Below are 56826 nucleotides of genomic sequence, written 5' to 3' on the forward strand. Positions count from 1 at the left end.
AGAGCGGGGATTCTTCTTCTCTGGATGATATGATTGATGACATGCTGGATGCAAGCAGCAAGTTAAAAGACGGATCAAAAGAATTATCCGATGGACTGGACACGTTACAGAAAAATCTTGCGGATTATGCAAGCGGCATGAATGAGCTGAATTCAAAGAGCGGAGATCTGGGCAAAGGTGTGGAGACATTAAACACCAGCGCAGAATCCATCAGCAAGGGAATCCAGACACTTGATAAAGCGTTAAATACAAAGATGAGTGATACAGAGAAACAGGCAGCGTCAAAGACCGCTTCCGAGACGGTGGCAAAAGAGTTTGCAAACGGAAAAACGCAGGAAGTCGCAAACCAGATCTATGCCGCACTCCGTTACAGCACAGGAAAAGATGGCAGCACAACGGATGGCGCATTATTTACTTCTCTTTATGATGGCGCTTATAGTGCAAATGCAGCAGAAACCGTGTATAATGAAGTGGTAAGACAGGTATTGCTGAAAGCTGCAGGACAGGCGGCAGACAGCAAACTTACTGCAGATCAGGCGGTTGCCGGCATTAAAGCAGCGTGGGCAAAGGGCGCACAGGCAAACGATCAGACATCAACGGTTATGTATGCCGTATCGGATGGTATGACAAGTGCACAGCTTGCGGAACTGCTGTATGCAAAGAGTGGGGCAAAGGACACACTCTTTCACAAGACACAGAGCACAATCAAGGCACAGCTTGCAGCAGGAAGAAACAATGAGCAGGTGACAGACGGTGTGGAGAGCAGCTTAAAGACGCTGTCGGAGCAGCTGGCAGGAGCATGTCAGAATGTGGCCGTACAGGCAGCAAGTGCAGCCGCTGTTACAGGAGCAGAGAGTGCAAAGGCTACAATTGCACAGCAGATTGAAGCAGTACAGGAAAACGGTTACAGTCTGGTTACCGGTTCCGCAGCACTCAGTAAGGGAACACAGTCTCTGGCAGACGCAGTTCCAACACTGACGAAGGGAATCAAGGCACTCAACGATGCCACGGTAAAGATTGTGTCCGGTGTAGATAAACTGGATGACGGGTCCCATACGCTGGCAGATGGCATGGTAGAATTCGACGAGAAGGGTATTTCCAAGATTGCGAACAGCTATAACGGAGATATCAAACCGCTGACCGATAAACTGCAGGCAATGCTTGATGCGGGTGAGGATTACCAGACATTTACAAAGGTTGCAGACGGTGTAAACGGAAGCGTAAAATTTATTTATAAACAGGATGCGATCAAGGCAGACAGTGAAAATAACAAATAATTTTGATGGTCGGAGGAAAAAGGATGAACTGGATGGAAAACCTGCTGATAATAGCAGGGGTATCTCTGGATATTTTCGCAGCAATGGAATGTCAGGGATCACTGGTTGCAAAAATAAATAAAAAAAATCTGACAGTGATCTGTGGAATCGTTGCGCTGGCACAGTTGATTACGTTATATCTGGGGCATTTTTTGTCCTCCCTGTTCTGTCATTACCGGTCGGTGCCGGACGAAAAACTGCTGGGACAGATTATATCCATGGTAATTTTTATGATTCTTGGCATCCGGCTGATGGTAAAAGCAATCCGAAACGAACATGTGGAAGAACATCTGGAACATCATCTTGGAATCCGGAGATTTGTCCGCATGGCATGTATCAGTGGAATTTACACGCTGCTTACGGGAATTGCATTTGGATTTCTGGAAACGAATGTGCTTATGATTCTGATCATGATTGTTGTATGTACCGTTGCATTTGTGATCGGCGGCATCTATACCGGATATCGTGTCGGATATGAAGCAAAAACCAAAGTATATATCGTTGGCGCACTGTTGCTGTGGGTGGCAGGACTGGATGTATTGATTGGAAGAATTTTATAAAGAGCGTTATTGTGGAAGAAAACCGGCCATATTCTGGCTGGTTTTCTTTTCTTATATGTGTATAATAAACATGTATGAAAGCGTAAGGCAGGTGCATAAAATGGATTATACGGTTCTTGATCTGGAGATGACGGGACTGGCTCCGAAAAGGGACAAAGTAATAGAAATCGGGGCGGTTCGTGTACGGAACGGAGAGATTGCAGATACATATGGAACGCTCGTGCGTCCGGGAATGTCAATTCCGGAAACGGTAGTACAGCTGACCGGGATTACAGATGAAATGGCGGCTTTGGGGAAAGAAGAGAATGTGGCAATGCAGGAACTTCTGCAATTTATCGGGGATGATATTCTTGTGGGACATAATCTGATTTTTGATTACAGTTTTCTGAAGCAGTGGGCCGTCAATCAGAAAATTCCACTGGAATTGTCGGCCTGTGATACCCTGCGGATTGCGCGGGCACTCCTTCCGGGGGCACAGTCGAAAAAACTGGAAAGCTTGTGCGAATATTTTCAGATTGAACGGGAACATGCACACCGGGCACTGGATGATGCAGTAGAAACCTATAAGGTATTTGAAAATTTAAAATCCATAGAAGGTGTTTCCATGGAACTGTTTGTCCCGAAACCTCTGGTGTATAAGGCAAAGAGACAGACGCCGGCAACGGAGCATCAGAAAGAACGGCTCAGGGAACTTTTGGAACAATATGGAAGGAAAGACAGTATCAGCTGGGAGACTCTTACACGTAGTGAAGCCTCCCGGCTGCAGGATAAGATCAGGGCTGGAAAGCTTTAAGTTTTTCCAGAATGATTTTTTGCGGAAACGGTGCAAGCTGCGCAGCTGCTTCCTGCAGCTGCAAGATTCCGGAGAGATTGTCCCCGGTCTGATAGATGGCTGCCAGCTGTGTGTAGATGCTGCTGTTGTCGACATGACAGGAAACTGCAAATTCCAGCAGCTGGCGTGCCTGATCGGTATATCCGGCATCACTCAGTTCCTGGGCATAGATGGCAGCATTTCGTTCAAATGTGGAAAAACGGTCATCACATGCGCTGAGTTCATCCAGGTTTGCAACACCATATTCAAGTTTCAGGTCGGTGTTACTCATGGAAGAAAGATTCAGCATTTTCTGACCGCATAGTGTTTCCAGTGATTTTTTGGCATCGGTCGTAAGGTTTTGTGGTATTTTATCTTCTGTTATGATAAGATAATTAAGATTGCTGATATCTTTTTTGCGTGTGAAATTCGCACTGCGCTCCCGGTCCCAGAACTGTTTTTCGAGATTTTCCTGGGCGCGTTTATTTTTATGCATCAAAAAGTTAATATACAGCAGAAAAACGATAAAAATAGCAAGAAATACAAACATAATGGAAATCCTTTCTGATATTGTTGTGTATTCATTATAACTGATTTTGCGAAAGAGGTGAATAGTATGTATAATTTTAATGGTTCAAAACGAAAAAGACAGCTGATTGCACTCATATCGTTGGTTGTTATCGCTGCAATGGTTGTTACAACACTGGTTTCAGCGCTGATTTATGGGTAGCGGCACTTGAAAAAGTGATTGTTTATGTTAAAATACAAGATAACGCTAAAATTATTTTAAAGGAAGAATATGAAGAAGATAACAAAGTTAGGAATGGCTGCAGCAGTACTTTTTTGTGTGGTGGGACTCGGTTCTCATACACAGGCAGTGATGGCAGCAGAGGAGACTACCATTGAAAATGGAATTTCCATCGGAAATGTAAACGTCGGAGGAATGACAGAAAATCAGGCGATATCTGCGGTAGAAGAATACGTGGATGGGCTGATGGATACAACTTTTACGCTGAGAGGAGAAACCGGTTCCATTCAGATGACTGCGGAAGATATGGGAGTGACCGCGGATGCGGATACTGCCGTGCAGGAAGCTTTGGCGGTGGGACACGCCGGAAGTCTGATCAACCGGTATAAAACCCTGCAGGATCTCAAAAAGAAAAAACTGGTTCTCGATATGCATCTGAGTGTAAACAAACAGGCGACGGCCGAAAAGATATATGAGAGCGCAGATGATCTTGCCGTCGGGGCTGTTGATAATGGATTAAAGCGTGTCAATGGAAAATTTGAATTTGTAAAGGGAAAAGAAGGCGTCGAGGTGGATGTCGTAAATTCCGTGTATGCAATCAATGATTTTCTTGCACAGGGCTGGGACGGCTCCAATAATGAGATTGATCTGGTAACAAAGACGGTAGAACCGCGCGGGGATGAGAAAGAACTCGCAGAAATTACGGATCTGATCGGTTCTTATACGACAAACTTTGCAAGTTCGAGTGCAGGACGTGCAAAAAATGTCATAACCGGAGTGAGCAAAGTAGATGGTACAATCCTTTATCCGGGAGAGGAGTTTGATCTGGCAAAAACGGTCAGCCCGTTTACACAGGAGAACGGATATGAACTGGCCGGTGCCTATCAGAACGGAACGGTAGTGGAATCGTTTGGCGGTGGAATCTGTCAGGTTGCAACGACTTTATATAATGCAGTTATCCGGGCAGAACTGGAAATTACGATGCGTTTTAATCATTCCATGCTGGTTCATTATGTGGAACCGTCCATGGATGCGGCAATTGCCGGAAATTATAAAGATCTGAAGTTTAAAAATAATCTGGATGCGCCGGTATATATCGAAGGATATTGCAGTGGCGGTATCATTTATTTTAATGTATATGGAAAAGAAACGAGACCATCCAACCGGGAGATTTCGTTTGAAAGTGAAACCGTTTCAAAGACAGATCCAAAGGTGCAGTTTACAATGGATGCTTCCCTTACCGCCGGTTCGGTTTCTGTTACCCAGTCCGGACAGTCCGGATGCATTGCGCAGTTGTGGAAGATTGTGAAGGTGGACGGAAAACAGCAGAGCAGGGATCTGTTCAACAAGAGTAATTATCAGGCAACTCCAAAGCTTATTACCATTGGAACCAAAGATGCGACAAGCGAGACGCTTTCTGCTTTAAAGGCAGCAATTACAATCGGGGATGAAGCAAAAGTAAGAAGTGCGGCAGCTGGTTTAAAGACAAACGCGCAAAAGAAAGAAGAAGAGCAGAAAGAAGAAGAAAAGAAGGACGATACCGATAAAAAGGAGGACGCAGACAAGAGCGATACGAACAAGAAAGAGGATTCCTCCAAAAAGGATGAAAATAATAAAAAGGAAGATACAAAGAAGGAAGATTCCAAAAAACAGGATACCAAGAAAGAAACAACATCTTCAACAAATACATCCACGAAAAAAACACAATCGTCCAAAGAAAGCGAATAGAAAATAACAGTATGAAAGCAGGAAAATTATCCGAGTCGATATTAAAGCGCTCGGTTCTCCGACAACTTCATAATCCTGCGGTCCGGGCACCGGGAGTGGGAATAGATTTCGGTGCAGTGGATGCTTCTGCGGGAAAGCAGATCGTTACTGCGGAAGCCTGCCGTGCATTTGACACGTTTCCGGAAGCCGGCGTTTATGCGGCATTGAATAATCTTGCATGCAGTGGGGCAAAACCATTGGGAATTACGATGACGCTTCTGCTCCCGACATCCGCAAGCGAAAATGATCTGCGTGCATGGATTTCGGCAGTATCCCGTGTAAGTGAGAAGGAGCAGATTCCGGTTCTCGGAGGACACACGGAAGTTCTTCGGACAGTGACCTCTCCGCAACTGATTGTTCAGGCAGTGGGAGAAGCTGACAGGGAATTATTTGTCACAGCAGCAGGGGCGCAGCCGGATATGGATGTGATTGTGACCAAATGGGTCGGGCTGGAAGGAACAGCGATTCTTGCAACGGAACACCGGGAAGAGTTATCGGCCAGATACGCACAGCCGTTTCTTGACAAAGCGGCAAAATATATAGATTATCTTTCTATCCGTTCGGAGGCCGCAGTCGCCGCAAAGTCTGGCGTTGCTGCAATGCACGACCTCTCAGAGGGAGGCGTTTTCGGAGCTCTCTGGGAGTTGGGGCAGTGTTCCGGCGTCGGACTGGAAATTGATCTGAAGAAAATACCGATTCGTCAGGAAACCATAGAAATCTGTGAGTTTTTTGATTTAAATCCTTACAAGCTTCTGTCGGGAGGCAGTCTTCTTCTGGCAGCGGCAGATGGCAATGCACTGGTGCATGCGATCCGTCAGTCCGGTGGGGAAGCTGTTATTGTCGGAAGGACAACCGACAGCAATGACCGTGTGCTTATCAATGGGGAGGAACGCAGATTCTTAGAAACAACACAGACAGACGAATTATGGAATATGGTAAAATGTAATTAGGAGAACAATAAAATATGAGAGAGAAGATTTTAACTTTTATAGAAAAAAACAGCCGCATCGATACACAGGAGCTGGCCGTAATTCTCGGTGTAGATGAGACAGCAGTCATGAATGAGCTGGAAGCTATGGAGCAGGAGGGAATTATCTGCGGATATCATACGCTGATTAACTGGGACAAAGCCGGTGTGGAAAAAGTAACTGCACTGATTGAAGTGCGTGTGACACCGCAGCGCGGCATGGGATTTGATAAGGTTGCAGAGCGCATTTACAATTATCCGGAAGTAAATTCCGTGTATCTTATCTCCGGCGGATTTGACCTGATGGTTACATTGGAGGGGAAGACACTTCGTGAGATTTCCCAGTTTGTATCCGATAAGCTTTCTGCCTTGGATCAGGTACTCAGCACAAAGACAAACTTTATTTTAAAGAAATATAAAGACCACGGAACTGTTATGGCTCCGAAAGCAAAAGATGAAAGGATTATGATGGCATAATGAGAAATCCATTATCAAAAACAATTACAACCATTGAGCCATCGGGTATCCGGAAATTTTTTGACATTGTCAGTGAGATGGATGATGCAATTTCTCTCGGCGTCGGAGAGCCGGATTTTGATACACCGTGGCATATTCGTGATGAGGGAATTTATTCCCTTGAAAAAGGAAGAACTTTTTATACTTCAAATGCAGGTTTAAAGGAATTAAAAATTGAGATTTCCAAATATCTTGACCGGAGATTCGGGCTTTCCTATGACTATAACAAGGAGATGCTTGTGACAGTCGGAGGCAGTGAGGCAATTGATATTGCCATGCGTGCCATGTTAGATCCGCAAGATGAGGTACTTATTCCGCAGCCAAGTTATGTATCCTATGTGCCTTGTTGTGTACTGGCAAATGGAACACCGGTTCCGATCGAACTGAAGGCAGAGAACGAATTCCGCCTGACGGCAGAAGAACTTGAGGCTGCAATCACGCCGAAGACAAAGCTTCTTGTTATGCCTTTCCCAAATAACCCGACTGGGGCGGTTATGGAAAAGAAGGATCTGGAAGCAGTTGCAGAAGTGGTAAAGAAACATGATCTGTTTGTCCTGAGTGACGAGATCTATGCGGAACTGACCTATCTGGACAATCATGTATCCATCGCCTCCATTCCGGGAATGAGGGAGCGAACAATCGTGATCAACGGATTTTCCAAATCGCATGCAATGACCGGATGGAGACTCGGTTATGCATGTGGACCGGAAGTAATCATCAAACAGATGTTAAAGATCCATCAGTTTGCGATCATGTGTGCGCCGACCACCAGCCAGTATGCGGCGGTAGAGGCACTGCGCAACGGGGATGAAGATGTTGCCATGATGCGGGAAGAGTACAACGGCAGACGCCGTTATGTACTGGAGCGGTTCAAAGAGATGGGACTTTCCTGTTTTGAACCATTTGGAGCATTTTATGCGTTCCCTTGTATTAAGGATCTGGGTATGACCAGTGATGAGTTTGCAACAAAACTTCTGCAGACGAAGAAAGTTGCGGTTGTTCCGGGTACGGCGTTCGGTGCCTGCGGAGAGGGATTCCTTCGTATATCTTATGCATATTCCCTGGATGATCTGCGGATTGCACTGGATCGCGTGGCTGAGTTTGTAACGGAGATTCGGGAGATTAAGAATTAAAAAATGGCAGAGTTAAATATTGTATTACATGAGCCGGAAATTCCAGCAAATACGGGAAATATCGGCAGAACCTGTGTCGCAACCGGTACAAAGCTGCATCTGATTGAGCCGCTTGGTTTTTCTTTATCGGAGAAACATTTAAAGCGTGCCGGCATGGACTACTGGAAAGATCTTGATGTCACCGTATATGAAAACTGGGAGGATTTCTGTAAAAGAAATCCGGGTGCAAAAATTTATTATGCGACAACAAAAGGACGTCATGTGTATTCGGATGTCCATTATGAACCGGACTGTTTCATTATGTTCGGAAAAGAGAGTGCAGGAATTCCGGAAGAAATCTTAAAGGCGAATCCGGATACCTGTGTGCGTATTCCGATGATCGGGGAAACCCGTTCTTTGAACTTATCGAATTCTGTTGCCATTGTGCTTTATGAGGCACTGCGCCAGAACGATTTTGACCATATGAAGCTGGAAGGACAGCTTCACAGACTGAGCTGGGACGATTAAAATGGGAATTATCAAAGCAAAAAATGTTGTACACGAATTTTTCCGCAGAGATGAGGAAGGCAATGTTGAGTCTATTACGACGGCACTCGATCATGTAAATCTGGATGTAAAAGCGGGACAGTTCATTGCCATTCTCGGACACAACGGATCGGGCAAGTCGACACTTGCCAAACATATCAATGCGTTGCTGACACCGACAGAAGGCGTGATCTGGGTGGATGGAATGGATGTACTCGATGAGGACAATACCATTCCGATCCGGAAAACTGCCGGGATGGTATTTCAGAATCCGGACAATCAGATCATTGCCAGTGTGGTAGAAGAAGATGTGGGATTTGGTCCCGAAAATATCGGGGTGCCGACAGAGGAAATCTGGACGCGTGTCAATCAGAGTTTAGAAGCTGTGGATATGGTAAAATACCGCAAACATTCTCCAAATAAACTTTCCGGTGGACAGAAACAGCGTGTTGCAATTGCCGGTGTTGTGGCAATGGAACCGAAATGCATTGTCTTTGATGAGCCGACAGCGATGCTTGATCCGAACGGACGCAAAGAGGTTATTGCTACCGCACATGATCTGAATAAGAAAAAGGGCGTTACCATCATTCTTATTACACATTATATGGAAGAAGTGGTTGACGCAGATTATGTGTACGTCATGGAGAAAGGAAAGATCGTGATGGACGGTACACCGCGCGATATTTTTTCGCGTGTGGACGAGCTGAAAGAACATCGTCTGGATGTACCGCAGGCAACGCTTGTGGCAGATGAACTGCGCAGCGCGGGCGTACCGATTCCACAGGGAATCCTTACGAGGAAAGAACTGGTGGATGCGATTATGTCCGTGGCAAATGCCTAGACAAAGATATGCGCACAGGCAGGAGATAAAAAGATGGCAGAAATCATTTTAGACAAGATCAATTACACATACAGCGACGGTACTGCTTATGAGATTCAGGCATTAAAGGATGTCAATCTGCAGATTCATCAGGGCGAATTTATCGGAATTATCGGTCATACGGGATCGGGAAAATCGACTCTGACTCAGCTGCTGAACGGACTGCTGCGGGCATCATCCGGAAGCATCTATGTGGATGGGCAGGACATCTATGATGAAGGGTATGATATGAAAGCCCTGCGGAGCAAAGTGGGGCTGGTTTTCCAGTATCCGGATCATCAGCTGTTTGAGACCACCTGTTTTGAGGATGTCTGTTTTGGACCGAAGAATCAGGGACTGGATCGCAGGGATGTAGAACTGCGAGCGTTTGAAGCGCTGCGCAACGTCGGGTTTCCGGAAGAGTTATTTTATCAGCCGCCGTTTGATCTGTCCGGCGGACAGAAGCGCCGTGTGGCAATCGCCGGAGTACTTGCAATGAAACCGGATGTGCTGATTCTGGACGAGCCGACAGCAGGACTTGATCCGGCAGGGCGCGATGAAATCCTTGGACTGGTTTCTAAGATGCACAGGGAACTTGGAATCACGATTCTTCTGGTATCGCACAGTATGGAAGATGTGGCGGAATATGTGGATCGCATCATTGTGATGAATCACGGTGCCGTGATGTTTGATGCTTTGCCGAAGCAGGTGTTTGCGCATTATAAGGAGCTTGAGGCGGTAGGACTTGCTGCGCCGCAGGTGACGTATCTGGTACATGAACTTGCGGAACGGGGACTTCCTGTGGATACACAGGCAACCACGGCAAAAGAAGCAGCACAGACAATTCTGTCGGCACTTCGGGAGAAAAACGTCATTTAGTGTTTGCAGAGCACAGGAGAAATTTATGTTAAGAGATATTACTCTGGGCCAGTATTATCCGGCAGATTCTGTCGTACACAAACTGGACCCGCGTGTAAAATTATTTGCGACAATGATATATATTATTGCGCTGTTTACGTTCCGGGGCATTTTGGGATTTGCGATTATAACCGGTATGCTTATTTTTATGATCAAAATTTCAAAAGTACCGTTTTCATATATCGTAAAAGGGTTAAAAGCCATTGTGGTGCTGCTTTTGATTACGGCAGTGTTTAATCTGGTCTTTACACCGACCGGTACGGAGTACTGGCACTGGGGACCGTTTCATCTGACCAGTACAGGTATTATGAATGCGGTGCTTATGACGATCCGGCTGATCTATCTGATCATTGGAACGTCTCTCATGACACTGACCACGACGCCAAACCAGCTGACCGATGGACTTGAAAAAGCATTGTCTCCGCTGAACCGGATTCACATACCGGTGCATGCGATTGCGATGATGATGTCCATTGCCCTGCGGTTTATTCCGATTCTCATCGAGGAAACGGACAAGATCATGAAGGCACAGATGGCGCGTGGTGCCGATTTTGAGGACGGCAATCTGATCCAGAAAGCCAAAAGCATGGTGCCGCTTCTGATTCCGTTATTTGTATCGGCGTTCCGTCGCGCGGACGATCTTGCCATGGCCATGGAAGCCCGCTGCTACAGTGGCGGAGAGGGACGAACAAAGATGAAACCGCTGCGCTATCAGGGAACAGACCGCAAAGCCTATGTGATATTGATTGCATTTCTTGTGCTTGTGATTGTTGCACGAGTGCTGTTGCGCTGGCCACAGTAGCAGGACGGTGACCGCCGGCAGCAGCATATAAATCATCTGAAAACAGGAAATTTGACAGAACAGGATTAAGAAATATGAGAGTAAAAATGGTCGTCGCATATGACGGAACCCACTATAGCGGCTGGCAGATTCAGCCCAACGGTGTGACCATTGAACAGAAATTAAATGAAGCATTGCAGGCGCTTCTTGGGGAAGACATCCGCGTGACCGGCGCAAGCCGCACGGACGCGGGGGTACATTCTCTGGGAAACGTCTGTATTTTTGATACGGATACCCGTATGCCGGCGGAGAAGATCAGCTACGCATTAAACCAGAGGCTGCCGGAAGATATCGTGGTGCAGGATTCCTGCGAAGTGCCGGATACCTTTCATCCACGTTTTTCCAGAAGCCGAAAGACCTATGAGTACCGGATACTAAACCGGCGGTTCCGCATGCCGACCAGGCGGCTGGATACATATTTTTATCATTATCCGCTGGATGTGGAGAAAATGCAGGAGGCCGCGGATTATCTGGTTGGCGAGCATGATTTTAAAAGTTTCTGTGCGGTCAATGCACAGTCGAAAACCAGCGTACGGACGATCTATGCATGTACGGTCACGAAAGAAGCGGATATTATCACGATCCGGGTGACGGGAAATGGGTTCTTGTATAATATGGTGCGGATCATTGCAGGAACACTGATAAAGGTGGGAGCGGGAGAGTTTGCCCCACAGGAGATGCAGACGATTTTAGATGCCTGTGACCGGAGTGTGGCAGGACCGACGGCTCCTGCACACGGACTGACAATGATCGGACTGGAGTACGAATAAACCACGGAATAGGATCATTTTTGTGTTGATTTGTTGAATATGTCAAAAAATAGATTTTGATTGTGGATATAGATGGCATTTTTTACAGAACCTGTGGATAAAGGTGGAAAAATGGGGATTTACACGAGAAATCTGCTTGACAACAAAAGACCCGGGTAATATAATATATAAGTCTGTGATAGTACGTAAATGTGAGCCAAAAGCCCCGGCGAGCATTTAAACTATATAGAAAAGCAGAGCAGGAAAGAGCAGCGTCCGGACATACGAGGCTTGAAACTGTTCGCATTTTATTGATTTGAATATCTATCAAGGAGGAAAACCCATGAAAACATTTATGGCAAGTCCTGCTACCATCGACAGAAAGTGGTATGTAGTAGACGCTGAAGGCAAGACATTAGGACGTTTAGCATCAGAAGTTGCTAAAGTATTAAGAGGAAAGAATAAACCAATCTTCACACCACACATTGATACCGGTGATTACGTAATCGTTGTGAACGCTGAGAAGATCAAAGTAACTGGTAAGAAGTTAGATCAGAAGGTATACTACCGTCATTCAGGATACGTTGGAGGAATCAAGGAGACAACTCTTAAGGAAATGCTCAACAAGCATCCGGAGCGTGTCATCGAGTTCGCTGTTAAGGGAATGCTTCCAAAGGGACCTTTAGGACGTCAGATGTACACAAAGTTATTTGTATACGCAGGACCAGATCACAAGCATGCAGCTCAGAAGCCAGAAGCTTTAACATTCTAATCAGAGGAGGTAAACAACATTGGCTAATACAAAGTATTACGGAACAGGAAGAAGAAAATCATCTGTTGCCAGAGTTTATTTAGTACCTGGAACAGGAAAGATCACAATCAATAAAAGAGATATTGACGAGTACTTAGGTCTTGAGACTTTAAAGGTAATCGTTCGTCAGCCATTAGTAGCAACTGAGACAGTTGACAAGTTCGATGTTTTAGTAAACGTAAAGGGTGGCGGATACTCAGGACAGGCCGGTGCCATCCGTCATGGTATCTCCCGTGCACTCCTTCAGGTAGATAACGAGTACAGACCTACTCTTAAGGCTGCTGGATTCTTAACAAGAGATCCACGTATGAAAGAGCGTAAGAAATACGGTCTCAAAGCAGCTCGTCGTGCACCACAGTTCTCAAAGAGATAATCTTTCAAGAACGAAGATATCAAGAAAAGCTCATTTTTCAAGGGTTACAGAAGTTGTGGAATGCCGTCAGATGTGCTGGAATTTACATCGAATGCAACACATATGCAGCAGGTATGCAACAAAGATATTGATATGTATAGGACATTTTTCAGTAGAGATACTGGGGAATGTCCTTTTCTTTGTTTAAATCTTATTAATCGCATCTACAAGCTCCTTTATATCAAAGTGGGTATACACTTTCTCTGTGAGTGTCATTGCACCTGAGTGCCCCGCAATCTTTTTGATAATCGTCTGGTTAATACCAGCTTCTGCTAACATTGAGATGCATGTATGTCTGCAGCAGTGAGGTGTACGATTAATACCTAGCTGTTCCATCAATGGCTTGAAATAGCTATCGTAGTAGTTTCGGTATTCAAAATGTTTTCCGGCTTCTGTATGAAGTAAATATTCACATTCAGGGCAGGATTCATACCAAGCTTTGTAATATGGCAGAACTTTGTCTGCTATTGGAACTTTTCTGATACCATTTTCTGTTTTACTACAGATAACATCAAAATACTGTTCATTCAGATGAACATTCTCTTTCTTCAAATCAAGCATTTCAGAGATACGGACTCCGCTATATAGGAGCATCAATACTATCTGATAATATTTGTCTTCCTTTTGTTCCCAGATAATATCAATTTCATTTTTCTCAAACTTGTTTCTATCGTATTTGTTAGGGTTACGATCCTTGTATTGAACAATATCAACGAAGCTTGAATAATCTTTGTTGCAAATATCATTTTTCAAAGCATAATCAAATAGCTGGTTAAACAGGACTTTGATTTTCTTGAGAGTAGGAAAATTCTTACCGCAGGTATCAATAACAGTCTGTAAATCAACTAATTTAATATCCTTGAAAATTTTGTTGTAAAGGGGTTCACAGGATTTATAGGATGCTGTGTATCCTTTTACATTAGATTCAGATATAGTAGGAAACTTACGCTTTGACCATTCTTCATAGACATCTGAAAATGTCATCTTAGCAGCCTTGGTATCAAATGGATTATTATTGTAATCAGCAAGCATTTGCAAGCCATCAGCTCTGGTAGCTGCATATCCAATTGTAATCATATCCTGAACCTGTTTGTCTTTCGCCTCATCGTAGTGCCAGCCTACAGTTTTTCTCACTTGATAAGGTTTTCTTCTTTTGCCGGAAAGTTTTACAACGCTTCCGTATCCGTTGGGTAACTTCATAAGCACCATCCTTTCGCTATTTACTAGAAAGCTGATAGCAAGCGGATAAAATGATTGTTATTCGTGGGTTACCTTTGTCACACTTGGGCGGATAGTCTTCCATATTTCGTAATTATCCTGTGTCTGGCTGCCATTATCAAGTAATTCTTTCATAGCCTGCCAGTCTTTAAGAAACTGAACAAGATTCTTATTGGAAAAGAATATACCGGGCTCTCCGTCTAAATCCTTGATAGAAATGTCAAATGTTTCATCAATAGCAAATAGTAATGGTAGTACATCACCATCAGCCTCGATATCAAATTCCATCAATGAATTAACATTGACACCAAGTGCATCTGCAATTTTTCTAAGCTGTTCAGGCTTAGGAAGATTCTTTCCAAGCTCATACTTACGGATTGCAACTTCATGTATTCCACAAGCTTCGCCTAGTTCTTTCTGGGTTAAACCACGAAAGGTTCGTATTAATTTAATCTTTTTACCGGTATTCATTGCCTCAACCTCCTGTGATTGTAAATGTAACACACTAATATTTAATAGTCAACATTAAATTTTAAACTATTGACAGAGCAAATAAAGGTCTGTATAATACAAAACATAACAGAGCAAGAAATGCTCTATATAAAAAGAGGAGGTGGTAGAGATGCCAGAGGTTATCTATCAGGGTGATTTACCAGCTTTTACAGGGAGAAATGTACCAATAAAAGAGATTGCAAGTGCAATAGGGAAGGATGCACAGTATGTAAGGCTGGGAATACAACAAGGATTACTCAAATTTGGAACGGCAATAAAGGTAGGCAGCTCAAATGAGTTCAGCTATTATTGTCCGGATAAAAAAGTTTGGGAAGAAACAGGATATTTTAACAAAGAAGCAGTATAGCAAGGAGGATGAATATGGTTGAAAAACAGAATGTTGAACTGAAACTTATTCATATGGAGGATGTGGTTTCAAAGGAGGTGGAATGGCTATGGTATCCATATATACCATACGGAAAGATAACAATTATTGAAGGAGATCCGGGAGAAGGAAAGACAACTTTGGTTCTCAAGTTAGCGGCAGCTCTTAGCAGGGGCTTGCCGCTCCCCTGTGACGATGATAAGGAATATGAACCTATTCATATCATATATCAGACAGCAGAAGATGGAATTGAAGATACAATTAAGCCCAGATTAGAAAAGGCAGGAGCAGATTGTTCCATGATTCGGGTTATTGATGAGACAGATAAGGAATTATCAATGACAGATGATAGGCTGGAGCAGGCAATAATTGAGACTAAGGCGAGGTTAATCATTCTTGATCCGATTCAGGCATATATCGGAGCTACAGTTGATATGCATAGAGCAAATGAAATAAGACCGGTGTTAAAGCATCTTGGAATAATAGCAGAAAAGCATAATTGTGCAATTATTCTTATTGGTTATATGAATAAGGCATCTGGAAGTAAATCAACATACAGAGGACTTGGTTCTATTGATATACAGGCAACTGCCAGAAGTGTTCTGCTGGTTGCGAGGCTTCGTGATAAACCTAATATAAGAATAATGGCACATGATAAATCTTCATTAGCTCCGGCAGGGGATGCGATAGGATTTGAAATGACTGAGGATAATGGAATGGTATGCATAGGACCATATGACATCACCATAGATGAGCTGTTATCCGGCAATGAAGGAAGAGGAAAAAAGAAGCTCGACATTGCGGAGAATTTTATCAAAGAATACTTTGGTTCAAACAAGGTAATTCCATCTAATGAAATAATGATGGAAGCTGCAAAGAGGAGCATTAAGAGAAATACTCTTTTATCGGCAAAGAAAAAGCTGGGTATAACATCAGATAAAGAAAAAGCAGAAGATGGAACAATTTACTGGACTTGGGTAATGCCGGAATAAAGAGTTTAACAATCTGGATGTTTGAAAAAGCAGATTCTAAATTCTAGGAAAGAGTTTAGAGTCTGTAATCATAAAAAGTACAGATTATTAAACTCTTGGTAATGGTAAAGATAATATATAAAACCCTCGGAGAGCCCACTGCAATTTTGGCTTGCCAAAACTGCTAGGGGGTTATCATCTGTGGCAGAGCCAAGATGATAACTGCACTGCTCCGATAGATTTAACAGATAAAAAGGTAGTACAGATAAGGAGATGCGAATGGGAAATATTTCATATACAGCTCATGTGAGCAATAAGAAAAGTGCCATTACATCGAAATCTAAGCTTGCAGCTGTTGCAAAGCATAACCTGAGAAAATATAAATCATCAGATTATAGCAAAGACAACATTTGCATCATATATGGTACATCAAATCTGATTGATGATGTAAAAACAGTATACCATAAAGAATTCGATGAGGCATTAGAAGAATATAATAAAAAGCAGATACGACCAGACCGGAAAATCGAAGATTATTTTGAACATGTGGCAGGTAAGGAACAGGATATGGCAGTTGAAATAATAATTCAAATAGGCGACAGGGAGTTCTGGAAGCAATTTGATGATATGAAGTCATATATGAAATTGTCATATCAGATAATACTGGACGAGCTTAGAAAGCGGTTACCACAGTTCGTAGTTGCAAATGCTGTGGTTCATCTTGATGAGGACAGTCCGCATATGCACATTGTCGGAGTTCCTGTGGCAGATGGATATAAGAAAGGTCTTAGCAAGCAGGTGTCAAAACGTAAGATATTCACTAAAGATGTGTTATCACGAGTGCTGCAGGATGAGCTTCGAGAGGTGGCGAATAAAGAAGTGAATGATTGGTTTGGAAAACAGATAAAAGAAAAGTCGAAAGGTCGAAATCATGATCTGACAGTTGCGGAATATAAAGTGGCACAGGAAACAGAACATTTGGAACAGATACAGGAACAGGTGCATGATGCGGATATTAAGTTGTTTGCTTCAAAAATTGCTTATAAGGAGTTGGAGCGTAGTCAAACTAAGGAACTTAATGAAAAACGTTCAGAACTTCAATCGGTAAGACAAGAGATTGCAAGCGTGACGGACAAGGCAAATGAAGCAGTAGAATTGCTTGGTAAGATCAATGCATTTATATCATCATTCAGATTATTCGCTCCGACAATAGAAGAATATGCTAATCATGTTGAAGCAGATAAGATTATAGAAGCAGGAAACTCGTTCAGAGGAATATTTTATGAAATAGGAAAGCTGCTGGAGACATTTAAAGAACTGATAAAAGAAGGATTATGCTGGTTTCCAAGGCTTATGAGGTGGAAAACTTCTAAGGGTGAAGTAGCTCCGGTATTCATAGAGAAAAGTAATGGATATTCATATTCGGTGTATGGATATATGAATGTGGATACTAAGGAATATTATAGTAAAGAGTCAATTCAATGGGAGATTAAGGCAGGTAACAGGACAGGAACAGTTGAACATATGGATGCTAATGTTGAGGCTATGGCAAGAGATTTGCAGGAGATATTGAGGATTGGAGCGGAGCAGAAGAGGTTGTGGGAGGTGTATGATAAAAAGGTATAAAACATTAAGAGAATATTTTTATACAAGCACAATGATAATCTTACCTAAGTTATTATAAAGTAAAAAAAATTGAAATATGTAAAAAAATCTTCTTATGTGATATAATGAAATAAGATATATGCGTAATGAAACAGACCAAGAAATGTATTTATTACAAAGGAGGTTTAAGATTATGAGTAGTGATGAAAGATTATTAAATATTGTGATGAGTTATAGAGAAAAATTGCAAAAAAAGATTCAGATTAGAAAGAAGGAAATGGAAGAAGACAATAATGATCATTATATGATATATAATGCACTGGGGTTTACGAGCGAAGAAGGTTACCAAATTGATTATCAACAAAATGTTGGTCGATTCCTTTATAAATATGCTGGATCTATGCTAGAAGAATTGGCGATAAATTGTCTTAAACAGGCATTTCCACAGGCACAAGAAAAAGTGAAATTGTTAAACACTATAGATAAAAGTCCTAAACATGTTGAAATTGATTGTTTGGTAGACGATAGAGCTTATGAGATTAAGTGGAAAGATGCAACAACAGATGGTGATCATATAAAGAAAGAACATAAAAGAGTACAAGTTATTAAGGATGCGGGATATACACCGATTAGAATAATGTTTTTCGAACCAAACAGAGAACAGGCAATTCGTATTCAGGCAACATTAAAACAACTTTATAAAGATATTGGTGGAGAATACTATGCTGGAGAGGATGCATGGAACTACTTAATGCAGGAAACTGGAGTGAATTTAAAAGAACTTTTTAACAAAATGAAGGAATGATTATATGGAAATAAATAAGGTTATATGTGATGATTGTGTCAATGGATTAACTAGGATAGAAGATAATAAAGTTGATTTAATATATTTAGACCCACCTTTTTTTACACAGGATGTACAACGTTTATATTCGAAAGAAACAAAAACAGAATTAACATTTTCGGATAAATGGAATAGTATGGAAGAGTATCTTTTGTTTATGGAGGAAAGACTTACAGAATGTAAAAGGACACTCAAAGATACTGGGAGCATATTTGTCCATTGTGATAGAAATGCATCACATTACTTAAAGGTATTATTAGATAAAATATTTGGAATGAAAAATTTTCAAAGTGAAATTATTTGGACATATAAAAGGTGGTCCAACTCGAAAAAGGGATTGTTGAATAATCATCAAGTGATTCTATTTTATAGTAAAACAGATAGATTCAAATTTAATCGTATTTACACAGAATATTCAGAGACTACTAATATTGATCAGATTTTACAAGAGCGAGTAAGAGATAAAGAAGGAAAAGCGAAATATAAGACCGATGAAAATGGAAATGTGGTTATAGGAAAGAGCAAAAAGGGAGTTCCATTATCTGACGTGTGGGAAATACCATATTTAAATCCAAAAGCAAAAGAGAGAGTGGGATATCCAACACAAAAACCAGTTATTTTACTTGAACAAATAATAAAACTTGTAACTGATGAAGGCGATATTGTTGTTGATCCGTTTGCAGGGTCGGGAACAACGCTAGTTGCAGCAAAAATACTTAATAGAAAATATTTAGGTATGGATATTTCGAGTGATGCTGTTTTAATAGCAGAAAAACGATTAGAAACATTGATAAAAACAGACTCTTTTTTATTAAAAAAAGGAAAAGCTGCATATCAAAATTTATCGGAAAATCAATTGGCAATATTGAAATCAATTAATGCTATGCCTGTTCAAAGAAATAGTGGGATGGATGGGATTTTATCTGAGTACTTGGATGGAAAACCCGTTTCGGTAAAAATTCAGAAAGAGGAAGAAACATTGGATGAGGCTATAAATAAATTGATCAAGTCGAGTAGAACGAAGAAGTGTGAATATATGATTTTAATTAGAACTCATACAGATTATATAAATGTTATTGATTTTAATCGTATACCACAAGGTGTCATCATTATGGATAGTTATGAGATGCAGATAGATGAATATATAAATAATAAACAATTGAAATCGTTTGTTTTATAGAAAAAATATTATATATATTTATTAATAAGACATATGAGGATTTGTGTAAAACAAGATTATTATATAGGGTTAGGAAGGACAAGAGATAAATGCAAACAATTACATTAGATGCATTAATACCAAGAGAGGATTTTAACATTTTATCGTCTACAGGAAGTAGTAGCAATACAAGAAATAAACAAACTCTTTCTATCGAAGATTTAAAATATGATTCATTCTTTTTTAGTGCATTACGGAAACCTATATTTCAGAGAGAAACAAATGAGTGGGATGCAGAAAAAGTTTGTTCTATGATAGAGAGTTTTGTAAATGATGAATTGGTTCCAGCGATAATTTTGTGGAGAAATCAAGGTGGATATATATTTGTTATAGATGGTGCACACAGATTAAGTAGTCTTGGTGCGTGGATAAATGACGATTATGGTGATGGACCAATTTCAATTAGTTTTTATGGGAATTATATATCGGATGAACAAAGAAAAGCTGCGGAAAAGACTAGACAATTAGTAAATCAAAAAATTGGCTCATTCAAAGAAATTGAAGCTATATCAAGAAATAGGATATCAACAGAAAATGATTTGAAAAATGATATTGCAAAAAATCTAGGTGCGTTAGCAATACAATTACAATGGGTGGATGGTAATGCAGCAAAGGCGGAAGATTCTTTCTTAAAAATAAATCAATCCGCAACAAAAATAAGCGAAGCAGAGTTGGAGTTGATAAAAAATAGAGAACATTCATATGCAATTGCAGCGCGTGCTATTGTGCGTGCTGGAAAGGGATATAAATATTGGTCTGCATATAGTATTACTGAACAAGAGCATATAGTAGAATTATCAAAGAAAATTCACCAGTTAATGTTTGGTATTGGAAATATAAACATGGATGATATAAATTCATTGCCAATTGGTGGACCTTTAAATTCATCTCTGACACTTGATGTAGTAACGCAAACTGTTAGGATTTGCAATGGACTGGATAGAAAGACGAAAACAAATGTTGGGGATGCTAATGAGGTTATTACATACCTTAGGAATACTTTAAGAATTTTACAATATATTAATTCTAAAGAGAAATTTTCATTGGGGGTGCATCCATTTGTGTATTTTTATTCAGGAATTGGAAAACATAAAATAGGATCATATTATGGATTTTTAATGTTTGCTAAGGAATTAATAGAAAAAAAGAAAATTGATAATTTTATTCAAGTAAGATCTAGGTTTGAGAGTGTAATATACCAATATAATTTTTTGGTCCAACAAATAATAAGAAAAGATAGGCAAAGCAAACGTGCATATGTATCTATTAAAGATTATTATGTATTATTAATGGAGATTATTCTAGAAAATCCTACATACAGCAATGAGGCTATCGTAGAAGAAATAAAAAAGAATGATAAGTTTAAATATTTGCAAACGGAAATTGTGGACAATGAGACAGTAGCAGTTAAAAGTAATTTTTCACGTGGTAAGAAACAGCAAATTAAGATGGAAACATTTGTTGAATCTTTACCAAGATGTCCTATTTGTGGCGGCTACATTTGCAGTAATTCAGTATCGGTTGACCATATTCAGCGAAAGCAAGATGGAGGAACGAATGCTGTTGAAAATGGTCAAATAACACATTTGTATTGTAATACCACATATAAAAATTAATGGATAGAAAATTGCATCACGGACTCCAATCCTCATCCATAGCATTAGCCCAAGCCTGCAACTCGCTATCAAGAGCAAGTGCAGCATACATAAGTGGATTATCAATTGCAAGGTTATCAATAAGCCTTTGTGAGTTAGGTGTAGTATGGAGATTCTTTTCAGCTTCAGCACAGGATAAGAATAGAAGTGTATTATCAGCAAAAGCAATGTCAATTCCGTTCTTGTATTGGTTATAGTAAGCAAAATGTATTTTCATAGTAGTAGTCCTTTCTTTGTTAAAGTAATGAGTAGTTCTGGGAATGTGTGGGCAGTTAACCGCATACAACACATATGCAACACTGTCATACACAAAGCCCCTATTTCTGGGCTTTTTTTGTTATCAAAACGTTAACTAAGAGATAATCGACTGCTCAGACTATATCAAAATGGTTCTAAAACCCCGGAAAATCAAGGTTTTCCGGGGTTTTCTTATACCTAAACGGGCTGATATAGTTTGACATCATTTGACCAAACGAGAGCCTTTTTCACCCAATTTTTAGTGGTTAAATATAGGACAATGCTTGCTTTTATCCGTGATAACAATACCGCCAAGTCAGTTACAGAAATATTTGACTGGTTGTATGGTTAGGAATAAAATCCATTCCCGCTAACGAGATTAACCTTACACCTCTATTACTGAAAAAATAAGAAACGTAGTGCCATTCGGAAGAAATACTGAACCGAATGAGGGGTGGAATTTAATCTTGCGAAAAAAGAAATAAAATTCGACCTCCGCTTAACGTGACTCTTTTTTCCAGAGGATTAAGATCTCAAAAAAAGAATATCAGCATATGAAGCATAAAACAACTTGTTTCTAATAGTAAATTCCAGTTTTGAAGAACTTTGCAAAACTAACTTCCATAAAAATCATGATATTTTGATTTGCCAGAATTTACTTATGCAAGCGATTAGCTAAATCAGAACTTAAACTTGCAAACTGGAAGCTCGGATTCCAATTCAGCATAGTATGATAACTATTTTGCGAAAAATGGCTGAGAAAGAATTTATTTATAAATTTCGCAGAAAAAATGCAAAAACAATCCGTAAATATTGACCAAGGCATTTTTAACTGTTATAATAGTGACTGAAAATACGAATACTGAGAATGGAGGTATTCAATTATGCTGATTCAGTTTACAGTGGAAAATCACAGGTCAATAAAAAACAGTACCGTGATCAGTTTTGCGGCCTCTAAGGATAAGTCATTTGATGAGTATCTGCTTCGTCCAGATGAAAAGAAGGCATTGCTGCCCGTACTTGCAATTTACGGTGCAAATGCAGCCGGAAAAAGTAACGTATTACATGCAATGATGACGATGAAAGAAATGGTTGTGGGAAATGCTGCAAAAGTTTCTAAGGGACAAAAGTTGCCGTGGGAGCCGTTTGGAGGAACAAAGGTTCCGACTTCTTTTGAAATGGTATTTATTTTTCAGGGAGTTCGTTACACGTACGGTTTTTCTTTTGATGCAAAGAAGATTTACAAAGAGTATCTTTACCATTGGCCGAATGGCCGTGAAGCCTTAATTTTTTCAAGAGAAAATGGAGTGTATGAGTTCCGGGAAAATGTAAATGAGCAGGTTACTCTGAGTAACCGAACACCGGACAATAAGCTCTATCTGGTGTCCTCTAATGACTGGAATCTGCCTCAGACGGAAAATGCTTATCAGTGGTTCTTGGAAAAATTGACATTCCTGATGGATGAAGAGCCAGCTACCTCAGAAACTGTTGCCCAGATTGTCAGCGGTGATGATAAGAAAGCTCGAATCTTAAAAGAATTGATGCTTGCCGATCTTGGAATCACCGATGTTACAATCAAGAATACCTCTGGTAAAATACCGGTTATTACGACAACACATCGAATTATTAACGAGGACGGTACAACAGAATACTTTCAGCTTTTAATGGAGCAGGAATCTGTCGGTACACAACACTTTTTTGCCCGCATCGGAGGATGGTTGCAGGCACTTGAAAACGGCGCACTTTTAGTTGTTGATGAAATTGAAGATAGTCTGCATCCTCTTTTAACCAGAAGGCTGATTGAAATGATGCAGGATAAGGCTGTCAATACAAAGGGAGCGCAGCTGATTTTTACAACACACGATGCAATGCTGCTTGACTTGAATTTCTTCCGTAGAGATCAGATTTGGTTTGCTGAAAAAAACGATGAGACTTGTGCAACAGAGCTTTACTCGTTGGCATCTTTCTCTCCAAGAAAAGGAGAAAATGTGCGTAAGGGTTATCTTCAGGGACGATTTGGTGCAATCCCTTTTATCGGAGGTGACGCCTGATGAGCAAAATGCGAAAAGAGTATGATCCGAACAAAGTTAAGCGGCGGAACATTTGGTGAAACACGCAAAATCTCTGATCTCTCAAGCAGATTATTATCCGAAAGACGGAGATTAGCTTTGGTGTGTATTTGACTGTGATGATAATAAAGACTCTGAGCTTCAAGCTGCAATTTTCTATTCGGAGAAGCATGGGTACAAAATCGCATATTCCAATCCGGCATTTGAATATTGGTATCTGCTCCATTTTGAAAAACGGAATGGATATTTGAAAGATTCCGCTACGATAATTGACATCTTGAAAAACAAAGGATATTTGGAAAATTACGGAAAAAGTGTGGATGTTTTTGAAGAATTGCAGGAACACCAGCCAGAAGCTATTCAGTACGCAAAAGAACGAGTGGAGAGATTAACCAGAGATCAGGTTGCTGTGATCTGCCGAGACAGTAATCCGGTAACGACAGTCTATGAGCTGGTTGAATTTTTGAATAGTAAAAGAACATAAAAGCACCATTACAAAGGTGTGTATAATGACAGAAAGCTGTCACTTCGACGATAAAGATTCGTTGGGTGGCAGCTTTTGTGTTTGGAGAGGAGGAAGCATTATGGCAACTACAAGAATCATGCCGCTTCATGTCGGCAAAGGCCGCACAGAGAGTCGGGCGATCAGTGACATCATCGACTATGTAGCAAATCCACAGAAAACAGATGACGGCAAGCTCATTACCAGCTATGCGTGTGACAGCCGGACTGCGGATGCAGAGTTTCTTCTGGCAAAGCGGCAGTACATTGCTGCTACCGGACGAGTGCGTGGCGCGGATGATGTGATTGCCTATCATGTGCGCCAGTCCTTCCGCCCCGGTGAGATTACCCAAGAAGAAGCAAACCGGCTGGGCGTAGAATTTGCAAGGCGTTTTACCAAAGGCAATCATGCTTTTGTGGTATGCACGCACATAGACAAGTCGCACATTCATAATCACATTATCTGGTCATCGGTCCGCTTAGAATATGACTGGAAGTTCCGAAACTTTTGGGGCAGCACCAAGGCGGTTCGTCGGCTAAGTGACACCATCTGTATTGAGAATGGACTGTCCATTGTAGAGAATCCGAAACTTCACGGAAAGAGCTATAACAAATGGCTGGGCGATCAGGCAAAGCCATCTCACCGAGAGCTGCTTCGTGTGGCGATTGACAACGCATTATCACAAAGTCCTGCTGACTTTGAAGAACTGCTAAAGCTGTTGCGAGAATATGGTTGTGAAGTCTCAAAGCGCGGAAAATCGTATCGACTGAAACTCTCTGGTTGGGAGAAAGCCGCCCGCATGGACAGTCTGGGCGAAGGATATGGATTGGAAGATTTGCGAGCAGTTCTCTTAGGGAAGAAAGCACATACCCCGCGAAAGAAAACAGTCACACAGGCAGAGCCGCCGAAGATCAATCTGCTGGTGGACATTCAGGCAAAATTGCAGGCTGGAAAAGGTGCTGGCTATGCTCGATGGGCTAAAGTTTTTAATCTGAAACAAATGGCGCAGACCATGAATTACCTGTCAGAGAACAATCTGCTGGAGTATGCGGTTTTGGAAAAAAAGGCTGCGGCTGCCACGGCACATCACAATGAACTTTCGGCGCAGATCAAAGCGGCTGAAAAGCGCATGGCAGAGATTGCTGTTCTGCGTACTCACATCGTAAATTATGCCAAGACCCGTGAGGTCTATGTGGCATACCGCAAGGCGGGTTACTCTAAGAAATTCCGGGAGGAACATGAGGAAGAAATTCTGCTCCACCAGGCTGCTAAGAATGGCTTTGATGAGATGGGCGTCAAGAAGCTGCCAAAGGTCAAAGAGTTACAGACAGAGTACGCAAAATTGCTGGAAGAAAAGAAAAAGACTTATTCCGAGTATCGGCGCTCCCGTGAGGAAATGCGGGAGCTTTTAACGGCAAAGGCAAATGTAGATCGAGTGCTGAAAATGGAGGTAGAACAGGATGTTGAAAAAGAAAAAGACCACGGCCAGCGGTAAGCTGGTCCTGGTCAAAAGCGTTCGCAGAACGCGCAGCCACAGAATGAAATTCTGTGTTCAAAGGGGCTTGGGGGCGCTGCCCTCAACAAGCAAGCGGAGAGGAAAATCACGGATGGATTTTCTTCTCTGCGGGCCTGTGTGTATTAACCACAGGCATTGCTTGCCTCTTTTCTCAGAAATTGAAAAGAACCAGTGAGAGAATCGTTAAATTTCACTCACTGGCTCAATTCATTTCAAATTTTTCGGACAACTCTGTCAGTTCTTTCACCGTTTCCTGGGTGTGATGTAACAGGGTGCCACGCATTTCTGGCGGACAGCTGGAATAAAGCATTTTCATCTGATTGACACCTTCATCTTCCAGAGAAATATCTGGATTTATAAGCGTATCTAAAGAGATGTGCAGGACCTTTGCCAATGCTCTTAAAATCAAATAAGAAGGATTCATTTTCCCCTTTTCGATATTGGCAATTTGCTTTACAGAAACATGGCTTAGATCGGAAAGTTCCTGTTGTGTCAGTTCTTTATTCTTTCTGGCCCCTCTCATTTTCTGCCCTAAAGCAGTTAAATCATCAATCGGCATAATCATCCACCTCAAGTATATTCTATCGTGCCGATTTGCACAAAGGAATAACCTTATTATACCGGTTGATAGGTTTGATTATGCCGGTTTTTAATAAAGACCTGAATACCATCCTTGTATCACTAACTGGATCAACTTATAATATAGATGGAAATTTTTTTGAAAAAATCCGTCCGCTGTAACATTTCGCGGACATTTGCCTGTTATACTATCTGCAAAAAGCAAAGGAAGTGAGGATATGAAGCAGATTTTAATTGTCGAGGACGACAGTTTTTTGAATAAGATGTTGACTTATAACCTGACCGCAGATGGCTATGGCGTGACTTCTGCCCTAAACGCCAGAACCGCAGCCGATGCCATCCGCCAACGGGAGTTTGATTTAGTTCTGCTGGACGTCAACCTGCCGGACGGCAACGGTTTTGAACTGTGCAGGCTAATAAAGCCCCAGCACCCGGACACCATCATAATTTTCCTGACCGCCAACGATCAGGAGAGCGACCAGATACGGGGTTATGAGGTGGGCGCGGTGGACTACATCACAAAGCCCTTTGTGCTCAGAGCCTTGCAGCGAAAAATCAAAGCCATGTTCGCCATGCTGGAACACCACAAACCAGCTAAAGACATTTACGACGATGGACGGCTGTTTCTGGACTTTTCAGAGCAGACGGCTTCCTTAAATGGAAAGCCTCTGACTCTATCCCCGATGGAGTACAAAATGCTGAACCTGTTTCGCAAAAATCCCCGGCAAGTGCTGACTCGTGGACAGCTTTTGGAAAAGCTGTGGGATATAGACGAGAAGTATGTGGACGAACACACCCTGACAACCTCCATCAGTCGGATTCGCAGCAAGATTGAATCCGACGGAGGTGCCCCCTACATCAAGACCGTTTACGGCATGGGCTATCAATGGACGGGAGGCGAGGCAAAATGAAGTTTCAAAACCTCTCGGTAAAGCGGCTGTTTGGCCGGGTGGCAATGGGGCTTGTCCTCTCCATGTCCGGGATCACCATAGCCCTGTTTCTTGTGACAAAACAGATTGCGGTGCTGCTGACGGGCGGGGCGCTGCTGTTGTGCGCCCTTGTGGGGATTTTCGTATTAACGCAGACCTTTGGAAAGCGGCTATCGCAGTTTACCGCTGACCTGTGCCAGACTTTAGACCACATGATCGCTGGAAATGAAGCGCCCCAGCGCCCGGAGGACAGCGAAACCCAGCTTGCCAGAATCGGGCACCGGCTGGCAAGGCTTTACCAGATCATGCAGGAGAACCGCCGCCGGGTGGACGAGGAACGGCAGGAGTTACAGACCCTTGTATCGGATATTTCCCATCAAGTGAAAACGCCGGTAAGCAATCTGAAAATGGCGACGGACACCCTGCTGGAAAAGCCCATGACCGAGGCGGAGCGCACCGACTTTATCCGGGGAATCCGCAGCCAGACGGATAAGCTGGACTTTCTCTTTCAGGCCCTTGTGAAAACCTCCCGGCTGGAAACGGGCGTGATCCAGTTGAACAAGAAACCGGGCCGCCTCTTTGATACTGTGGCGCAGGCCATGAGTGGGATCGTGTATGCAGCGGAGAAAAAGGAAATTGCCGTGTCCGTGGACTGCCCGGAGGATTTGACCGTTTCCCATGACAGCAAGTGGACATCCGAAGCCCTCTTTAACCTGCTGGACAATGCGGTGAAGTACACCCCGGCAGGCGGGAAAATCGCTGTGTTGGTGGTGCTGTGGGAAATGTATGTGGAGACCAAAGTGACCGACACCGGCAAGGGCATTTCTGAAAGCAATCAGGCCGCCATCTTCCGGCGCTTCTATCGTGAGGAAGAAGTACACGAACAGCAGGGCGTGGGCATTGGCCTATATCTGGCTCGCGAGATCGTAACGCGACAGGGCGGTTATATCAAAGTGGTTTCGGAGCCGGGCAAGGGTTCGGAATTTTCCATTATGCTGCCTACAAAATAGAACGCGGCGGACGGCCATTTCCGGCTGCCGCCGTAAATTTTTTTGAAATGTCCGAGCGTTGTAACATTTCACCCTGATTTTCAATGAAATTTTTTGGCCGCTGTAACATTTCGCGGACATTTGGGTTTTACAATACCCTTATCAACAGGCAGAAAGCCTTGAAAGGAGTTTTGAGTATGAGCGTTTTACAGACGATTGATCTGAAAAAGTATTACGGCACAGAGCCGAACATCACCCGCGCCCTTGACGGCGTGAACTTCTCCGTGGAGGACGGCGAGTTTGTGGCTGTTGTGGGAACCTCCGGCAGCGGCAAGTCTACCCTGCTTCACATGATGGGCGGGCTGGACACCCCTACTTCCGGCAATGTCATTGTCCGGGACAAAGAGCTGCCAAAAATGAACGACGAGCAGCTTACCATCTTCCGCCGCCGCAACATCGGCTTTATCTTCCAGAACTATAACCTTGTTCCCATCCTGAATGTGTATGAGAACATCGTCCTGCCGGTGGAGTTAGACGGGGACACGGTGGATCAGAAGTTTTTGGACGAGATCGTTCACCTGCTGGGGCTGGAAGATAAACTGAAAAATATGCCTAACAATCTTTCCGGCGGCCAGCAGCAGCGTGTGGCGATTGCCCGCGCCCTGATTACCAAACCGGCTATCGTGCTGGCCGACGAGCCGACCGGCAACCTTGACAGCAAGACCAGCGCCGAGGTGCTGGGGCTTATCAAGCGCACAAGTGCGGAGTTCCGGCAGACTGTTGTGATGATTACCCACAATAACGACATAGCCCGCCTTGCAGATCGGATTGTCCGCATTGAGGATGGCAAGATTGTGGAGTAAGGAGGTGGCAGACTATGACATGGCCTTTTGAAAATGATACAAGTGCCATTGTAAAAAAATTGGCAGGTAGGAGTATGCAAGCGGATAAGAGAAACAAGGCATTTCTGCTTTTGACAATCGCCATCTCTGTCTGTATGGTTTTTTCGATTCTCCTAATATCAACAGGTACACAAGAGAAATTCAAGAACACACAGAGGAATAAAGCGCAGATTGGCATTTTGGGAGTTACAGACGAACAAACGGCTCAGCTGCATCAAAACGAAAATATTACATGGGTTGGCGAATATTCCGCTATAGGTGTGTTTTATGTTGAAAATAAAACAATCACTGTTGCTTATGGAAATGAAGATTATTTTTTACATCAGGAAGAAAAAACTTTTCAGGGAAGTGTGCCGCAGAAAGCGGATGAGATTATGCTCCCCCAGAACTACCTTGATTTTTTAGGAAAATCCTATCAGACTGGCGATACAATTTCTATTGACCTGACTGGAACAGGACAGAAAGCAGAATATACACTTTCAGGTGTTTTGAATAATACGAAAGAAAGCAACGGATATTTTATTTATGTTAGTAAAGAGCTTGCCCAAGATTTGGCAAAAGATTCTTTTCAGGTTACAGCATATACGCGGTTGAATACAGACGCCATAAGTTCCACGGCTATTCTTAATTTTGCCGGCAAAGCAATACAAAATACAGGCATTGTCGAGGAACAGGTAATGCTTACAGAGTATTCTGCTGTTATGTCGGGTGTGATAACATCGGGTATTCCGATTCCAGTACCACTACTGGCGGCGTTGACGGCTATTTTGGCGGCAACGATTGTCTATGGTGTTTTTTACACAAAGATTGTAAAAAATGTTCAGATGTTTGGGCAACTGCGGACAGTTGGCATGACAAAAAGACAGATTAAACGGATGGCAAGTAAAGAGGGACGTTTATATGCCTTAGCTGGTATTCCTTTGGGGCTTGTCATTGGTGTACTGATTGGATTTATTGGCTGTCCTGATGGATTCCGGCTAAAAACAACAGTTATTTATGCTGTACTGATTGCCGCAGTAGCCTTTGTAACAGTGAATATTGCCATTTTTAAGCCTGTCCGAGTAGCAATGAATACTTCCCCGGTAGAGGGTGCTAAATACCTTGCGTATGCTGGAAAGGCAAAAAGCAGCTCAAAACTGCATCGGAAACTTACGCCGTTTAATCTGGCGAAAATAAATATACAAAGAAACAAACAAAAAGCAGTTCTGACGCTTTTAATGCTTGGAGTAAGCGGAGCTCTTTTACTGGTTACTTCTACGGTTGCTGGTTCTATTGATCCGGCAAAACAGGCAAGTTTCAAATATTATCCTGCCGGTAACATTCTTATACAAATAAGAAATACAGTTGGCAGCTCTTTCGATAACGAAGCGGAGCCATACGGAAGTGCAAAATTGCAACTGGAAGAAAATCCACTTGAAGATCAGGCATTGATGCAGGAATTAGAAAAGGTAGATGGGATAGAAAAGATTACCGCATTTGACAGCGTTTATATGACAGCTACTTTTTCGGGCGAAAGTGGTTCTATCACGAGCATTTCAGACTTCTTTCCAACCTTAAATCGGGAACAGACAGAAGAAAAGCAGGCGGCGTTATCCTCTGGAACAGCAGATTACGATGATATGGTTGAGAAAAATGGAATATTGGTTGCAGAAGATATAGCACAAGTTGGCGATACTTTGAAGATTGAGGGCAGAGCTTTTGATGGTAGAACCTTTGATGTGGAAGCCGTTGTTGTAGGCACATACAATAGATCTGATTTAATGGAGGATAGCCCGGTTGTTCCTGGAAGCCCCTACTTCATTATGACTTATGACACAGCAAAGAAACTGACAGGGATAACGGAACAGACGGGGATTCTGGCGATTAAAAATTCAGAGGGATGTTTTGATGAAGTTTTGACCGCAGTTCAGAAGATTGCGGATAAAAATGAAAAAATAGAAGTAAATACGATTGAACAAACGATTAAAAATATTCAGCATCGATACAGTGCATCTATAAATGCTCTATATATGACTTCTGCTATTCTGTTCGTCTTTGGAAGTATCAGTCTTATGAATATGCTTATGGTTGATTTTCAGAATAGAAAGCGTGAATTCGGTCTGTTGGAAGCTGTTGGGGTAACGCGAAAACAGTTGAAAGCAATGCTGAATAGGGAGATTGGAATTTACCTCGGAGGTTCATTGGCAATATCTCTTATATGCGGAAGTATTTTTAGTGTAATTGTATGCAGACGATTAGATGCCATCAATCATTGTATTACGTTGAAATTACCGTGGTTTTTCCTGTTGGCACTGATTTGTGTATTATTGGTGATATACCTTGTTTTTTCGATGTATTCCAAAATGGAATTGAAAAAAGCGAGTATTTTATCAGCAATAAAAAGTGAGTAGACTTATTGGATCTTGCTGTATCATAGAACTTCATAAATATTTCCTTAAAAGAGAAAATCTGCCGGACGACGGCAAAAGAAAAAAGCCGTCGTACAGCAGACCTATTAACACGCCTATACTATCTTTTGGCGGCTTTGAGAAATTCAGAGCCGCCGTTTCTTTTTGCCTAAAATAGAAACCAGACGACCCTTATGCAATCAGCTGGGGCGGCATATAAGGAGGATGCCGTCATGTCTGCGTTAGTGGTCCACAATACCCATGAGTTACATCAGTTAAAAAAAGCCTTGCCCCTCCTCTAGGTTATCAGGCTCATTCATCGGTATTATCATGGCAGGTAAAACGGAATAATTATGGCTTATTTTTGCGCGCCAGTATCCCTTTGCGGGGAGCTGGCGTTTTTGCTTGCTGTTTTTTAGATAGACGAGCGGTTTGTTACCGCTGTCGGTCTCCACCTCCATTCGATTCACCCGTTAACCACCCGTGAATCGAAATGGAGGTACATAATGAAGAAAGTCAATCTCCGGGATCTGTATCCCGATGTTTATAAAACCGATCACTTTGTAGAAGTAACAGAAGATGTGCTGGAGACGATCAGAGACTCTGAGCGTGCAGAAGCTGCCTATGACCGGAGGATGTATCGTTATAAGGCGCATTACTCTCTGGACTGTGACAATGGCATTGAAAATGCGATCCTACTGAAGCCCCAGACGCCGGAAATGTTTCTGGAGGAAAAGCAGCTGCGGGAGCAGATCTATGCCGCAGTAATGGCTTTGCCGGAGAAACAAGCCAAGCGGATCTATGCCAGGTATTATCTGGGCATGAGAGTAGGAGAGATAGCCGCAGCAGAGGGGGTAGATCCAAGCCGTGTCCGTGACAGCATTCGGCGTGGTCTGAAGCAGCTGGCAAAATATTTTTGATAAATTTTCGTTTGAAGCGCCTGTTTTTTGTTCTTTTTGTCAGTGCTTATAAGAAGGACAAGTTTTCCCCTTCATCAGCACTTTGACAATTTCATAGACAGCATAACAGGTACATAACCCGTGTACGAGCGAGTGTGGAACGCCGCGAAGATGGAGCAGTCAGGGAGGTGATGAAAGAACTGCTTCGGAGCGATCTACGATTTCATAAAACGGATGGTGGCAAATCCGGCGCGAGGACTGCACGGGGGCTTAAAGATACTTCCTCACGGCCTCCTAAAGACTTGGGGGGAACCCTGCGGCACACGATACGAACGGTGCTGCGGAGTTATGACAGCCGCGCCAGCGGAGACCTGTTGTGTTCCCATCGTCAGGGGGCGTGGCAAATGTGATGAAAGCTGAGTTATATAAATAGGAAGCGTTTGCAGCTTCCTGTTCAAAATCAGATACCATGTGCTGGCAGTTTCGGCTGCCAGCGTATTCATGTGGCTTTGAACAAACACGATGACAAACTTGACAGATTGGAGGAAATATGCTTTATGGAAAAACTTATTACACGAAAAGAAGCAGCAGAAATTTTAGGTATCAGCATTGCAACCCTGGACGCGGCCCGTAACAACGGTCTTATTTCTTATGTGCAATATGTGCAGAATGGCTGTGTGTATTTTACTTCAGCGGGCCTTCAGGAGTATATCGCAAAATGCACCCACAGAGCAAAGCCAGCAGAAAAAAACGCAACTTATCGTAGACCTCGCAGAGCTGGAGTGTGAGTCGATCCGTATCCTTGCTGGAAACGTAATGGTCTGATAAAACATAGATACAGCGCTGGAGTATATTCTTAGGAGGTGGCGGAATTGGCAAAAAGAAAAAGAGCAATTCCACAATACGGTACAGTTACGCTTAACGGCATAGATTATTATAGAACGCGGGTTCAGAACGCAGATGGAAAACTGGTGACCCTTTATGCGAGAACACCGGAAGAATTATATGATAAAGAGTTGGGAGCATTAGAGCAGATCGACAACGATACATTCTGTCGGAAATCCCCGACGGTTGCAGACTACTGTGAAAAATGGCTTTTGATGCAGTCGGTTCATGTGAGGGCAACCACGCTGATAGATTATACCTCAAAGGTCAGACGGCACATTATAAAAGAACTGGGGCAGATGCGGATGGCAGATGTGACACTGGATGACATTCAGCTTGCACTTGTTCCTGTTTCCGAGAAGTCCGCTTCGGTATATAAGTCAGTGGTTATCCTGTATAAATCCATTTTCCGTGCAGCAAAGGAAAGTAAGATTATTGATAACAACCCAACGACTTACCTTACAGCCAAAGGTGGAGGCGTTCCGCAGAAGGACAAAGCGGCATATTCTATCGTGCCGATTTGCACAAAGGAATAACCTTATTATGCTGGTCGATAGGCTTGATTATGCCGATTTTTGAGGGCGATATTTCTACATGCTTGTATTGTTCGAATTAAAGAACTATAATGTGTTTTGTGGAGGTGCGAAATGGACTATATGACATTGAAAGAGGCCGCCGAAAAATGGGGCGTGACACCTCGTAGAGTAAATTACTATTGCGCTGCTGGGCGTATCCCCGGCGCTGTGAAAATGGCCGGTGTTTGGCTGCTCCCTAAAATTGCGGAGAAGCCGTTGGATATGAGAACAACGCAAGGGAGGCAACAAAATGAAAATTTTTATCATAGAAGATGAACCAGCAATCCGTGAGGAACTTACCCAACTTTTTGAAAAATACGGATACCAATGTGCCAGTAGTAGCGATTTTCAGCATATCGCAGAAACCGCCCTTTCGTCTGGGGCTGACTTGATTCTTTTGGACATCAATTTGCCGTATCAGGACGGTTTTCAGGTGTGCAGAGAAATCCGGCAGAAATCCAATCTTCCAATCATTGTGCTTACCAGCAGAAACAGCGATTTTGACGAACTAATGAGTTTGAACATCGGTGCCGATGATTATATTTCAAAGCCTTACAACGCACAGGTTCTTTTGGCGCGCATACAAAAACTTCTGGCACGAACTTATGAAGTGCAGGACAATGTGGTTTTGACACACAAGGGCCTAACCCTAAATCTGCTCAAGGCAGAAATTAGTTATCAAGGTCAAAAGAAATCCCTTACCAAAAATGAAATGGGGATTTTGCGTCTGCTCATGGTAAACAAGGAAAATATCATTCCGCGTGATGCCATTATTGATGAACTCTGGCAGAGTGAGCAATTCATAGACGAAAATACTTTGAATGTGAATATCGTTCGTCTGCGGAAAACATTAGCTGAGATCGGTTTACCTGACTATTTGGAAACGAAGCGTGGCTTGGGGTATCGCGTATGAGATTATCAGAGTATCTTCTAGATCGAATTTTTTCATTGATATGTATGCTGGTGTCGGCGCTCTTACTGTTTGGCCTGCTTTGGCTAATTGAAACCCCTGCTACTTTTATTCTGTTTGCCGAAACGATCCTTATGGCGGCGTATATTTCCGCATTGGTATATGATTTTTTCCGCAAACGAAGTTATTATAGCCTACTCCTGAAAATGACGGAACAGATGGAAGAAAAATCGCTTTTGGGCGAACTTTTGCCACAGCCTCATTTTTTGGAAGGTCAGATTTTAGTGGATATTTTGCGGCGCTGCAATAAATACCAGAACGATCAGATTTCCAATGCAAAACAAGCAAGTCGGGAATACCGGGAGTACATTGATTCATGGATACACGAGATCAAGACCCCTATTACCTCTGCACGCCTGATGATAGAAAACGAAAAAAATCCCACTACGCTACGCATCGACGATGAACTCCGCAAAATTGATACCTATGTGGAACAGGTGCTATACTATGCCCGCAGTACGGATGTGGAAAAGGATTTCAAGGTGGAAAAAACCACACTGCAATCTTTAGTTCATGCTGCGTTAAAGACATATTCCAAACCTCTGATCCAAGCAGGCGGAAAACCAGTGCTGAATGATCTGGACATTCCTATTGTTGCCGATAGCAAGAGTTGCACATTTGTAATCGGACAAATCATATCCAACGCGATCAAATATCGTAAAGACAATTTGCAAATTGAGTTTTCTACCAAAACAGATAAAAATAATATATCCCTTTTTATTTCAGATAATGGAATTGGAATTTCTGCTGCGGATTTACCACGCGTGTTTGACAAAGGCTTCACTGGAGAAAACGGACGCCGCTATTCCAAGTCAACTGGGATTGGGCTGTATTTGAGCCAAAAGCTGTGTAAAAAAATGAATATTGTGCTTTCCGTTTCCAGTGATCCCGGACAAGGGACTACCGTAACTATGGTATTTCCTACGGAGAGCTATTTGAAAGAGGCGGGGCTGTAAAATCTCGCTTTTTTCAACCTTACATTCTGGTAAGGTAAATGTAATCTAACTTAATGGCACAGGAGAAGCCCCTATGGTAGAGTAAAAATACAAAAGCAAAATGCTTTTGAGAAAGGAGTCTCATAATCAATGGACGACACAATTTTACGGGTGGATGACATCCAAAAATTTTACGGTAACAAGGGCAACCTGACAAAAGCCGTCGATCATATTTCTTTCTCTGTGCGTAAAGGTGAGTTTCTCGGTATTATGGGTTCTTCCGGCTCCGGGAAAACCACTTTGCTGAACTGCATTTCTACGATTGATACCGTTACCAGCGGCCATATTTATGTGGAGGGAAAGGACATTACGACGCTTCACGGATCACAGCTTGCAGACTTTCGCGGAAAAAAGCTGGGCTTTATCTTTCAGGACTTCAATCTACTGGATACTCTGACAGCCTACGAAAATATCTCTCTGGCCTTATCTATCGCAGGAACCAAACCCAGCGAGATTCAAAAATGTGTCCCGCAGATTGCAAAGGCGCTGAACATTCAGGAAGTATTGAACAAATATCCCTATCAGATGTCCGGCGGCCAACAGCAGCGGGTAGCCGCTGCAAGAGCAATGGTAACAAATCCAGCAATCGTACTGGCTGATGAACCTACCGGCGCTCTTGATTCCAATTCCTCGCGGATGCTGTTGACGATGCTGACGGAATTGAACGAACAGCTTGCGGCAACAATCCTAATGGTAACGCATGATGCTTTTTCCGCCAGCTATTGCCATCGCATTTTGTTTATCAAAGACGGGCAGGTGTTCAATGAGCTGCACCGAGGGACGGACACACGCAAAGACTTTTTTGCAAAGATTCTGGAAGTGGTTTCCGTCTTGGGAGGTGAGCAAAATGACCTCATTTAAGCTGATCTTCCGAAATGTTCATAAAAACATCCGGGACTATCTGATTTATTTCCTTACACTGACGCTTTCGGTCAGTCTGTTTTATGCCTTCAACTCAATTTCCGATCAGCCAGCTTTTTCCGATATGGGAATAACCGGTTCGCTTTTATACGACCAACTCGGCATACTGTTGTCGGCGCTTTCTGTTGTCATTGCGGTAGTATTGGCTTTTCTGATTATCTATGCCAACCAGTTTCTTTTGAAACGCCGCAAAAAAGAATTGGGCGTATATATGGTGCTCGGCATGAAAAAAAGACGCATTTCCCGGCTGTTTGCCGGTGAAACGCTTTGTGTTGGTGTCATTGCTTTGGTTTCAGGTTTGGTTCTTGGGTTGCTCTTTTCGCAAGGACTTTCTTTGGTTGCATTAAAACTCTTTGCGATTGAATTGGATAAATTTCAAATCGTATTTTCTGCTGGAGCATTTCGACAGACAGTGCTTTGTTTTGCGATCATCTTCTTTATCGTAATGCTTTTCAATGTGTGGTCTGTAACCAATGTCAAATTGATTGACTTATTGACGGCCAGCAGAAAAAACGAAAGCATAAAAGCAGAAAATCGTGTTTTGCCGCTCTGTCTGTTTGTGCTTTCCCTGATCTGCATAGGGATTTCCGCTGTGCTATTCAACAAAAACGGAATATTGCCATCTCGTGAAAATATGTCTTTTCAAATTGCGGGAGCAGCTTTGGTTGTTGGAACCTTTCTGTTGTTCAACTCATTATCCACTGTTTTCATCCAAGTGGTAAGAGCTGGTAAAGGGTTTTATCTGAAAGGTTTGAACACATTCCTTGTACGCCAAATCGGAAGTAAAATTCGCACGAATTATCTTGTGGTGACGATTGTTTGTGGCCTGCTGACCATTACCATCTGTGCTGTATCTATTGGGGCAAGCACAGCTCTTGCAATGAATGAATTATCAAAAGCTGCAACCCCCTATGATTTGAATGTACTTTCCAATGTTTCCACTGATGGAGACAGCAACATTTCCGAGTATCTTGCCACACATGATGTTGCAATGCGTGATTACGCCGAAAACATGGAGCAAATCAGCATTTATGAGGCCGATATGACCTATTCAGAGCTATTTGAAGGTCAGAATGTCGAGCTGTGGCCTATTGATGAGGAAGTTTCCAATAGCAAAGTTGCCATAATTCCCGTTTCGGACTTCAATCGTGCTTTGACTATGCAGGGCAAAGAGCCAATCACACTGAACGACGACCAATACTTGTTAAACTGCAATTACACTGGGACATATCAATATGTTTCTGCGGCCTTACAAAAACATTCGGAAATTACAATAGGCGGAACAACCTTACTGCGTGCATCCGATGAAGTTTTGCAAGAAACATATTTTATGACTTCTGTTGGAAACAATGATCGCGGAACAATCATTGTCCCAGATCATGTAGTGGCTGGCCTCGAAAAACACATTAATGTGCTTTTGGTACAATATAAGCCGGATGCGGATTCTAATGAAATCCTGCAAAAGATGATCCCTATTGGATTGGACGAAGCGCATGGTTATCGGTACGCAGAAAAGAACATGATGTATGAAATGTTCTACGGACTCAATGCTTTGGTGAGTTTCCTTTGTTGTTATATCGGCTTAATCTTTTTGCTGATCTGTGCTGCTCTTTTGGCACTAAAACAGCTCACAGAAACGACGGACAATATTTACCGATATGGATTGCTGCAAAAGTTGGGAGCCAAGCGCAAGCAAATTAACCGCACACTTTTTACGCAGACGGCTGTGTTTTTTGCAATTCCGTTGACTGTTGCCGGAATATACTCGGCTTTCTTAATCGGCAAAGCAATGACTGTCGTTGAGGAATTTATGAATATCCATATTTCAACAAATATCGGATTGACCATTATTCTTTTCCTCATTGTTTACGGGAGTTATTTCCTTGCAACCTATCTATCTTGTAAACGCATTGTTACAGAGCAAAAGAAATTGGAGGTGTAAATCATGTTACCTGAAAATGTAAAATGGGAGGCTGTGTTTCAAAGTATCGTAGACACATGGCTCCCCCTAATTGGCATGGTTGCCGCAATCGTTGTGATTGCTATAATTGTTCATGTGGTTAGGAAAAAAAGATAATGATTTTGTCAGTGCATATCCATCAGGTTTTTTGAACAAGCCTGGGTTATTTGAACGAAGGCAAAGCGTAATATGGAAATAAGTAAAAAATATTTCTTATTCAGTTGGAAATAATGTTTCGTGAAGAAATTATAAAACAGATAAATTTTCATTTGATGATACATATAGTGTTAGACGAACTAGCTCTCTTAAAATGAAAAGAGCCAGTGAGTGAATTTTAACGATTCTCTCACTGGCTCAATTTGTTTCAAATTTCTCGGACAACTCTGTCAGTTCTTTATTCTTTCGGGCTTCCCGCATTTTTTGCCCCAAAGCAGTTAAATCATCAATCGGCATAATCGTTCACCTCAATAATATTGTATCGTTCCGGTTTATATGATGGAATGACCTTATTATACCTAACAATCAGTATGATTATGCCGATTTTATAGAGCTACAATTGGTGATAAACTTGTATTGTTCGAGACAAAGAACTATAATGTACTCTGTGGAGGTGCAGAATGGATTATATGACACTAAAAGAGGCCGCCGAAAAATGGGGCGTGACACCTCGTAGAGTAAATTACTATTGCGCTGCTGGGCGTATCCCCGGCGCTGTAAAGATGGCTGGTGTTTGGCTGATCCCAAAGAACGCAGAAAAGCCGATTGACGGAAGGACAAAACAAGGGAAGGGGTTGCACCATGAATAAAATCCTGATTATAGATGATGACAGAGAACTGTGCGCTTTGATTAAACGTAGCGTACAAGCAGAAAACATAGAAGCTGATTTTTGTAATACCGGAAAAGAGGGCTTACAAAAATTAAGAGAGCAGGAGTATCAGCTTGTGGTGCTGGATGTGATGATGCCTGGTATGGATGGCTTTGAAACGCTGGAAGAAATCCGCAAAGAGAACAGTCTGCCGATTTTGATGTTCACATCTAAAAATGACAGCATTTCTAAAGTACGGGGCTTACGGGCCGGAGCGGACGATTATCTTACAAAACCGTTTGATATGGATGAACTGATTGCCCGTATTGCATCTCTTATTCGCCGCTACACTCGCTTTAATCAGCAAGCTGGAGCCATACAAAAGCTAAATTTTGACGGATTGCAGATTGACCTTGAAAGTCGTTCTGTTACTACATCAAACGGCACTTTTGAACTGCCCCCAAAGGAATTTGATTTGCTCCTGTACTGTGCAAAACATCAAGGGAAAATTTTGACCAAACAGCAGATTTATGAGGAAGTATGGGGCGAAGAATATTTCTATGATGACAGTAACATTATGGCGATTATCAGCCGACTTCGTAAAAAATTAGAAGTTAATCCTTCAAGCCCAAAGTATATACAAACGGTCAAAGGGATTGGCTACCGGTTTAACAAGGAGGTGTAGTCAGCATGGAAATCATCGTATTCTTGTCCATTGTGATTGCTGTTGTGGCTGTATTGACTGCCATCGTTCTCGTTCGGCGTGTAAAAAAACAAATAGCAGAAATGACCGATGTGCTGGTTGATGTGAAAAACGGAAATGGCAACCGTCGTATTCTATCTGCAACAAATGAACTGACAGCACCTCTTGCCTATGAAATCAACGAGATCGTTGTGGCCTATGAAAGCAGACTTTCAACTGTACGGCAGACAGAAGAAACCAACCGCCAACTTATGACGAGCCTTTCCCATGATGTGCGAACGCCCCTTACTACTCTGCTTGGGTATCTTGACGCTGCACACAAAGGACTGGTCACAGGAAAAGACCGGGATGATTATATTGAAACCGCCCGCCGGAAAGCCCATGATCTGAAAGAATATATTGATGTACTCTTTGACTGGTTCAAGTTAAATTCAAACGAGTTTGCTTTGGAAATCCAGAGCGTTGAGGCCGCAGAGCTGACAAGAAATATCCTCATTGACTGGATACCGATTTTTGAGGATAAACAGGTTGAGTATGACATCGATATTCCCGAACAGCCTGTCCGGGTAAGATTGGATATGGACAGCTATATGAGGATTGTCAATAATCTCATTCAAAATGTAATCGCTCACAGCCATGCAGACAAAATCAAAATTGCCCTGTCAAAGAAGGAAAATAACATGGAGCTGCTGCTGGCAGATAATGGAGTGGGAATTGAGAAGGAAGATTTGAAACACATTTTTGAACGGCTCTATAAGTGTGACAAAGGACGGTCTGAAAAAGGAAGCGGTCTTGGTCTTTCTATTGTCCATCAGCTTGTAGAAAAGATGGGTGGGAGTATAACAGTTGAAAGTTTGCCGGGAAAAGGAACTGAATTTATGTTGCTTTTTCCTTTGGAGAGTTAAGCGGGTTCCCGTCTTTATGGCGGGAGCCTTTGTCATTTTACTGGATTTCAAATTGCAAGGTTAATGCAAGGTTGCGGCAAGGTTAATGCAAGGTTGGCATGATAGAATACCTTACAGAACAGGAGGTTTTGAATATGGATACAAATTATATCATTGAAACAAAAAACCTGACGAAGCAATACGGCTCACAAAAGAGTGTGGTTGACTTAAATATCCATGTGAAGCGTGGGAGAATTTACGGTCTGCTGGGCAGAAACGGAGCCGGAAAAACCACTACCATGAAAATGCTGTTGGGCTTAACGAAGCCTACTTCCGGTGAGGTCAAAATCTGGGGAAAGTCTTTACAGGGGAATGAAAAGAAGTTGCTGCCCCGTATTGGCAGTCTGATCGAGTCCCCCGGCTTTTATCCCAACCTGACCGGCACAGAGAACCTGCGTATCTTTGCTACCCTGCGGGGCGTACCAAACAATCATGCCATCAAAGACGCTCTGGATTTGGTAGGACTGCCCTACAAAGATAAAAAGCTCTTTTCACAGTATTCTCTTGGTATGAAGCAGCGGCTTGCCATCGCCCTTGCCGTTATGCACGATCCGGAGCTTTTGATTTTGGATGAGCCGATCAACGGCCTCGATCCCATCGGTATTGCAGAAGTACGTTCCTTTATTCGTGAGCTTTGTGACGCGCGAGGAAAAACCATTTTGATTTCCAGTCACATTCTTTCGGAGATTTCCTTGCTGGCTGACGATATTGGAATTATCGACCACGGCGCATTGCTGGAAGAAGAAAGCCTTGCTGAGCTGGAGCAAAAAAGCAGTAAGCATATCCGTTTTACGCTTTCGGATACTGCACAGGCGGCAAGAATTTTGGAACGCAATTTCCATGAAAACCATTTTTCCATACAGGACGACCACAATCTGCGTCTACACAATATGGAGCTACCCGTGGGGAAAATTGTAACTGCTTTTGTAGAAAACGGATTGGAGGTATCAGAAGCACATACCTGTGAAGAAAGTCTTGAAGATTACTTCAAGCGTGTGACAGGGGGCGAAGGAATTGCTTAAACTAATCAAATGCGAATTTTTGAAATTGAAACGGAAGAAATTTATTCCGCTGATTATTCTGGCTGCTTTCCTGTTTCCAATCCCGCTGACTTATCTGATGACAACGCCCTCTATGATGGAGCGATATACGGATCGGGCAGATGCTTTCGATGGACTATTTAACATGGTGTTGGGATATGGTATCCAGTTTTTACTGCCCTGCATTATCGGAGTGATTGCCGCTATTCTGTTTTTTATGGAACGCGACAACGATACATTCAAAAATCTGCGTACAATTCCCGTAACTAGCACGCAAATGGTACTTGCAAAGATTATTGTCCTTTTTATCTTTGGAATTGTTTTTTGCGTGGCTTCTACCATTGCAACAATTCTTTGCGGATTTGGAACATTAGAAGTTTATGGAATAGGCTATAAATTGTTTTTAGCGGTTGAAACGGGGATCTTCATTACGGCAGGAACACTCCCGTTGATTGTCCTTGTTGTCTTTTTCAGTAAGACCTATGTTTTTTCCATTTTGTTGTGTGTCTTTTACAGCGTTCTGAACATGAGTGCTACGGCATTGTTTGACACACTGCCTAAAACTATGTTATGGCTTCTGCCCACGCCACTGACTACATTTTGGAGTGCGGGAGATATGGCGGCTCATGGAATAAAAATGGACTTGGAGCAAATGACAGGGCTAATTCCTTCAACATTTCAAGTTGTATTCATTCTTGGGATCATGGCATTGGTTTCGTTCTTACTAATTGACAGATTATATAAGCAGAGGGGGGAATAAACATGGTTCGCATTGTAAAAACAGAATTTTATAAATTGAAAAGGTATCATATTCTTTGGACGGGCGTTGCACTCATGCTCCTATCCGTCCTGCTGACCTTGTTTACCTCTATGGCGAATGATGGTTCCGTTTGGGATTTCGCCTATCTTACAGAACAGGTCATCAAAAACAATATGTCCATGATTTTTCCGATGTGTATCAGCCTAATTGCTGGATATATGATTTCTCGTGAGCAGACGGATGATACATTGAAAAATATTCTGACTGTGCCGATCTCTTTTAAGAAGCTGCTGACCGGAAAATTGATTGTGTGCGGCGTATTGTCTATTATTTTCGGGCTGATATGCAGCATGTTTACAATCATAGCGGAAATGATTGTGGGATTTCCAGGCTTTGAGATTTCCTTGGCTCTAAAAGCAGCCTTGCAGATTACTGCGGTTAATTTCTTTTTATATCTTGCGGTTCTGCCGATTATCGCTCTTACTTGTCGGAGGGCAGGCAGCTTTTTAGTCGGTGTAATCATTGCTTTTGTCTATGGATATGGAGGGATGTTTGCCGCAGGAAATATGACATTGGCAAACCTTTATCCGATTACCGCAAGTCTCGGAATGGTAGGCTACCGTAGCTATGATACCGCAGTCAACTGGAATATCGTAACCTGTTCCTGCAGTCTTGTGCTTGCTGTCGTTATTTCTGCCATCTTGATTTTGTGCATGAAAGAGCGAGAAGCAATCCAAACAAAGAAAAAGGCCAAAAAGGTAGCACCAAAGAAAGGCTGGTGATGATTTTATGAAGAAAATAGTTTTAGCATTGGCATTTGTCCTTTTGGGAAGTTTTATGCTTGCTGGCTGCTCAAAAGATGAAATTCTCAATCATTACAATAACATTGTTCAGTCTGCGGGCTCCATAGAACTGACAGGGAAATCGTCACTGCAAGGGGAAAAAGAAAAAGGAATTGATGATTATACAGGGACTTATACGGCTGATTATGCGAACTTTTCAGGTACAGAGTATTTGTTCGGAGGAACTTCCATAAAGAGAGAATCCGGTAAGGAGCTGCCCATTGATTGCACCTTGGAGATTACGGAAGGTACTGCAAAAGTATTCTGGATTTCTGGATCAGATGAAGCAGTCACGTTGATTGAAGCAACCGGAACTTATAGTGACACAATTACACTTCCTGATGGTGGAAATTATATCGGAATTGAATGCGAGAGTTTCACAGGAAGCATTGAATTAAATATTGAATAACATTCTGCCGGACGACGGCAAAAGAAAAAAGCCGTCGTAGAGCAGACACATTTCCATGCGCCTATGAAACGGCGGCTTTGAGAAGATCAGAGCCGCCGTTTCTTTTTGATTTTCAGACTGATTCTCATGCAATCAGGAGGGCGGTATATGGGAGGATACCGCCATGTCAATTTTCGTCATTCATAGCACCCATGAGCTGCACCAATTAAAAAAAGCCTTGCCCCTCCTCCGGGGAGGTATGACTACCAATCAGCATTATCATTCTATCTAAATCAGCAGAATAATAGGTGTTTTTGTCGCGCCGGTTTCCCATTACAGGGAGCTGGCGCTTTTTATTGTCGATTTTTCGGGAAAGCTCCCGAAGTATGTCACTGCCGATCCCCGCCTCCACTCGGTTCACCCGTTGACAAACCCGTGAATCGAAATGGAGGTACATAATGAAGAAAGTCAATCTTAGGGACTTATATCCCGATGTTTACAAAAGCGATCACTTTGTAGAAGTAACCGAAGATGTGCTGGAGACGCTCCGAGCCGCTGAGCGTGCGGAAGCTGCTTATGACCGGAGGATGTATCGCTATAAAGCGCATTACTCCCTGGACTGTGATAACGGCATTGAAAATGCGATCCTGATGAAGCCCCAGACGCCGGAAATGCTTCTGGAGGAAAAGCAGCTGCGGGAGCAACTCTATGCCGCTGTGATGGCTCTGCCGGAGAAGCAGGCTAAGCGGATCTATGCCCGGTATTACCTGGGGATGCGTGTAAGCGAGATTGCCGCAGCGGAGGATGTAGACCCAAGCCGTGTTCGTGACAGTATCCGGCGTGGTCTGAAGCAGCTGGCAAAGTATTTTTAGGATAGAATAACAAAGGGCGCAAGGTCTCAAAGTGCTTCTGGCACAGGGCCTTGCGCCCCATTTGCATCCTTGTATTCTTCGAGCGAAAGAAATATAATAAGCCATATTGGAGGGAAACTATATGGATTATATGACGCTGAAAGAAGCAAGTGAAAAATGGGGTGTTACCCCAAGGCAGATCAATTATCTGTGTACCGGTGGGCGTATCCCCGGCGCTGTAAAGATGGCTACAATTTGGCTGATTCCCAAGGATGCAGAGAAACCGGCAGACCGTCGTTTCAAAAATACAAAAAAATAATCCTCTCGTGAGGTTTCTGTGACATTTGGATGTTACACTAAGAATGAAGGAGTGTGATACAATGCGAATTTTAGTAGTCGAGGATGATCGACTTTTGAATAATACCTTGTGCTATAACCTGGATACTGCGGGCTATGTCGTGGACTCTGCATTGACAAAATCAGCAGCCAGTAACTTTCTGACCAAGCAGGACTATGACCTGATCGTGCTGGATGTAAACCTGCCGGATGGGAATGGCTTTGATTTCTGCCGTGAGGTAAAGGAGCGTCGGCCGGATACGGCGGTGATCTTCCTGACCGCAAACGATATGGAAAGTGATATGCTCAAAGGATATGAGCTGGGCGCGGAGGACTATGTGACCAAGCCATTTCCTATGAGCGTCTTTCAAAAAAAGCTGTCCGTGGTGCTGGGGCGGTTGGCGAAACAGTCTGGAGGCGATTGCTATGAGGATGGTGCGCTGTCCATCAATTTCTCGGAGATGACTGCTTCCCTGTCCGGTAAGCCGTTGGTGTTCACTCCGTTGGAATACCGGCTGTTGAAAATACTGACCAAAAATCCGCAGAATGTTTTGACCAGGCAGGTGCTGCTTGAAAAGCTGTGGGATGCCGATGGAAACTTTGTGGATGAACACGCCCTGACTGCGGCCATCAGCCGGGTGCGGAACAAAATTGAAACAGAGGGATGCCAGTACATCAAGACGGTGTACGGCATGGGCTATATGTGGATCGGAGGGGCATCGAAATGAATATGCGAAAACTCTCCATCAACAAAGCCTGTATCCTTTTGGGAACGCTTTTGCTGCTGGCGGTTGGTGCAGTCTGCGCCGCTGTTTATCTGCTGACCCAGAATATAACCGCTGTCCGGTGTGTGTTCCTGTTCAGTCTCTTTGTACTGCTCTGCGTTATCTTCTTTGTGGCTCTGATCCGCCGGAAGCTGGTTCGGTTCTCCGATGCCTTTTGTGGTCAGATGGATGATATGCTCTCCGGGGATATGCAGCCGAAGCAGACGGTTGAGGAAGAAAGCCTGTTCTATAAAATCAACTACCGGCTGGGGCGGCTGTACGAGGTCATGCAGGAAAATAAAAATAGCATCGCAAAGGAACGGGCTGACCTGCAAGAGCTGATCTCTGACATCTCCCATCAGGTCAAGACCCCGATTGCCAACTTGAAGATGATCAACAACACGCTGCTTGAAAATGAGGTTCCTCCGCAGAAGCAAAAGGAATTTCTGACAGCCCAGGCCAGCCAGCTTGATAAGCTGGGCTTCCTCATGCAAGCCATGATTAAAACCTCCCGACTGGAAACGGGAGTCATTTCGCTGGAGCAGAGACAGCAACCGGTTTACGATACCCTTGCCGCTGCCCTAGGCGGGATTTTGCTCAATGCCGAAAAGAAAAAGATAGATGTGCAGGTGGAATGCCCGGAGCATTTGGATGCACGCCATGATAGAAAATGGACAAGCGAAGCCCTGTTCAACATTCTGGATAATGCTGTGAAATACACCCCGGCAGGCGGGCAGATCCGTGTGTCGGTGGAAGGCTGGGAAATGTATGTGAAGATCGACATTGCCGATACCGGCATCGGCATTTCAGAGCAGCACCAGGGGACGATTTTCAAGCGGTTTTATCGGGAAGATGTGGTGCATGATGTGGACGGTATTGGAATCGGTCTGTATCTGGCCCGTGAGATTGTGACCTTGCAGGGCGGTTATATCCGGGTAGCGTCTGAGGTTGGGAAAGGCTCAACCTTTTCTGTTTTCCTGCTCCGAAAGTAGAGTAAGCACACCCCGAAAATTGAAATGTCACAGATTCGTGACATTTGGGGCTGAATTTAGCGGAAATTTTTTGTGGCTCGTGACATTTCTGTGAGGTTTGGTCGTTACAATGGGTTTATCAAAAAGAAAGGATGGTGTTCTCTATGAGCATTTTGCAAACGACTGAACTGAAAAAATATTATGGTGCAGAGCCGAACATTACCAGAGCCTTGGATGGTGTGACCCTCTCTATTGAAAAAGGAGAATTTGTAGCTATCGTAGGAACCTCCGGCAGTGGTAAATCCACGCTGCTGAACATGATCGGCGGATTGGATGTGCCCACCTCCGGCCAGGTGGTCGTGGATGGCAAGGAGCTGTCCAAACTCAAAGACGAGGAACTGACCGTTTTCCGCAGAAGAAAGATCGGCTTTATCTTCCAGAACTACAATCTGGTACCGGTGCTGAATGTCTTTGAAAATATTGTGTTGCCTGTGGAGCTGGACGGAAACAAGGTAGACAAGAAGTTTATGAACGAAGTAGTGCAGATGCTGGGGCTTGAGGATAAGCTGAACAATATGCCCAATAACCTCTCCGGCGGCCAGCAGCAGCGCGTAGCCATTGCCCGCGCCTTGGTGTCAAAGCCCGCTATTGTCTTGGCTGATGAACCCACAGGCAACCTGGACAGCAAGACCAGCGCCGATGTGCTGGGGCTTCTGAAAACTACCAGCCAGAAATTCCACCAGACCCTCGTAATGATTACCCATAACAGTGAGATCGCCCAGCTTGCCGACCGCATTATTCGGATCGAGGATGGTAAGATCGTGCAGTAAAGGGGGGGCGGGACTATGAATGACATTCTATTTGGCAACAATAATTCCAAAGTAATTACCAAGCTATCCAAACGCTATTTCAAGAAGAATAAGGTACGCAATCTGGCTGCACTGCTGGCAATTATCCTGACTGCTTTCCTGTTTACCTCTATCACTTCCCTGGCGTTCAATATGGCGTCCTCCATCCAACTCTCTCTGCAAATGCAGAAAGGCAGCAAGGCGGATGGCACTTTGGGGTATATGACGGAGAAACAGTACGAGCAGCTTGTAAACAGCGATTTTGTGGACCAGGCAGGACACCGGCGTATCATTGGCTATGCAAGCAACACTTCCAGCCATTCCATTGAAATCAATTATGAAGATAGTGTGCAGCAGGAACTGACCTTCTGTGTGCCTACCCACGGAGCTGCACCGGAGAAAGCGAATGAGATCGCCACTACGGATTTGGCGCTGAAGGCGCTGGGTGTAGAACCTGAGATCGGCGCAGAGGTTCCGTTAGAATTTGAACTGCGGGGGAAAACTTATCATTACGATATGGTGCTTTCCGGCTGGTGGGAAGCAAGCAATGACTCTGTGAGCGTTGCGACTGTTTCAGAGCAGTTTATAAAAGAAAATCCCGATGTGGTTCAGAACACTTATGCGGTAGACCATGTAATGTCCGGCGTTACTTTTTCCGATGTCGTGCTGAAGAATAAAGCAAATGTTCAGCAGCAGTTGAATGAGTTCGTTTACTCCATTGGCGGCAATCCAGAGGATATGGGCGCAGACAATTTCATTCTCGCCTCCGAAAATCAAATGTCCCAGGGATTGACTTCATCAGAGTCCATCGTGCCTGCTGTTGTATTTATCCTGATGTTTGTCGTGTGCGGATACCTGCTGATCTACAATATCTTTGATATTTCCGTGATGCAGGATGTTCGTCAATACGGTCTGCTGCGGACGATTGGAACTTCCACACGGCAGATCAAGAGCATTGTGAACCGTCAGGCGGTCTGGCTCACGCTGATCGGACTGCCTATTGGTCTGATTGCCGGTTTCTTTGCCGGTTGGGTGCTGCTTCCTATCGTGACAGAGATCATTAACCTTGAATACTCTATGGTGGGTACATCCGTATCGACCTCGCCCCTGATCTTTGTTATTGCCGCTCTCTTTACAATTTTGACCGTGCTTATCAGCACCCGGAAGCCTGCAAAAAAGGCGGCAAAGATTTCTCCTCTGGAGGCGATCCGCTACACCGAGCAGAACGCCTATAAAAAGAGCAGTGCCAAGCGTACCAATAGAGTAAAGCTGTCCCGCATGGCCTTTTCCAACCTGGGGCGCAATCGCCGGCGTTCAGCGTTTATCATTATTTCCCTGCTTCTGTGCATCGTCCTGTTTAACTCTATCATCATTGTGACGCAAAGCCTTGATGAAGAAAAGTGGGTAAACCGTGTTACCAGAACAGATTTTAATGTCTATAACTCCGCCGCATTTAATGTAATGGAGGGCGTTCAGCACCATGAAGATACGCTCTCACAACAGGCAGTGGATCTGATTGCCGGACAGCCCGGAGTTGAGGATGAACGCTATCTTTACCGAAATACAAAAGACGATAGAAATGTGTTGGTTGACTATGGGTTTGAAGATTTAAGCGGCATAGAGCTATTCCATGAGGAAGAAGGCGTCGTAAATCAAAGCTATCAGGGATATAGCCTGTACACAAGTTCTGATACCGAAAGGCGCTATTTTGGTAATGTGATGGGAGCCTCCGAGAATTTCTGGGCGGATATGCGTATTTTTGAAGGCGAAGAAGATGCCGAAACCTTAACGCAGAAAATGGCTACCGGAGAATATGTCATTATTGGTTGCCCCATCGACAAATTGACAGAGGAACCAAATAACACTCCGCTGACCGATCAGTTACAGGTCGGGGAGAGCATTTCCTTCTACAAGGATGGGGAACTGGTCAAAACCAGCACCATCCTTGCAAAAGCGATTCTCGTGGGAACAGAAACAGAAACGCCCACAGGCACTACCGCTCAGGCACACATCGCCGGTGATGCTCCTTTTGTATATCTGCCAGACACTGTATTCAAGGAAATCTATGACGCTCCCACGCTTCTGACTTATGGATTCAATGTGGAGGAAGCCTTGCAGCCGCAGATGGAAGAATTCTTGAGCAGCTATGTGAGCGAAAATACTTCGGTTGCCTATACTTCCACCAAGCTGTTGAAAGAGCAACTTGATTCGGTCCGCAGCATGATTCTGGTTATCGGCGGTTTGATTGGCTGCATCATGGCCTTTGCGGGACTGATCAACTTTACCAACATGATTATTACCAACATCATCACCCGCCGCCATGAGTTCGCTACCATGCAAAGCATCGGTATGACCGGCAAGCAGCTTCGCCGCCTGATGGTCTATGAGGGCATCTATTATGCCGTCGGCGCAGACATTATTGGCGGAGCAGCCGCAGCGATCCTGGCAGTCACGGTGCTAAAGAGCGCATTAAATGGCCCCTCCATGTGGTTCTTTACCCTGAACATTACATTGGTTCCTGTTCTGGTCATTGGTGTGCTTTATCTGCTGCTGGCTGCGGTCATTCCGCTGATTGTTCTCCACTTCTTTAACAAGGGAACTGTGGTGGAACGGCTGAGGACTTCGGAGTAACGGCAGAGATTGCTACAATAAATAATCATAAACCTATTGAAAGCCGGGAGGAGGCATTTCCTCTCGGCTTTCCTCAAAAAATTTGAAATCTCACAGATTGGTGAGATTTCAGCTTGTTATTTTGTCGAAATGGCGTATGTCCGTGACATTTCTGTGAGGATTGCCTGTTAAGATAAAAGAAAAGTGAAAAAGTTGCCGCACGATAGCAAAAGAAAAAAAGCCATCGTACAGCGACTATATTGTTATGCACTTTGTAACGGTGGCTTTGAGAAATCAGAGCCGCCGTTTCTTTGCGTCTACACAAACCAATGACGACTTGCAGGGACACGGTAGCCGATTGGAGGTTATTTTGCCGTGTATCTTTTGCTTTTTCAAAGTTCGCATGATCTACATCAGTTAAAAAAAGCATTGCTCCTCCTCCGGGCAAGTATAACATTGCATCGGCATTATCGTTCCATGTAATTCGGTATAATAGTGGCTGTTTTTGGCGCGCCAGTTTTCCATCGCGGAAATCTGGCGTTTTTTGTTGCCATTTTTTCGGAGATGGTTCTGGAGGAAAAACAGTTTCGGGAGCAGGTCTATGCCGCTGTGATGAAGCTGCCGGAGAAACAGGCAAAGCGAATTTATGCCCGATACTATCTGGGAATGACGGTAAATGAAATTGCCGAAGTAGAAGGTGTAGATCCAAGCCGTGTCCGAGACAGCATCCGGCGTGGCTTAAAACAGCTCGGAAAATATTTTTGATAAAGTTTCATTTGATGCGCCTGTTTTTTGTCAGTGTTAATAAGAAGGTTATACCGATTTGAAGTGCGCTTATTAAGAAAACGCCAGATCCAGGGGCGTATCACCTCTGCAGCTGGCGTTTTCTTATAGATTTGTACTTGCCTGTTTATCCAATATACGGGAATATTAAAGTAGCTTCACACCCTTTCGGGAAAACATTAGTAAGTTTGAAATTGCCGTTATGAGCTATGGCGACTTGTTGGACAATCAGCAATCCAAGCCCATGTCTTAAATCAAGCCGTTCATCTGTGCTTTCCATATAATGCGGTTTTTCTTCCAGCTCTTGCAGCTTTTCAGCAGACAGGCCCGTTCCGTTATCCGTAACCGCCAAGATAAGATGGTTTTGCGATGCTGTAAGCGAAAGGCAGACTTCACAGCCCTGTGGATTGTGTTTCATGCTGTTCTGGACAAGGTTGTTTACAGCCCGCGAAATCAATCTGGCATCACATTCCAACACAGCATTTTCGGCGTCAGGAGTGATCTTAATTCCGATGTTGTAGCTATCGGAAATTCCTGTATTCAACAGGTCTGCTACATAGGATCGCAGTAGTTTGGATAAGCGAACCATCTCTTTATGAAGCGGCTGCATCTCATATTCCAACTGCGATACTAAATTCAAATCCTGCACCAGCTCTTTGATTTTTACACTTTGCTTCCGTACTATTTCCGCCTGTTCACGGATGCTCTTGCTGGCAGCTTTACTTTCTGCAATACGGCCCGCATACCCCATAATCATGGAGAGAGGTGTGCGGATGTCATGGGAAACGCCGCTGATCCAGTTCGCCCGCGCTTCATTTTGCCTATTCAAAATGGAAGAAGCTTTGTTTACACTGCTTGCAATTTCTGATAGTTCTCCGCTGATATGAAGTGAAACTGGCTTTCCGTCTGCCAAAGTTTCCACAGCGGACACAATCGGTTCGGTATTGTGAATGATTCTGCGTTTGGAAAAGTAATAGGCTGAAAAGAGGCACAGCACATCCAAGCCAAGCATCCCCAGCACAAAGATGGGGAGTCGTTGAAGTGCTGCAATGGAATAGTAATTGCTGGTGAGTTTTGTGTAGCTGTCTGTGGGATAGCCCAGCACCAACAACCCATCATCGGTGTTCCAAATAAAAACCGGGTAATCCTCAATATACCCTTTTGAAAATAGTGCGACATCTTGAATTGTGTAATTTTTCGGCACATTGTCCGGCAAATCAACCGACCAATAACATTGACCATCTGTGTTCAAGTAGATCGCCCAAATATGATTCTGTCGGAGCATTTGCACCGCCTCATCCGATAATTGTTCCGGCGTAGCGGCGGTAGCAGTCATTTCCAACATGGCTTGCGGGGATGAATCGCCATAATCCTCGGTCACAATCTTTTGAAAAGTCAGACCGAATACTACTGCATTAAGAAAAAGCAATATCAGAATAAAGGCAACGAACGACACAAGATATTTAGATATATAACTTCCGAATGATTTCATGACATCACTTCCTTGCTATCAGCTTATAGCCTAATCCTTTAATGGTTATCAGGGACACGGGTTTTGATGGATCGGTTTCAATCTTTTCCCGGACGCGCCGGACATGAGCATTGAGGCTGTTTTCGTAGCCAAAAGGATTATCCCCCCAGAGGGCTTCACAAAGCGCATCTACGGTAACGATCTTTCCAGCATTACGGGCAAGCGTTTCAAGTAAAGTATGTTCTTTGGCTGTCAGGGAGATAATCTCGCTGCCCTTATGGACTTCGGCCCGGCTGAAATCAATCGTACATCCATCCAAAACAAGCAGCGGTGAATCCTCTTTGTAGGTCCGCCGCAGTACCGCATAGATACGCAGTAACAGTTCCTGCGGCATAAAGGGCTTAGAAATGTAGTCATCTGCACCAAGCCCCAATCCCGATAATTTGTCTGCTGCTTCGTCCTTTGCTGTTAAGAAAATGATCGGCACATTGGTAAAAGTGCGGAAATGTTGCATCAGAGAAAAGCCATCCCCATCCGGCAGCATGACATCCAAAACAATTAAATCGGGAGTTTCCTCTTTTGCGGTCAAAATAGCTTCTTTGACCGTCATTGCGGTAAGGACAGTTTCAAATCCTGCATCTTTCAATATATCTGAAACCATTTTCAATAGTTCCTGTTCATCATCTACCAACAGGAGCCTTTTAGTATGTAAAAAGGAATTATCCATAGCAGTTTCTCCAATCTGATTTTATTTGTTTCTATTATATCATGGGCTGTCCATTCTGCGTTCTTGTTCCTTGAAAAGTAAGGTAAAAGTAAGGACGGGAGAATGTAGATGTCAGGTTGAAGTTGTACCATAGAAGCATCGAAAGGAGATGTTTCTATGGACTATATCATTACAACGGAACAGTTGACCAAGAAATATAAGAACTTCACTTCGGTCAATCATGTTTCGCTTCATATTCGCAAGGGCAGCATTTATGGTTTTCTTGGCCCGAACGGGGCAGGCAAATCCACTACCATGAAAATGCTGTTGGGGTTGACCGCTCCCACAAAAGGCAGCTTTACCATTGATGGGAAACAGTTTCCGCAGGATCGGATTGCCATTCTCAAAGAAATCGGCTCATTCATCGAAGCGCCGTCTTTCTACGCGAATCTCACCGGGCGGGAAAATCTTGACATTATCCGCCGCATTTTGGGACTGCCGAAAGCTGATGTGGAAGATGCTCTGGAACTGGTAGGGCTGACCGAGTTTGGCGACCGGCTGGCAAAACAGTATTCGCTGGGAATGAAGCAGCGTTTGGGCCTTGCCGGGGCACTCTTGGGGCGTCCGCCGATTCTGATTCTGGACGAACCCACAAACGGTCTTGACCCGTCCGGTATCCACGAAATCCGCAATCTGGTAAAATCCTTGCCCAGCCTTTACGACTGCACGGTGCTGATCTCGTCCCATATGCTGTCGGAAATCGAGTTGATTGCGGATGACATCGGGATTCTCAACCACGGGCGGCTGCTGTTTGAAGGCAGCATGAATGATCTGCGTCAATACGCCCTGCAATCCGGCTTCGCTGCGGACAATCTGGAAGATGTGTTCCTTTCTATGGTTGAGAAAGATAACATGGACAGAAAGCAGAGGGCAAAATTATGAAAACGCTGGCAATCGAACTTCGGAAAGAAAAGCGAACCGGCGTGATTCCCGTGCTGCTGGCCGTTGGTGTCTTGGGAGCCGCCTACGCATTTGTCAATTTCATTGTACGGAAAGACACACTTCTGAATCTGCCGCTGGCCCCGATGGATGTCTTGTTGACCCAGCTCTACGGCATGATTATGGTGCTGAATCTGTTCGGTATCGTGGTTGCTACCTGCATGATCTACAACATGGAATTTAAGGGAAGTGCCGTAAAGAAGATGTATATGCTTCCCGTCAGCGTCCCGGCCATGTATCTGTGCAAATTTCTGATTCTGACGGTCATATTTTTGGTTGCAATCGTGCTGCAAAACCTGGCACTTGCACAGATTGGAATGACGGACTTGCCGGACGGAGCATTTGAGATGGGTACGCTGGTACGCTTTGCCGGATACTCTTTTCTCACATCCATGCCGGTACTGTCGTTTATGCTGTTGATTTCCTCGCGCTTTGAAAATATGTGGGTGCCGCTTGGAATTGGTGTTGCCGGTTTTCTGAGTGGTATAGCCCTTGCAAATTCGGGGCTGACGCTTTTGCTGGTGCATCCTTTTGTGATTATTCTGAAACCAGCAGTAGCCATGAGCGCCCAGCCTGATTCGACGGTTGCCCTTGTCGCTTTGGTGGAAACACTGTTGTTCCTTGCTGTGGGCTTGTGGCTGGCGAAGTACAGACGCTACGAGTAAGGAGGGATAATAAGAAATGAGCTTTTTGGATTTACTCAAAATCGAGTTTATGAAAGTAAAACGCTCCAAAATCGTACCCCTGATTTTCATTGCACCTTTATTGGTGGTGGTTTCCGGGGTTGCGAGTTTGAGCAACTACTTTACACCGGAATACACCAATGCGTGGCCTGCCATGTTTATTCAAAGTGCGCTTGTTTACGCCTACTATCTGCTTCCATTCAGCATGATCGTGGTTTGCGTGATGATCGCAGGACGAGAAACAGGAAATAACGGGATTCTGAAAATGCTGGCGCTGCCGGTCAGCCGCTGCGCATTATCCATTGCCAAATTCTGTGTGCTTACCTTTTATCTGTTTATGGAGATGGTGGCGTTTCTTGTCGTATTTGTAATCGCTGGGTTGATTGCGACACAGACAATGGGAGTAACAGAAACCCTGCCGATCCTATATCTTCTGAAATGGTGCTTGGGGCTGTTTCTGACTATGCTGCCGTGCATTGCGGCTATGTGGGCCATCACTGTGCTGTTTGAAAAGCCGCTTCTTTCTGTGGGATTAAATCTGTTGCTTGTGATTCCCGGTGTATTGGTTGCGAATACGCCGCTGTGGATCGCCTACCCGTACTGTTACAGCGGTTATCTCGTTTCCTGCTCTCTCCATGACTTTACAGCAGAAACTTCCGACGCCGCTTTTTCGGTGTTTCCGTTCCTGCCATGCGCGGTTGTAGTGTTTGGCCTGTTTTTCGTGCTGGCTGTCACCCAATTTGGGAAAAAAGAAATGAGGTAAAACTATGGAAAAGAAAAAACTTCAATCAGTTAGTATCGCTGCGCTCATTGTGAGCATCCTACCGCTGGCGGCTCTTGCCCCATCGCTTCTGCACCTTTCGCTGTCGGATGGAGCCCGAACCGCTTGGGCCGGAGCCAATGTCGTTTTTGTCCTGCTGGGCCTGATTCTTTCGGTGGTATGTGTGCGGAGCAGGGAAAGCCGCAGCATTAAAGATACTTCCTCACGACCCGCCAAAGACTTGGAGTGAACGATTGATTTTTGCTAAAAACAAGTTATAATTTAAGATAGAAAGGCTAAAAGCAGTTTGAAAATTCAACTGCTTTTTTTGTAGGAAAAACAGGGAGTATCAACATGATCAGATTTTATGCAAATCAGGCAGGGTATCTGCCGAAAGGCCACAAGATTGTAGTACTTGCGCAGGAAAACCGCGCGGATGAAATGGAAAAAATGCAGGACAAAAAGGTGTCCCTCTGGAATGAAAAAGGAGAGCAGACCGCTGTAAAACAGGCAGTGTACGCAGGCGTTGATGAGAGCGCAGAAGATAAAGTATGGCACATTGACTTTTCCGATCTTACAGAGGAAGGAACTGTAACATTTCAGGATGGGGAAGGTGCGGTTCTCGGAAGCTGTATCATCAGCAGCAAGGCATACCATACATTGAACCAGACGCTGTGTAAAGCACTGTATTTCCAGCGTTGTGGGATGGCACTGGAAGAAACCTTTGCCGGAAAATTCAGGCGTTGTACCTGTCACACGGGCACAGCGGTACGGCTGGAAGACTATCTGGAAAGAAAAGAAAATGCAAAACAGTATGAGGTGACCGGAGGCTGGCACGATGCCGGGGATTATGGCAGATATACCACAGCAGCGGCTACAGCGCTTGCACACATGATCTATGCGCAGCAGCTCTTTCCGGAGAGT

Annotated in this window: 60 protein-coding genes and 4 pseudogenes (2 of these 64 running past the window's edge); 55 read left to right on the top strand and 9 right to left on the bottom strand. The window is 43.6% G+C overall.

Annotated features, from left to right (window positions below):
* The 3 genes from DXD06_RS03965 to DXD06_RS03975 form a co-directional block, all read left to right on the top strand.
* Nucleotides 1-1277: the 3' portion of a hypothetical protein gene (locus DXD06_RS03965; protein ID WP_117830741.1), read on the top strand. 883 nt of this gene lie to the left of the window's left edge; 1277 of the gene's 2160 nt are visible here — the last part of the coding sequence; its start codon lies beyond the left edge, outside the window; the stop codon is at nucleotides 1275-1277.
* 23 nt (nucleotides 1278-1300) lie between these two features.
* The gene (locus DXD06_RS03970) at nucleotides 1301-1876 is read left to right on the top strand and encodes a manganese efflux pump MntP (RefSeq protein WP_117830742.1); all 576 of its coding nucleotides are present in this window, start codon (nucleotides 1301-1303) and stop codon (nucleotides 1874-1876) included.
* Between the two features lie 70 nt (nucleotides 1877-1946).
* Nucleotides 1947-2669, top strand: a complete 723-nt coding sequence (locus DXD06_RS03975) for a 3'-5' exonuclease (RefSeq protein ID WP_278308187.1) — start codon at nucleotides 1947-1949, stop codon at nucleotides 2667-2669.
* Here DXD06_RS03975 and DXD06_RS03980 read toward each other — a convergent pair.
* A complete protein-coding gene (locus DXD06_RS03980; RefSeq protein WP_117830743.1) occupies nucleotides 2650-3237 on the bottom strand; it encodes a hypothetical protein in 588 nt (195 codons plus the stop codon). The genes DXD06_RS03975 and DXD06_RS03980 overlap by 20 nt on opposite strands.
* 249 nt (nucleotides 3238-3486) lie before the next feature.
* Between DXD06_RS03980 and DXD06_RS03985 the strand changes: the two genes are divergently transcribed.
* The 11 genes from DXD06_RS03985 (at nucleotide 3487) to rpsI (ending at nucleotide 12894) form a co-directional block, all read left to right on the top strand.
* Complete coding sequence (locus tag DXD06_RS03985; RefSeq protein ID WP_117830744.1) at nucleotides 3487-5163, top strand: VanW family protein; 1677 nt, start codon at nucleotides 3487-3489, stop codon at nucleotides 5161-5163.
* A gap of 11 nt (nucleotides 5164-5174) precedes the next feature.
* On the top strand, nucleotides 5175-6152 hold the full coding sequence (locus DXD06_RS03990) for an AIR synthase-related protein (RefSeq protein ID WP_117830745.1): 978 nt from the start codon (nucleotides 5175-5177) through the stop codon (nucleotides 6150-6152).
* A gap of 14 nt (nucleotides 6153-6166) precedes the next feature.
* Complete coding sequence (locus DXD06_RS03995) at nucleotides 6167-6646, top strand: Lrp/AsnC family transcriptional regulator (protein ID WP_022044831.1); 480 nt, start codon at nucleotides 6167-6169, stop codon at nucleotides 6644-6646.
* Nucleotides 6646-7818 carry an aminotransferase class I/II-fold pyridoxal phosphate-dependent enzyme gene (locus DXD06_RS04000; RefSeq protein WP_022044830.1) on the top strand — a complete coding sequence of 391 codons (1173 nt, stop codon included), beginning with the start codon at nucleotides 6646-6648 and terminating at the stop codon, nucleotides 7816-7818. The genes DXD06_RS03995 and DXD06_RS04000 overlap by 1 nt, the downstream gene beginning before the upstream one ends.
* A gap of 3 nt (nucleotides 7819-7821) precedes the next feature.
* Nucleotides 7822-8325, top strand: coding sequence for a tRNA (cytidine(34)-2'-O)-methyltransferase (locus DXD06_RS04005; protein ID WP_022044829.1), 504 nt, complete (start codon nucleotides 7822-7824; stop codon nucleotides 8323-8325).
* A gap of 1 nt (nucleotide 8326) precedes the next feature.
* Nucleotides 8327-9184, top strand: a complete 858-nt coding sequence (locus DXD06_RS04010; RefSeq protein WP_022044828.1) for an energy-coupling factor transporter ATPase — start codon at nucleotides 8327-8329, stop codon at nucleotides 9182-9184.
* Between the two features lie 33 nt (nucleotides 9185-9217).
* Nucleotides 9218-10081 (top strand): energy-coupling factor transporter ATPase, encoded by an 864-nt coding sequence (locus tag DXD06_RS04015; protein ID WP_022044827.1) that lies wholly within the window; start codon nucleotides 9218-9220, stop codon nucleotides 10079-10081.
* 25 nt (nucleotides 10082-10106) lie between these two features.
* Nucleotides 10107-10922, top strand: a complete 816-nt coding sequence (locus DXD06_RS04020) for an energy-coupling factor transporter transmembrane component T family protein (RefSeq protein ID WP_055260683.1) — start codon at nucleotides 10107-10109, stop codon at nucleotides 10920-10922.
* A gap of 74 nt (nucleotides 10923-10996) precedes the next feature.
* Complete coding sequence (gene truA, locus DXD06_RS04025; RefSeq protein ID WP_117830746.1) at nucleotides 10997-11731, top strand: tRNA pseudouridine(38-40) synthase TruA; 735 nt, start codon at nucleotides 10997-10999, stop codon at nucleotides 11729-11731.
* Between the two features lie 322 nt (nucleotides 11732-12053).
* On the top strand, nucleotides 12054-12482 hold the full coding sequence (gene rplM, locus DXD06_RS04030; protein WP_022044824.1) for a 50S ribosomal protein L13: 429 nt from the start codon (nucleotides 12054-12056) through the stop codon (nucleotides 12480-12482).
* A 19-nt stretch (nucleotides 12483-12501) separates the two neighbouring features.
* A complete protein-coding gene (gene rpsI / locus DXD06_RS04035; RefSeq protein ID WP_022044823.1) occupies nucleotides 12502-12894 on the top strand; it encodes a 30S ribosomal protein S9 in 393 nt (130 codons plus the stop codon).
* A 183-nt stretch (nucleotides 12895-13077) separates the two neighbouring features.
* Here rpsI and DXD06_RS04045 read toward each other — a convergent pair whose 3' ends face one another.
* Nucleotides 13078-14133 carry a tyrosine-type recombinase/integrase gene (locus tag DXD06_RS04045; RefSeq protein WP_117830747.1) on the bottom strand — a complete coding sequence of 352 codons (1056 nt, stop codon included), beginning with the start codon at nucleotides 14131-14133 and terminating at the stop codon, nucleotides 13078-13080.
* Between the two features lie 57 nt (nucleotides 14134-14190).
* Nucleotides 14191-14622, bottom strand: coding sequence for a helix-turn-helix domain-containing protein (locus DXD06_RS04050; protein WP_014078575.1), 432 nt, complete (start codon nucleotides 14620-14622; stop codon nucleotides 14191-14193).
* Nucleotides 14623-14773: 151 nt separating this feature from the next.
* On the opposite strand from DXD06_RS04050, the gene DXD06_RS04055 reads away from it, so the two are divergent.
* The 6 genes from DXD06_RS04055 (at nucleotide 14774) to DXD06_RS04080 (ending at nucleotide 21283) form a co-directional block, all read left to right on the top strand.
* Nucleotides 14774-15010, top strand: coding sequence for a hypothetical protein (locus DXD06_RS04055; RefSeq protein WP_014078576.1), 237 nt, complete (start codon nucleotides 14774-14776; stop codon nucleotides 15008-15010).
* Nucleotides 15011-15024: 14 nt separating this feature from the next.
* On the top strand, nucleotides 15025-16020 hold the full coding sequence (locus DXD06_RS04060) for an AAA family ATPase (protein ID WP_117830748.1): 996 nt from the start codon (nucleotides 15025-15027) through the stop codon (nucleotides 16018-16020).
* A 258-nt stretch (nucleotides 16021-16278) separates the two neighbouring features.
* The gene (locus tag DXD06_RS04065; protein WP_117830749.1) at nucleotides 16279-17625 is read left to right on the top strand and encodes a plasmid recombination protein; all 1347 of its coding nucleotides are present in this window, start codon (nucleotides 16279-16281) and stop codon (nucleotides 17623-17625) included.
* A 172-nt stretch (nucleotides 17626-17797) separates the two neighbouring features.
* The gene (locus DXD06_RS04070) at nucleotides 17798-18409 is read left to right on the top strand and encodes an ApaLI family restriction endonuclease (RefSeq protein ID WP_117830750.1); all 612 of its coding nucleotides are present in this window, start codon (nucleotides 17798-17800) and stop codon (nucleotides 18407-18409) included.
* Nucleotides 18410-18413: 4 nt separating this feature from the next.
* Nucleotides 18414-19628, top strand: a complete 1215-nt coding sequence (locus tag DXD06_RS04075; protein WP_117830751.1) for a DNA-methyltransferase — start codon at nucleotides 18414-18416, stop codon at nucleotides 19626-19628.
* 89 nt (nucleotides 19629-19717) lie between these two features.
* Nucleotides 19718-21283, top strand: coding sequence for an HNH endonuclease family protein (locus DXD06_RS04080; RefSeq protein ID WP_117830752.1), 1566 nt, complete (start codon nucleotides 19718-19720; stop codon nucleotides 21281-21283).
* A 16-nt stretch (nucleotides 21284-21299) separates the two neighbouring features.
* Here the strand turns inward: DXD06_RS04080 and DXD06_RS04085 are convergent, their stop codons facing one another.
* Nucleotides 21300-21539 carry a DUF6061 family protein gene (locus DXD06_RS04085; RefSeq protein ID WP_117830753.1) on the bottom strand — a complete coding sequence of 80 codons (240 nt, stop codon included), beginning with the start codon at nucleotides 21537-21539 and terminating at the stop codon, nucleotides 21300-21302.
* 904 nt (nucleotides 21540-22443) lie between these two features.
* Between DXD06_RS04085 and DXD06_RS04090 the strand changes: the two genes are divergently transcribed.
* The 3 genes and pseudogenes from DXD06_RS04090 to DXD06_RS04100 all read left to right on the top strand — a co-directional run bounded on the left by DXD06_RS04090 (nucleotide 22444) and on the right by DXD06_RS04100 (nucleotide 25625).
* Nucleotides 22444-23610, top strand: a complete 1167-nt coding sequence (locus DXD06_RS04090; RefSeq protein WP_117830754.1) for an AAA family ATPase — start codon at nucleotides 22444-22446, stop codon at nucleotides 23608-23610.
* 130 nt (nucleotides 23611-23740) lie between these two features.
* A pseudogene (locus DXD06_RS04095) lies at nucleotides 23741-24112 on the top strand (RloB family protein); the annotation flags it as partial.
* 100 nt (nucleotides 24113-24212) lie between these two features.
* Complete coding sequence (locus tag DXD06_RS04100) at nucleotides 24213-25625, top strand: relaxase/mobilization nuclease domain-containing protein (protein WP_117830755.1); 1413 nt, start codon at nucleotides 24213-24215, stop codon at nucleotides 25623-25625.
* A gap of 223 nt (nucleotides 25626-25848) precedes the next feature.
* On the opposite strand, the gene DXD06_RS04110 is transcribed toward DXD06_RS04100, so the two are convergent.
* Nucleotides 25849-26205 carry a helix-turn-helix domain-containing protein gene (locus DXD06_RS04110; protein ID WP_117830757.1) on the bottom strand — a complete coding sequence of 119 codons (357 nt, stop codon included), beginning with the start codon at nucleotides 26203-26205 and terminating at the stop codon, nucleotides 25849-25851.
* A 238-nt stretch (nucleotides 26206-26443) separates the two neighbouring features.
* Between DXD06_RS04110 and DXD06_RS04115 the strand changes: the two genes are divergently transcribed.
* The 4 genes from DXD06_RS04115 to DXD06_RS04130 all read left to right on the top strand — a co-directional run bounded on the left by DXD06_RS04115 (nucleotide 26444) and on the right by DXD06_RS04130 (nucleotide 31435).
* Nucleotides 26444-27136 carry a response regulator transcription factor gene (locus tag DXD06_RS04115; protein WP_002592094.1) on the top strand — a complete coding sequence of 231 codons (693 nt, stop codon included), beginning with the start codon at nucleotides 26444-26446 and terminating at the stop codon, nucleotides 27134-27136.
* Nucleotides 27133-28164 carry a sensor histidine kinase gene (locus tag DXD06_RS04120; RefSeq protein WP_117830758.1) on the top strand — a complete coding sequence of 344 codons (1032 nt, stop codon included), beginning with the start codon at nucleotides 27133-27135 and terminating at the stop codon, nucleotides 28162-28164. Before DXD06_RS04115 ends, DXD06_RS04120 begins: the two co-directional genes overlap by 4 nt.
* Before the next feature lie 176 nt (nucleotides 28165-28340).
* On the top strand, nucleotides 28341-29006 hold the full coding sequence (locus DXD06_RS04125; protein WP_117830759.1) for an ABC transporter ATP-binding protein: 666 nt from the start codon (nucleotides 28341-28343) through the stop codon (nucleotides 29004-29006).
* A 14-nt stretch (nucleotides 29007-29020) separates the two neighbouring features.
* Nucleotides 29021-31435, top strand: coding sequence for an ABC transporter permease (locus tag DXD06_RS04130; protein WP_040917415.1), 2415 nt, complete (start codon nucleotides 29021-29023; stop codon nucleotides 31433-31435).
* Between the two features lie 272 nt (nucleotides 31436-31707).
* Here the strand turns inward: DXD06_RS04130 and DXD06_RS04135 are convergent, their stop codons facing one another.
* Nucleotides 31708-31902, bottom strand: a complete 195-nt coding sequence (locus DXD06_RS04135) for a hypothetical protein (protein ID WP_147343604.1) — start codon at nucleotides 31900-31902, stop codon at nucleotides 31708-31710.
* 36 nt (nucleotides 31903-31938) lie between these two features.
* On the opposite strand from DXD06_RS04135, the gene DXD06_RS04140 reads away from it, so the two are divergent.
* From DXD06_RS04140 to DXD06_RS17690, 9 genes and pseudogenes are all read left to right on the top strand, one after another.
* Complete coding sequence (locus DXD06_RS04140; protein WP_117830760.1) at nucleotides 31939-32352, top strand: sigma factor-like helix-turn-helix DNA-binding protein; 414 nt, start codon at nucleotides 31939-31941, stop codon at nucleotides 32350-32352.
* A 536-nt stretch (nucleotides 32353-32888) separates the two neighbouring features.
* Nucleotides 32889-33119, top strand: coding sequence for a helix-turn-helix domain-containing protein (locus DXD06_RS04150; protein WP_054330194.1), 231 nt, complete (start codon nucleotides 32889-32891; stop codon nucleotides 33117-33119).
* An 84-nt stretch (nucleotides 33120-33203) separates the two neighbouring features.
* Nucleotides 33204-33719, top strand: a pseudogene (locus tag DXD06_RS04155) (tyrosine-type recombinase/integrase); the annotation flags it as partial.
* Between the two features lie 144 nt (nucleotides 33720-33863).
* Nucleotides 33864-34067 carry a helix-turn-helix domain-containing protein gene (locus DXD06_RS04160; RefSeq protein ID WP_109258737.1) on the top strand — a complete coding sequence of 68 codons (204 nt, stop codon included), beginning with the start codon at nucleotides 33864-33866 and terminating at the stop codon, nucleotides 34065-34067.
* Nucleotides 34042-34704, top strand: a complete 663-nt coding sequence (locus DXD06_RS04165) for a response regulator transcription factor (RefSeq protein WP_117830762.1) — start codon at nucleotides 34042-34044, stop codon at nucleotides 34702-34704. Before DXD06_RS04160 ends, DXD06_RS04165 begins: the two co-directional genes overlap by 26 nt.
* Nucleotides 34701-35717, top strand: coding sequence for a sensor histidine kinase (locus DXD06_RS04170; RefSeq protein ID WP_117830763.1), 1017 nt, complete (start codon nucleotides 34701-34703; stop codon nucleotides 35715-35717). Before DXD06_RS04165 ends, DXD06_RS04170 begins: the two co-directional genes overlap by 4 nt.
* Nucleotides 35718-35846: 129 nt before the next feature.
* Nucleotides 35847-36617 (top strand): ABC transporter ATP-binding protein, encoded by a 771-nt coding sequence (locus tag DXD06_RS04175; RefSeq protein ID WP_016438920.1) that lies wholly within the window; start codon nucleotides 35847-35849, stop codon nucleotides 36615-36617.
* The gene (locus DXD06_RS04180; protein WP_117830764.1) at nucleotides 36604-38619 is read left to right on the top strand and encodes an FtsX-like permease family protein; all 2016 of its coding nucleotides are present in this window, start codon (nucleotides 36604-36606) and stop codon (nucleotides 38617-38619) included. Before DXD06_RS04175 ends, DXD06_RS04180 begins: the two co-directional genes overlap by 14 nt.
* Before the next feature lie 3 nt (nucleotides 38620-38622).
* Nucleotides 38623-38754 (top strand): hypothetical protein, encoded by a 132-nt coding sequence (locus DXD06_RS17690; protein ID WP_261291775.1) that lies wholly within the window; start codon nucleotides 38623-38625, stop codon nucleotides 38752-38754.
* A 264-nt stretch (nucleotides 38755-39018) separates the two neighbouring features.
* Here the strand turns inward: DXD06_RS17690 and DXD06_RS04185 are convergent.
* Nucleotides 39019-39090 (bottom strand): annotated as a pseudogene (locus DXD06_RS04185) (XRE family transcriptional regulator); the annotation flags it as partial.
* 164 nt (nucleotides 39091-39254) lie between these two features.
* Between DXD06_RS04185 and DXD06_RS04190 the strand changes: the two are divergent.
* The 14 genes and pseudogenes from DXD06_RS04190 to DXD06_RS04270 all read left to right on the top strand — a co-directional run.
* The gene (locus tag DXD06_RS04190; RefSeq protein ID WP_002596317.1) at nucleotides 39255-39443 is read left to right on the top strand and encodes a helix-turn-helix domain-containing protein; all 189 of its coding nucleotides are present in this window, start codon (nucleotides 39255-39257) and stop codon (nucleotides 39441-39443) included.
* Nucleotides 39436-40128 carry a response regulator transcription factor gene (locus tag DXD06_RS04195; RefSeq protein ID WP_117830765.1) on the top strand — a complete coding sequence of 231 codons (693 nt, stop codon included), beginning with the start codon at nucleotides 39436-39438 and terminating at the stop codon, nucleotides 40126-40128. Before DXD06_RS04190 ends, DXD06_RS04195 begins: the two co-directional genes overlap by 8 nt.
* Nucleotides 40129-40133: 5 nt before the next feature.
* Nucleotides 40134-41051 (top strand): sensor histidine kinase, encoded by a 918-nt coding sequence (locus DXD06_RS04200; RefSeq protein ID WP_117830766.1) that lies wholly within the window; start codon nucleotides 40134-40136, stop codon nucleotides 41049-41051.
* Nucleotides 41052-41185: 134 nt separating this feature from the next.
* The gene (locus DXD06_RS04205) at nucleotides 41186-42112 is read left to right on the top strand and encodes an ABC transporter ATP-binding protein (RefSeq protein WP_117830767.1); all 927 of its coding nucleotides are present in this window, start codon (nucleotides 41186-41188) and stop codon (nucleotides 42110-42112) included.
* Nucleotides 42105-42890, top strand: a complete 786-nt coding sequence (locus DXD06_RS04210) for an ABC transporter permease (protein ID WP_117830768.1) — start codon at nucleotides 42105-42107, stop codon at nucleotides 42888-42890. Before DXD06_RS04205 ends, DXD06_RS04210 begins: the two co-directional genes overlap by 8 nt.
* A 2-nt stretch (nucleotides 42891-42892) precedes the next feature.
* The gene (locus DXD06_RS04215; RefSeq protein ID WP_117830769.1) at nucleotides 42893-43672 is read left to right on the top strand and encodes an ABC transporter permease; all 780 of its coding nucleotides are present in this window, start codon (nucleotides 42893-42895) and stop codon (nucleotides 43670-43672) included.
* Nucleotides 43673-43679: 7 nt separating this feature from the next.
* On the top strand, nucleotides 43680-44141 hold the full coding sequence (locus tag DXD06_RS04220; RefSeq protein ID WP_117830770.1) for a hypothetical protein: 462 nt from the start codon (nucleotides 43680-43682) through the stop codon (nucleotides 44139-44141).
* A gap of 437 nt (nucleotides 44142-44578) precedes the next feature.
* Nucleotides 44579-44992 carry a sigma factor-like helix-turn-helix DNA-binding protein gene (locus DXD06_RS04230; RefSeq protein ID WP_117830771.1) on the top strand — a complete coding sequence of 138 codons (414 nt, stop codon included), beginning with the start codon at nucleotides 44579-44581 and terminating at the stop codon, nucleotides 44990-44992.
* Between the two features lie 121 nt (nucleotides 44993-45113).
* Nucleotides 45114-45290 carry a helix-turn-helix domain-containing protein gene (locus DXD06_RS04235; RefSeq protein WP_117830772.1) on the top strand — a complete coding sequence of 59 codons (177 nt, stop codon included), beginning with the start codon at nucleotides 45114-45116 and terminating at the stop codon, nucleotides 45288-45290.
* Nucleotides 45291-45351: 61 nt separating this feature from the next.
* Nucleotides 45352-46035 (top strand): response regulator transcription factor, encoded by a 684-nt coding sequence (locus tag DXD06_RS04240; RefSeq protein WP_117830773.1) that lies wholly within the window; start codon nucleotides 45352-45354, stop codon nucleotides 46033-46035.
* Nucleotides 46032-47063: a sensor histidine kinase gene (locus tag DXD06_RS04245; protein WP_117830774.1), complete on the top strand. Its 1032-nt coding sequence runs from the start codon at nucleotides 46032-46034 to the stop codon at nucleotides 47061-47063. The genes DXD06_RS04240 and DXD06_RS04245 overlap by 4 nt, the downstream gene beginning before the upstream one ends.
* 143 nt (nucleotides 47064-47206) lie before the next feature.
* Nucleotides 47207-47872, top strand: coding sequence for an ABC transporter ATP-binding protein (locus DXD06_RS04250; RefSeq protein ID WP_040342337.1), 666 nt, complete (start codon nucleotides 47207-47209; stop codon nucleotides 47870-47872).
* Between the two features lie 15 nt (nucleotides 47873-47887).
* Entirely contained in the window at nucleotides 47888-50521 is a 2634-nt protein-coding gene (locus DXD06_RS04255; RefSeq protein WP_117830775.1) for an ABC transporter permease, read from the top strand.
* A gap of 540 nt (nucleotides 50522-51061) precedes the next feature.
* A pseudogene (locus tag DXD06_RS04270) lies at nucleotides 51062-51265 on the top strand (sigma-70 family RNA polymerase sigma factor); the annotation flags it as partial.
* Between the two features lie 145 nt (nucleotides 51266-51410).
* On the opposite strand, the gene DXD06_RS04275 reads toward DXD06_RS04270, so the two are convergent.
* A complete protein-coding gene (locus DXD06_RS04275) occupies nucleotides 51411-52775 on the bottom strand; it encodes a sensor histidine kinase (protein WP_117830779.1) in 1365 nt (454 codons plus the stop codon).
* A gap of 4 nt (nucleotides 52776-52779) precedes the next feature.
* A complete protein-coding gene (locus DXD06_RS04280; RefSeq protein ID WP_015515120.1) occupies nucleotides 52780-53481 on the bottom strand; it encodes a response regulator transcription factor in 702 nt (233 codons plus the stop codon).
* A 156-nt stretch (nucleotides 53482-53637) separates the two neighbouring features.
* Between DXD06_RS04280 and DXD06_RS04285 the strand changes: the two genes are divergently transcribed.
* The 5 genes from DXD06_RS04285 to DXD06_RS04305 form a co-directional block, all read left to right on the top strand.
* Nucleotides 53638-54402, top strand: coding sequence for an ABC transporter ATP-binding protein (locus DXD06_RS04285; protein ID WP_117830780.1), 765 nt, complete (start codon nucleotides 53638-53640; stop codon nucleotides 54400-54402).
* A complete protein-coding gene (locus DXD06_RS04290) occupies nucleotides 54399-55124 on the top strand; it encodes an ABC transporter permease (protein ID WP_117830781.1) in 726 nt (241 codons plus the stop codon). Before DXD06_RS04285 ends, DXD06_RS04290 begins: the two co-directional genes overlap by 4 nt.
* A gap of 16 nt (nucleotides 55125-55140) precedes the next feature.
* Nucleotides 55141-55905, top strand: coding sequence for an ABC transporter permease (locus DXD06_RS04295; RefSeq protein ID WP_117830782.1), 765 nt, complete (start codon nucleotides 55141-55143; stop codon nucleotides 55903-55905).
* 4 nt (nucleotides 55906-55909) lie between these two features.
* On the top strand, nucleotides 55910-56152 hold the full coding sequence (locus DXD06_RS04300) for a hypothetical protein (protein ID WP_117830783.1): 243 nt from the start codon (nucleotides 55910-55912) through the stop codon (nucleotides 56150-56152).
* A gap of 104 nt (nucleotides 56153-56256) precedes the next feature.
* Nucleotides 56257-56826, top strand: partial view of a glycoside hydrolase family 9 protein gene (locus DXD06_RS04305; protein ID WP_117830784.1) — the 5' end (the start) only. 1107 nt of this gene lie beyond the right edge of the window; the window shows 570 of its 1677 coding nt (coding positions 1-570); its start codon is at nucleotides 56257-56259; the stop codon falls past the right edge of the window.

The organism is Roseburia sp. TF10-5, assembly GCF_003462365.1.
GTDB lineage: Bacteria > Bacillota > Clostridia > Lachnospirales > Lachnospiraceae > Roseburia > Roseburia faecis.

Bases quoted from the DNA above. Each gene is read 5' to 3' on its own strand.
- DXD06_RS04180 (WP_117830764.1), top strand. From the start codon at position 36,604: ATGACCTCATTTAAGCTGATCTTCCGAAATGTTCATAAAAACATCCGG.
- DXD06_RS04235 (WP_117830772.1), top strand. From the start codon at position 45,114: ATGGATTATATGACGCTGAAAGAAGCAAGTGAAAAATGGGGTGTTACC.
- DXD06_RS04255 (WP_117830775.1), top strand. From the start codon at position 47,888: ATGAATGACATTCTATTTGGCAACAATAATTCCAAAGTAATTACCAAG.
- DXD06_RS04020 (WP_055260683.1), top strand. From the start codon at position 10,107: ATGTTAAGAGATATTACTCTGGGCCAGTATTATCCGGCAGATTCTGTC.
- DXD06_RS04000 (WP_022044830.1), top strand. From the start codon at position 6,646: ATGAGAAATCCATTATCAAAAACAATTACAACCATTGAGCCATCGGGT.
- DXD06_RS04010 (WP_022044828.1), top strand. From the start codon at position 8,327: ATGGGAATTATCAAAGCAAAAAATGTTGTACACGAATTTTTCCGCAGA.
- DXD06_RS04215 (WP_117830769.1), top strand. From the start codon at position 42,893: ATGGTTCGCATTGTAAAAACAGAATTTTATAAATTGAAAAGGTATCAT.
- DXD06_RS04050 (WP_014078575.1), bottom strand. From the start codon at position 14,622: ATGAATACCGGTAAAAAGATTAAATTAATACGAACCTTTCGTGGTTTA.
- DXD06_RS04085 (WP_117830753.1), bottom strand. From the start codon at position 21,539: ATGAAAATACATTTTGCTTACTATAACCAATACAAGAACGGAATTGAC.
- DXD06_RS04220 (WP_117830770.1), top strand. From the start codon at position 43,680: ATGAAGAAAATAGTTTTAGCATTGGCATTTGTCCTTTTGGGAAGTTTT.
- DXD06_RS04195 (WP_117830765.1), top strand. From the start codon at position 39,436: ATGAATAAAATCCTGATTATAGATGATGACAGAGAACTGTGCGCTTTG.
- DXD06_RS17690 (WP_261291775.1), top strand. From the start codon at position 38,623: ATGTTACCTGAAAATGTAAAATGGGAGGCTGTGTTTCAAAGTATCGTA.
- DXD06_RS04090 (WP_117830754.1), top strand. From the start codon at position 22,444: ATGCTGATTCAGTTTACAGTGGAAAATCACAGGTCAATAAAAAACAGT.
- DXD06_RS04160 (WP_109258737.1), top strand. From the start codon at position 33,864: ATGGACTATATGACATTGAAAGAGGCCGCCGAAAAATGGGGCGTGACA.
- DXD06_RS03970 (WP_117830742.1), top strand. From the start codon at position 1,301: ATGAACTGGATGGAAAACCTGCTGATAATAGCAGGGGTATCTCTGGAT.
- DXD06_RS04285 (WP_117830780.1), top strand. From the start codon at position 53,638: ATGGACTATATCATTACAACGGAACAGTTGACCAAGAAATATAAGAAC.
- DXD06_RS04015 (WP_022044827.1), top strand. From the start codon at position 9,218: ATGGCAGAAATCATTTTAGACAAGATCAATTACACATACAGCGACGGT.
- DXD06_RS04070 (WP_117830750.1), top strand. From the start codon at position 17,798: ATGAGTAGTGATGAAAGATTATTAAATATTGTGATGAGTTATAGAGAA.
- DXD06_RS03990 (WP_117830745.1), top strand. From the start codon at position 5,175: ATGAAAGCAGGAAAATTATCCGAGTCGATATTAAAGCGCTCGGTTCTC.
- DXD06_RS04140 (WP_117830760.1), top strand. From the start codon at position 31,939: ATGAAGAAAGTCAATCTCCGGGATCTGTATCCCGATGTTTATAAAACC.
- DXD06_RS04290 (WP_117830781.1), top strand. From the start codon at position 54,399: ATGAAAACGCTGGCAATCGAACTTCGGAAAGAAAAGCGAACCGGCGTG.
- DXD06_RS04150 (WP_054330194.1), top strand. From the start codon at position 32,889: ATGGAAAAACTTATTACACGAAAAGAAGCAGCAGAAATTTTAGGTATC.
- DXD06_RS04240 (WP_117830773.1), top strand. From the start codon at position 45,352: ATGCGAATTTTAGTAGTCGAGGATGATCGACTTTTGAATAATACCTTG.
- DXD06_RS04250 (WP_040342337.1), top strand. From the start codon at position 47,207: ATGAGCATTTTGCAAACGACTGAACTGAAAAAATATTATGGTGCAGAG.
- DXD06_RS04130 (WP_040917415.1), top strand. From the start codon at position 29,021: ATGACATGGCCTTTTGAAAATGATACAAGTGCCATTGTAAAAAAATTG.
- DXD06_RS04165 (WP_117830762.1), top strand. From the start codon at position 34,042: ATGAAAATTTTTATCATAGAAGATGAACCAGCAATCCGTGAGGAACTT.
- DXD06_RS04110 (WP_117830757.1), bottom strand. From the start codon at position 26,205: ATGCCGATTGATGATTTAACTGCTTTAGGGCAGAAAATGAGAGGGGCC.
- DXD06_RS04115 (WP_002592094.1), top strand. From the start codon at position 26,444: ATGAAGCAGATTTTAATTGTCGAGGACGACAGTTTTTTGAATAAGATG.
- DXD06_RS04120 (WP_117830758.1), top strand. From the start codon at position 27,133: ATGAAGTTTCAAAACCTCTCGGTAAAGCGGCTGTTTGGCCGGGTGGCA.
- DXD06_RS04230 (WP_117830771.1), top strand. From the start codon at position 44,579: ATGAAGAAAGTCAATCTTAGGGACTTATATCCCGATGTTTACAAAAGC.
- DXD06_RS04200 (WP_117830766.1), top strand. From the start codon at position 40,134: ATGGAAATCATCGTATTCTTGTCCATTGTGATTGCTGTTGTGGCTGTA.
- DXD06_RS03985 (WP_117830744.1), top strand. From the start codon at position 3,487: ATGAAGAAGATAACAAAGTTAGGAATGGCTGCAGCAGTACTTTTTTGT.
- DXD06_RS04100 (WP_117830755.1), top strand. From the start codon at position 24,213: ATGGCAACTACAAGAATCATGCCGCTTCATGTCGGCAAAGGCCGCACA.
- DXD06_RS04125 (WP_117830759.1), top strand. From the start codon at position 28,341: ATGAGCGTTTTACAGACGATTGATCTGAAAAAGTATTACGGCACAGAG.
- DXD06_RS03995 (WP_022044831.1), top strand. From the start codon at position 6,167: ATGAGAGAGAAGATTTTAACTTTTATAGAAAAAAACAGCCGCATCGAT.
- DXD06_RS04170 (WP_117830763.1), top strand. From the start codon at position 34,701: ATGAGATTATCAGAGTATCTTCTAGATCGAATTTTTTCATTGATATGT.
- DXD06_RS04080 (WP_117830752.1), top strand. From the start codon at position 19,718: ATGCAAACAATTACATTAGATGCATTAATACCAAGAGAGGATTTTAAC.
- DXD06_RS04060 (WP_117830748.1), top strand. From the start codon at position 15,025: ATGGTTGAAAAACAGAATGTTGAACTGAAACTTATTCATATGGAGGAT.
- DXD06_RS04245 (WP_117830774.1), top strand. From the start codon at position 46,032: ATGAATATGCGAAAACTCTCCATCAACAAAGCCTGTATCCTTTTGGGA.
- rplM (WP_022044824.1), top strand. From the start codon at position 12,054: ATGAAAACATTTATGGCAAGTCCTGCTACCATCGACAGAAAGTGGTAT.
- DXD06_RS03980 (WP_117830743.1), bottom strand. From the start codon at position 3,237: ATGTTTGTATTTCTTGCTATTTTTATCGTTTTTCTGCTGTATATTAAC.
- DXD06_RS04065 (WP_117830749.1), top strand. From the start codon at position 16,279: ATGGGAAATATTTCATATACAGCTCATGTGAGCAATAAGAAAAGTGCC.
- DXD06_RS04280 (WP_015515120.1), bottom strand. From the start codon at position 53,481: ATGGATAATTCCTTTTTACATACTAAAAGGCTCCTGTTGGTAGATGAT.
- DXD06_RS04295 (WP_117830782.1), top strand. From the start codon at position 55,141: ATGAGCTTTTTGGATTTACTCAAAATCGAGTTTATGAAAGTAAAACGC.
- DXD06_RS03975 (WP_278308187.1), top strand. From the start codon at position 1,947: ATGTATGAAAGCGTAAGGCAGGTGCATAAAATGGATTATACGGTTCTT.
- truA (WP_117830746.1), top strand. From the start codon at position 10,997: ATGAGAGTAAAAATGGTCGTCGCATATGACGGAACCCACTATAGCGGC.
- DXD06_RS04205 (WP_117830767.1), top strand. From the start codon at position 41,186: ATGGATACAAATTATATCATTGAAACAAAAAACCTGACGAAGCAATAC.
- DXD06_RS04055 (WP_014078576.1), top strand. From the start codon at position 14,774: ATGCCAGAGGTTATCTATCAGGGTGATTTACCAGCTTTTACAGGGAGA.
- DXD06_RS04190 (WP_002596317.1), top strand. From the start codon at position 39,255: ATGGATTATATGACACTAAAAGAGGCCGCCGAAAAATGGGGCGTGACA.
- DXD06_RS04075 (WP_117830751.1), top strand. From the start codon at position 18,414: ATGGAAATAAATAAGGTTATATGTGATGATTGTGTCAATGGATTAACT.
- DXD06_RS04275 (WP_117830779.1), bottom strand. From the start codon at position 52,775: ATGAAATCATTCGGAAGTTATATATCTAAATATCTTGTGTCGTTCGTT.
- DXD06_RS04045 (WP_117830747.1), bottom strand. From the start codon at position 14,133: ATGAAGTTACCCAACGGATACGGAAGCGTTGTAAAACTTTCCGGCAAA.
- DXD06_RS04005 (WP_022044829.1), top strand. From the start codon at position 7,822: ATGGCAGAGTTAAATATTGTATTACATGAGCCGGAAATTCCAGCAAAT.
- DXD06_RS04300 (WP_117830783.1), top strand. From the start codon at position 55,910: ATGGAAAAGAAAAAACTTCAATCAGTTAGTATCGCTGCGCTCATTGTG.
- DXD06_RS04175 (WP_016438920.1), top strand. From the start codon at position 35,847: ATGGACGACACAATTTTACGGGTGGATGACATCCAAAAATTTTACGGT.